47 protein-coding genes (1 of these 47 running past the window's edge) are annotated in these 57,671 nt (G+C 71.7%); 28 read left to right on the forward strand and 19 right to left on the reverse strand.

Features of this window, described 5'->3' with window-relative positions:
• The first annotated feature begins 151 nt into the window (after positions 1–151).
• The 9 genes from ACIBST_RS47875 to ACIBST_RS47915 all read left to right on the forward strand — a co-directional run bounded on the left by ACIBST_RS47875 (position 152) and on the right by ACIBST_RS47915 (position 10,887).
• Positions 152–820, forward strand: a complete 669-nt coding sequence (locus ACIBST_RS47875) for an amino acid ABC transporter permease (RefSeq protein WP_397180121.1) — start codon at positions 152–154, stop codon at positions 818–820.
• On the forward strand, positions 817–1,734 hold the full coding sequence (locus ACIBST_RS47880) for an amino acid ABC transporter permease (protein WP_397180122.1): 918 nt from the start codon (positions 817–819) through the stop codon (positions 1,732–1,734). Before ACIBST_RS47875 ends, ACIBST_RS47880 begins: the two co-directional genes overlap by 4 nt.
• 145 nt (positions 1,735–1,879) lie before the next feature.
• A complete protein-coding gene (locus ACIBST_RS47885; protein ID WP_397180123.1) occupies positions 1,880–2,737 on the forward strand; it encodes a glutamate ABC transporter substrate-binding protein in 858 nt (285 codons plus the stop codon).
• A 40-nt stretch (positions 2,738–2,777) separates the two neighbouring features.
• Positions 2,778–4,583 carry a S9 family peptidase gene (locus ACIBST_RS47890; protein ID WP_397180124.1) on the forward strand — a complete coding sequence of 602 codons (1,806 nt, stop codon included), beginning with the start codon at positions 2,778–2,780 and terminating at the stop codon, positions 4,581–4,583.
• Between the two features lie 203 nt (positions 4,584–4,786).
• On the forward strand, positions 4,787–6,613 hold the full coding sequence (locus ACIBST_RS47895; RefSeq protein WP_397180125.1) for an ABC transporter substrate-binding protein: 1,827 nt from the start codon (positions 4,787–4,789) through the stop codon (positions 6,611–6,613).
• Between the two features lie 61 nt (positions 6,614–6,674).
• Entirely contained in the window at positions 6,675–7,712 is a 1,038-nt protein-coding gene (locus tag ACIBST_RS47900) for an ABC transporter ATP-binding protein (protein WP_397180126.1), read from the forward strand.
• On the forward strand, positions 7,712–8,710 hold the full coding sequence (locus ACIBST_RS47905) for an ABC transporter ATP-binding protein (RefSeq protein ID WP_397180127.1): 999 nt from the start codon (positions 7,712–7,714) through the stop codon (positions 8,708–8,710). The genes ACIBST_RS47900 and ACIBST_RS47905 overlap by 1 nt, the downstream gene beginning before the upstream one ends.
• On the forward strand, positions 8,707–9,738 hold the full coding sequence (locus ACIBST_RS47910; RefSeq protein ID WP_397180128.1) for an ABC transporter permease: 1,032 nt from the start codon (positions 8,707–8,709) through the stop codon (positions 9,736–9,738). Before ACIBST_RS47905 ends, ACIBST_RS47910 begins: the two co-directional genes overlap by 4 nt.
• Before the next feature lie 186 nt (positions 9,739–9,924).
• The gene (locus ACIBST_RS47915; protein ID WP_352327360.1) at positions 9,925–10,887 is read left to right on the forward strand and encodes an ABC transporter permease; all 963 of its coding nucleotides are present in this window, start codon (positions 9,925–9,927) and stop codon (positions 10,885–10,887) included.
• A 183-nt stretch (positions 10,888–11,070) separates the two neighbouring features.
• Here ACIBST_RS47915 and rny read toward each other — a convergent pair whose 3' ends face one another.
• The 3 genes from rny to recA all read right to left on the reverse strand — a co-directional run bounded on the left by rny (position 11,071) and on the right by recA (position 16,985).
• Positions 11,071–12,687, reverse strand: a complete 1,617-nt coding sequence (gene rny, locus ACIBST_RS47920) for a ribonuclease Y (protein WP_397180129.1) — start codon at positions 12,685–12,687, stop codon at positions 11,071–11,073.
• A gap of 657 nt (positions 12,688–13,344) precedes the next feature.
• Positions 13,345–13,866: a recombination regulator RecX gene (recX, locus tag ACIBST_RS47925; protein WP_397180130.1), complete on the reverse strand. Its 522-nt coding sequence runs from the start codon at positions 13,864–13,866 to the stop codon at positions 13,345–13,347.
• Between the two features lie 2,024 nt (positions 13,867–15,890).
• The gene (gene recA / locus ACIBST_RS47930) at positions 15,891–16,985 is read right to left on the reverse strand and encodes a recombinase RecA (protein ID WP_352323144.1); all 1,095 of its coding nucleotides are present in this window, start codon (positions 16,983–16,985) and stop codon (positions 15,891–15,893) included.
• Positions 16,986–17,623: 638 nt separating this feature from the next.
• Between recA and ACIBST_RS47935 the strand changes: the two genes are divergently transcribed.
• Positions 17,624–17,899 carry a hypothetical protein gene (locus ACIBST_RS47935; protein WP_397180131.1) on the forward strand — a complete coding sequence of 92 codons (276 nt, stop codon included), beginning with the start codon at positions 17,624–17,626 and terminating at the stop codon, positions 17,897–17,899.
• Here the strand turns inward: ACIBST_RS47935 and ACIBST_RS47940 are convergent.
• Together ACIBST_RS47940 and ACIBST_RS47945 are read right to left on the reverse strand one after the other, a co-directional pair.
• Positions 17,882–18,076, reverse strand: coding sequence for a DUF3046 domain-containing protein (locus ACIBST_RS47940; RefSeq protein WP_397180132.1), 195 nt, complete (start codon positions 18,074–18,076; stop codon positions 17,882–17,884). The genes ACIBST_RS47935 and ACIBST_RS47940 overlap by 18 nt on opposite strands.
• 252 nt (positions 18,077–18,328) lie before the next feature.
• Positions 18,329–18,817 (reverse strand): VOC family protein, encoded by a 489-nt coding sequence (locus tag ACIBST_RS47945; RefSeq protein WP_397180133.1) that lies wholly within the window; start codon positions 18,815–18,817, stop codon positions 18,329–18,331.
• A gap of 83 nt (positions 18,818–18,900) precedes the next feature.
• Here ACIBST_RS47945 and ACIBST_RS47950 point away from each other — a divergent pair, with 83 nt between their 5' ends.
• From ACIBST_RS47950 to ACIBST_RS47965, 4 genes are all read left to right on the forward strand, one after another.
• Positions 18,901–23,718 (forward strand): ATP-dependent helicase, encoded by a 4,818-nt coding sequence (locus ACIBST_RS47950; protein ID WP_397180134.1) that lies wholly within the window; start codon positions 18,901–18,903, stop codon positions 23,716–23,718.
• Positions 23,719–23,785: 67 nt separating this feature from the next.
• Positions 23,786–24,463: a GntR family transcriptional regulator gene (locus ACIBST_RS47955; protein WP_397180135.1), complete on the forward strand. Its 678-nt coding sequence runs from the start codon at positions 23,786–23,788 to the stop codon at positions 24,461–24,463.
• Between the two features lie 126 nt (positions 24,464–24,589).
• Entirely contained in the window at positions 24,590–26,404 is a 1,815-nt protein-coding gene (locus ACIBST_RS47960; RefSeq protein WP_397180172.1) for a gamma-glutamyltransferase, read from the forward strand.
• A 169-nt stretch (positions 26,405–26,573) separates the two neighbouring features.
• Positions 26,574–27,293, forward strand: coding sequence for a sulfite exporter TauE/SafE family protein (locus ACIBST_RS47965; protein ID WP_397180136.1), 720 nt, complete (start codon positions 26,574–26,576; stop codon positions 27,291–27,293).
• 65 nt (positions 27,294–27,358) lie between these two features.
• On the opposite strand, the gene ACIBST_RS47970 is transcribed toward ACIBST_RS47965, so the two are convergent.
• From ACIBST_RS47970 to ACIBST_RS47980, 3 genes are all read right to left on the reverse strand, one after another.
• A complete protein-coding gene (locus ACIBST_RS47970) occupies positions 27,359–28,444 on the reverse strand; it encodes a glutamate--cysteine ligase (protein WP_397180137.1) in 1,086 nt (361 codons plus the stop codon).
• Between the two features lie 74 nt (positions 28,445–28,518).
• The gene (locus ACIBST_RS47975) at positions 28,519–29,175 is read right to left on the reverse strand and encodes a M15 family metallopeptidase (RefSeq protein ID WP_397180138.1); all 657 of its coding nucleotides are present in this window, start codon (positions 29,173–29,175) and stop codon (positions 28,519–28,521) included.
• Positions 29,176–29,187: 12 nt separating this feature from the next.
• Positions 29,188–30,336, reverse strand: a complete 1,149-nt coding sequence (locus tag ACIBST_RS47980; protein WP_352323153.1) for an ROK family transcriptional regulator — start codon at positions 30,334–30,336, stop codon at positions 29,188–29,190.
• 137 nt (positions 30,337–30,473) lie between these two features.
• Here ACIBST_RS47980 and ACIBST_RS47985 point away from each other — a divergent pair, with 137 nt between their 5' ends.
• The 4 genes from ACIBST_RS47985 to ACIBST_RS48000 all read left to right on the forward strand — a co-directional run bounded on the left by ACIBST_RS47985 (position 30,474) and on the right by ACIBST_RS48000 (position 35,173).
• Entirely contained in the window at positions 30,474–31,793 is a 1,320-nt protein-coding gene (locus tag ACIBST_RS47985; RefSeq protein WP_397180139.1) for an extracellular solute-binding protein, read from the forward strand.
• A gap of 2 nt (positions 31,794–31,795) precedes the next feature.
• Entirely contained in the window at positions 31,796–32,809 is a 1,014-nt protein-coding gene (locus tag ACIBST_RS47990) for a carbohydrate ABC transporter permease (protein WP_397180140.1), read from the forward strand.
• On the forward strand, positions 32,806–33,657 hold the full coding sequence (locus ACIBST_RS47995) for a carbohydrate ABC transporter permease (protein WP_352352381.1): 852 nt from the start codon (positions 32,806–32,808) through the stop codon (positions 33,655–33,657). The genes ACIBST_RS47990 and ACIBST_RS47995 overlap by 4 nt, the downstream gene beginning before the upstream one ends.
• Positions 33,658–33,733: 76 nt before the next feature.
• Positions 33,734–35,173, forward strand: coding sequence for a glycoside hydrolase family 3 protein (locus ACIBST_RS48000; protein ID WP_397180141.1), 1,440 nt, complete (start codon positions 33,734–33,736; stop codon positions 35,171–35,173).
• Positions 35,174–35,197: 24 nt separating this feature from the next.
• Here ACIBST_RS48000 and ACIBST_RS48005 read toward each other — a convergent pair whose 3' ends face one another.
• Complete coding sequence (locus ACIBST_RS48005) at positions 35,198–36,379, reverse strand: ROK family protein (RefSeq protein ID WP_397180173.1); 1,182 nt, start codon at positions 36,377–36,379, stop codon at positions 35,198–35,200.
• Positions 36,380–36,468: 89 nt separating this feature from the next.
• On the opposite strand from ACIBST_RS48005, the gene ACIBST_RS48010 reads away from it, so the two are divergent.
• The 3 genes from ACIBST_RS48010 (at position 36,469) to ACIBST_RS48020 (ending at position 39,661) form a co-directional block, all read left to right on the forward strand.
• Positions 36,469–38,340: an endonuclease/exonuclease/phosphatase family protein gene (locus ACIBST_RS48010; protein ID WP_397180142.1), complete on the forward strand. Its 1,872-nt coding sequence runs from the start codon at positions 36,469–36,471 to the stop codon at positions 38,338–38,340.
• An 8-nt stretch (positions 38,341–38,348) separates the two neighbouring features.
• Positions 38,349–38,798 carry an Rrf2 family transcriptional regulator gene (locus ACIBST_RS48015; protein WP_358291879.1) on the forward strand — a complete coding sequence of 150 codons (450 nt, stop codon included), beginning with the start codon at positions 38,349–38,351 and terminating at the stop codon, positions 38,796–38,798.
• Between the two features lie 83 nt (positions 38,799–38,881).
• Positions 38,882–39,661, forward strand: a complete 780-nt coding sequence (locus ACIBST_RS48020; protein ID WP_397180143.1) for a DNA-formamidopyrimidine glycosylase family protein — start codon at positions 38,882–38,884, stop codon at positions 39,659–39,661.
• Here ACIBST_RS48020 and ACIBST_RS48025 read toward each other — a convergent pair.
• The 6 genes from ACIBST_RS48025 to ACIBST_RS48050 form a co-directional block, all read right to left on the reverse strand.
• Entirely contained in the window at positions 39,658–40,014 is a 357-nt protein-coding gene (locus ACIBST_RS48025) for a helix-turn-helix transcriptional regulator (RefSeq protein WP_352323171.1), read from the reverse strand. The two genes, ACIBST_RS48020 and ACIBST_RS48025, sit on opposite strands and share 4 nt — an antisense overlap.
• A gap of 286 nt (positions 40,015–40,300) precedes the next feature.
• Positions 40,301–40,792, reverse strand: coding sequence for a CinA family protein (locus ACIBST_RS48030; RefSeq protein WP_397180144.1), 492 nt, complete (start codon positions 40,790–40,792; stop codon positions 40,301–40,303).
• An 8-nt stretch (positions 40,793–40,800) separates the two neighbouring features.
• Positions 40,801–41,373, reverse strand: a complete 573-nt coding sequence (gene pgsA, locus ACIBST_RS48035) for a CDP-diacylglycerol--glycerol-3-phosphate 3-phosphatidyltransferase (protein ID WP_357985696.1) — start codon at positions 41,371–41,373, stop codon at positions 40,801–40,803.
• The gene (rimO, locus tag ACIBST_RS48040; protein WP_352323163.1) at positions 41,370–42,779 is read right to left on the reverse strand and encodes a 30S ribosomal protein S12 methylthiotransferase RimO; all 1,410 of its coding nucleotides are present in this window, start codon (positions 42,777–42,779) and stop codon (positions 41,370–41,372) included. The genes pgsA and rimO overlap by 4 nt, the downstream gene beginning before the upstream one ends.
• A gap of 58 nt (positions 42,780–42,837) precedes the next feature.
• On the reverse strand, positions 42,838–43,602 hold the full coding sequence (locus ACIBST_RS48045; RefSeq protein ID WP_397180145.1) for a helix-turn-helix domain-containing protein: 765 nt from the start codon (positions 43,600–43,602) through the stop codon (positions 42,838–42,840).
• A 77-nt stretch (positions 43,603–43,679) separates the two neighbouring features.
• Positions 43,680–46,190, reverse strand: coding sequence for a DNA translocase FtsK (locus ACIBST_RS48050; protein WP_397180146.1), 2,511 nt, complete (start codon positions 46,188–46,190; stop codon positions 43,680–43,682).
• A 123-nt stretch (positions 46,191–46,313) separates the two neighbouring features.
• Here ACIBST_RS48050 and ACIBST_RS48055 point away from each other — a divergent pair, with 123 nt between their 5' ends.
• Positions 46,314–47,150, forward strand: a complete 837-nt coding sequence (locus ACIBST_RS48055) for a metallophosphoesterase (RefSeq protein WP_397180147.1) — start codon at positions 46,314–46,316, stop codon at positions 47,148–47,150.
• Here the strand turns inward: ACIBST_RS48055 and ACIBST_RS48060 are convergent.
• Positions 47,134–47,841: a GntR family transcriptional regulator gene (locus tag ACIBST_RS48060; RefSeq protein WP_397180148.1), complete on the reverse strand. Its 708-nt coding sequence runs from the start codon at positions 47,839–47,841 to the stop codon at positions 47,134–47,136. The genes ACIBST_RS48055 and ACIBST_RS48060 overlap by 17 nt on opposite strands.
• 87 nt (positions 47,842–47,928) lie before the next feature.
• Here ACIBST_RS48060 and ACIBST_RS48065 point away from each other — a divergent pair, with 87 nt between their 5' ends.
• From ACIBST_RS48065 to ACIBST_RS48075, 3 genes are all read left to right on the forward strand, one after another.
• Positions 47,929–48,606 (forward strand): tyrosine-protein phosphatase, encoded by a 678-nt coding sequence (locus ACIBST_RS48065; protein ID WP_397180149.1) that lies wholly within the window; start codon positions 47,929–47,931, stop codon positions 48,604–48,606.
• A complete protein-coding gene (locus ACIBST_RS48070; RefSeq protein WP_397180150.1) occupies positions 48,603–49,856 on the forward strand; it encodes an MFS transporter in 1,254 nt (417 codons plus the stop codon). The genes ACIBST_RS48065 and ACIBST_RS48070 overlap by 4 nt, the downstream gene beginning before the upstream one ends.
• A gap of 99 nt (positions 49,857–49,955) precedes the next feature.
• Positions 49,956–52,418, forward strand: coding sequence for a SpoIIE family protein phosphatase (locus ACIBST_RS48075; RefSeq protein ID WP_397180151.1), 2,463 nt, complete (start codon positions 49,956–49,958; stop codon positions 52,416–52,418).
• Here ACIBST_RS48075 and ACIBST_RS48080 read toward each other — a convergent pair.
• The 3 genes from ACIBST_RS48080 to ACIBST_RS48090 all read right to left on the reverse strand — a co-directional run bounded on the left by ACIBST_RS48080 (position 52,408) and on the right by ACIBST_RS48090 (position 55,178).
• Entirely contained in the window at positions 52,408–53,343 is a 936-nt protein-coding gene (locus tag ACIBST_RS48080) for an aldose epimerase family protein (protein WP_397180152.1), read from the reverse strand. The genes ACIBST_RS48075 and ACIBST_RS48080 overlap by 11 nt on opposite strands.
• On the reverse strand, positions 53,340–54,302 hold the full coding sequence (locus ACIBST_RS48085) for a LacI family DNA-binding transcriptional regulator (protein WP_397180153.1): 963 nt from the start codon (positions 54,300–54,302) through the stop codon (positions 53,340–53,342). The genes ACIBST_RS48080 and ACIBST_RS48085 overlap by 4 nt, the downstream gene beginning before the upstream one ends.
• Positions 54,303–54,383: 81 nt before the next feature.
• Positions 54,384–55,178, reverse strand: a complete 795-nt coding sequence (locus tag ACIBST_RS48090; RefSeq protein ID WP_397180154.1) for an NAD-dependent epimerase/dehydratase family protein — start codon at positions 55,176–55,178, stop codon at positions 54,384–54,386.
• A gap of 135 nt (positions 55,179–55,313) precedes the next feature.
• Here ACIBST_RS48090 and ACIBST_RS48095 point away from each other — a divergent pair, with 135 nt between their 5' ends.
• The 3 genes in view from ACIBST_RS48095 to ACIBST_RS48105 are tightly spaced (each overlapping or abutting the next) and all read left to right on the forward strand, a layout consistent with a single transcriptional unit that may run on beyond the window.
• Entirely contained in the window at positions 55,314–56,621 is a 1,308-nt protein-coding gene (locus ACIBST_RS48095) for an extracellular solute-binding protein (protein ID WP_397180155.1), read from the forward strand.
• Entirely contained in the window at positions 56,618–57,544 is a 927-nt protein-coding gene (locus ACIBST_RS48100) for a carbohydrate ABC transporter permease (RefSeq protein WP_397180156.1), read from the forward strand. Before ACIBST_RS48095 ends, ACIBST_RS48100 begins: the two co-directional genes overlap by 4 nt.
• Positions 57,541–57,671, forward strand: partial view of a carbohydrate ABC transporter permease gene (locus ACIBST_RS48105; protein WP_397180157.1) — the 5' end (the start) only. It continues 730 nt past the right edge of the window; 131 of the gene's 861 nt are visible here — the first part of the coding sequence; its start codon is at positions 57,541–57,543; its stop codon lies off the right edge, out of view. Before ACIBST_RS48100 ends, ACIBST_RS48105 begins: the two co-directional genes overlap by 4 nt.

Genomic DNA, 57,671 nt, shown 5'->3' on the forward strand with positions numbered 1-57,671 from the left:
GCCACCTTTACCCCGGGGGTGTTGTTGTGGTTGGGCGCAACGGTGGGCCTGAGGGTGGCGCACCCCGCGCCCCCGGCGGCGGGCCCCCCCCCCCCCCCCCTGGGGGGGGGGGCGGCCCCCCCCCCCCCGCCGCTCTATGCGGTGGAGCACGATGGATGAACTAATCAAGTACCTGCCCGACCTCGCGATGGGCTTCTGGGGGAACATCAGGATCGCGCTCGTGGCCGCGGTCGTCTCGCTCGTCCTCGGGACGGTCCTGGCCGGGATGCGCGTCTCCCCGACGCCCGTGCTGCGCGCGGTGGGCACGGTCTATGTGAACGTGGTGCGCAACACCCCCCTCACCCTGGTGCTGGCGTTCTCGGCGCTGGGCCTGAGCGACAAGCTCGGCCTCGTCTTCTCCGGCGAGCCGCGGACGAACTCCTTCTGGATCGTCTCGATGGGCCTGTCGCTCTACACGTCGGCGTTCGTGTGCGAGGCGGTGCGCTCGGGCATCAACACGGTCCCGATGGGACAGGCGGAGGCGGCCCGGGCGATCGGGCTGAGCTTCATGCAGACGCTGCGGCTGATCATCCTGCCGCAGGCGTTCCGATCGGTCATCGCGCCGCTGGCCAGCGTGATGATCGCCATGATCAAGAACACGACGGTGGCGGTCGCCGGCGGGTACGCCGCCGACGTGGCCGCGGAGATGAAGCTCACGTTCGACACCACGGGGGCCTCGATCCCGATCTTCCTCGGGGTGGTCGTGGCCTTCATGATCGTGACCATGCCGATCGGCTTCTTCTCCGGCTGGCTGGCCAGGCGTCTGGCGGTGGCGCGATGAGCGCGTCCGTCCTGTTCGACGCCCCCGGCCCGCGGGCCCGGCTGCGCAACCACCTGCTGACGGCGATCAGTGTCCTGGCGGTCCTGACCGTCGTGTACTTCGTCTACCGGGGCTTCGACGCCAAGGGCCAGTGGGACGGCAAGATCTGGCAGCCGTTCCTGACGGCCGAGGTGTGGCGGGAGTTCATCCTGCCGGGCCTGCTCGGCACGCTGGAGGCTGCGGCCGCCGCGGCGGTGCTCGCGCTGGTCTTCGGCGCGGTCTTCGGCCTGGCCAGGCTCTCCGACCACGCCTGGATCAGGGTGCCGGCGGCCGCGGTGGTGGAGATCTTCAGGTCCATCCCGCTGCTGCTGCTGATCTTCTTCATCTTCTACCTGGCGCCCGCCGTCGCCGGCGGCGGCGACTACGCCTTCATCGCGGTGGTCCTGGGCCTGATGTTCTACAACGGCTCGGTGCTGGCGGAGATCGTGCGCGCGGGCGTGCACGCCATCCCCAAGGGGCAGGCCGAGGCCGCCTACGCGGTGGGCATGCGCAAGAACCAGGTGCTGCGCCTGGTGCTGCTGCCGCAGGCGGTCACGACGATGATGCCGGCGATCATCAGCCAGCTCGTGGTGCTGCTGAAGGACACCGCGCTCGGCTACATCATCGCCTACGTCGACCTGCTCAACACCGGGTTCAAGATCCTGCCGGCCGCGTACTTCGGCTCGCTGATCCCGGCGGCGATCGTCATCGGCGTCATCTACGTGGCGCTCAACATGACGCTGAGCTACCTGGCCACCCGGCTGGAGCGGCGCAGCCGGCGCAGCAGGAAGACCTCGGCGCGGCCGATCGCCACCCCCGGCGCGGCCTCCGTCGGCGTCGCCACCGGCCAGGGCACCGAGGGCGGCGGCATGGCGCCCGACATCCCCGTGGAGTGACCCGCGGGCCCGGCCACGGGCCCGCGGACGAGCACGGCGGCGGGGCTTCCGTCCCGCCGCCGTCTCGTAAAGAAAGGCTCAGATCTTCGCCGGTGCGGCACGCTGACCGGCCCCGCGGAGCCGGTCAGCCCACAGACTCCTGTGCGTGCGGATACGTGGAGTCGTGGTGGCGCTGGCCGGCACGGCCGCGTTCGCCGTACCGGTGGCGTGCGGCGGCGGTGGCGCCTACTCCAGCGTCGTGGGCAAGATCAGGGGCACCGGCCAGGTCATCGTGGGCACCAAGTGGGACCAGCCGAGCCTGGGCCTGAAGGCCGGTCCCGGCGATCCGGAGGGCTTCGACGTGGACGTCGCCCGGTACGTCGTCGCCAAGCTGGCCCGCGGCCGTCCCGTGCACATCACCTGGCGGGAGGCGCCGGCGGCAGGCCGGGAGGCGCTGCTCCAGAACGGCACCGTGGACATGGTGTTCGCCACCTACTCCATCACCGAGGCCCGCAGGCCCAAGGTGACCTTCGCCGGCCCGTACGTGCTCGTGCACCAGGACACGATGGTCCGGGCCGAGGACGCGTCCATCCGCCAGGTCACCGACCTGCGTGGCAAGCGCGTGTGCCAGGTGCCCGGCTCCAACTCCTTCAAGCGCGTCGCCGACCCGCCGCCGGACGGCAAGCTCGACCTGCCCGTCGTGGCCGTGCCCGCGGCCAACTACTCCGACTGCGTGCGCAAACTCAGCGCCGGCGAGCTGGACGCCGTCTCCACCGAGGACCTGACCCTGGCCGGCTTCGCCCAGCAGGCCCCCGGCCTGTTCCGGCTGCTGAACGACCCCTTCACCGACGAGCGGTACGCCATCGGCCTGAAGAAGGGCGACATCGAGACCTGCGAGGCCGCCGAGCGGGCCGTGGTCGAGATGTGGCGGGACGGGACGGCCACGCGGCTGCTGCGCAAGTGGTTCGGCGACACCGGGCTCAACCTGCCCACCACGATGCCGCCGCAGGAGAGATGTTCTTGATCGCGCCCCACGGCCCCGGATCTTCCGGCAGGATGCAAGTATGCCTTTCTGGCCGTCCCCCATCTCCGCTCGCGACGTCGCCGCCGCCGGTCTGCGGCCCGGCTGGCCCGTCGCCCAGGGCGGCCGGGTGTGGTGGACCGAAGACCGTCCGGGCGAGGGCGGCCGCACCGCGATCGTCCGCCGCGAGGCCGACGGCACCTGCCATGACCTGCTGCCCGCCCCCTGGAGCGCGCGCACGAGGGTCCACGAGTACGGCGGCCGTCCCTATGCCGTGACGCCCGGCGGCGACGTGGTCTTCGCCGCTCTGGCCGACCAGCGCCTGTACCTTCTCGGGCAAAACGGCCAGCCGAAACCCCTCACGGCCGAAGGTTCCCGCTACGCCGACCTGAGCGTCCACGACGGCGAGGTCTGGGCGGTGCGCGAGCGCCACGGCGAGCACGGCAAGATCACCCGGTCCGTCGTGTCGATCCCGCTGGCGGGCGGCGAGCCCCGGGAGCGGGCCTGCGGCCACGACTTCTACGCCTCCCCCGCCCTGTCCCCCGACGGCACCCACCTGGCCTACGTCTGCTGGAACCACCCCCGCATGCCCTGGGACGGCACCGAGCTGCGCGTCGTCCGGCTGCGCGACGGGCAGTCCCGCACGGTGCTGGGCGGCGAGGCGGAGTCCGTCCTGTCGCCCGCCTGGAAGGACGACGCCACCCTCTACCTGGTCTCCGACCGCTCCGGCTGGTGGAACCTCTACGAGTGCGGCCTCGACGGCGCCGCGCCGCGGGCGTTGTGCCCGGCCGAGGAGGAGTTCACGCAGCCGCCGTGGCAGCTCGGCGGCGCGCCCTACGCCGTGCTCGGCGACGGGCGGCTCGCCGTCCTGCACGGGCGCGGCGACCTGCGGCTGGGCGTGCTCGACCCGGCCACCGGCGCGCTCCACGACCTCGACCTGCCCCACACCGGATGGCAGGCCGCGCTCGCGGCCGACGGCATGTCCGTGACGGGCGTCGGCCACGCCGCCCGGCTGCCGCGCTCGGTCGTGCGGGTCGACGTCGCCGCCGGGCGGGCCGAGCCGCTGGCGCGGGCCGGCGAGCGTCTGCCCGACCTGTCCGGGGTGCCCGATCCGCGGCCGGTGGTCGTGCCGGGCGAGCGGCCCGTCCACGCCTTCCTGCACCAGGTCGCCGAGGAGCCGACGCCGTTCGTGGTGTTCGTGCACGGCGGCCCCACCGCCCACGCCGACACCGCGCTCGACCTGGAGAAGGCGTTCCTGACCTCGCGCGGCATCGGCGTGCTCGACGTCAACTACGGCGGCTCCACCGGCTACGGCCGTGCCTACCGGGAGCGGCTGCGCGGCCAGTGGGGGCTGGTCGACGTCGCCGACACCGTCGCCGCCGCCCGGTGGCTGGCCGACTCCGGGCTGGCCGACCCGGCCCGGATCGCGGTGCGCGGCGGCAGCGCGGGCGGCTGGACGGTGATGGCCGCCTGCTGCCGCTCCGGCGTGTTCGCGGGCGGGGTGTCCTACTACGGCGTCAGCGCGCTCGCGCCGCTCGCCGCGCACACCCACGACTTCGAGTCCCGGTACGTCGAGTGGCTGGTCGGCGACGACCCGGCCGTCTATGCCGCCAGGGAGCCGCTCGGCCTGGTCGACGGCGTGTCCTGCCCGATGCTGCTGCTGCAGGGGCTCGACGACCCGGTGGTGCCGCCCGAGCAGTCGACGGCCTTCGCCGACGCGTTGTCCGAGCGCGGCGTCCCCTGCACTTATCTCGCTTTCGACGGCGAATCCCATGGATTTCGCCGATTGGAGACGCGGGTCGCGGCCCTGGCCGCCGAGCTGGCTTTCTACCAGCAGCTATTCAGTTAATGTCGCGATCTCCAGACAATTCCCGTACTGAATCAGCATTACCGACCAGTCGCTAGTCGCAAACAGTTACGTAACCGACCTCGACAGTCTTCCTCCGGCATGGGTTGCTCGTCTCAGTAAACGTGGGGCGCGCGTCGCGGCCACGACACGCGCCCCAGCTGTGCCAGCCAACAACACCCCCATCTCGGCACGAGGGAGGCCAGATGGCCAGCTTGCGCCATCTCAGCATCATCACGGTGGCGGCGGCAACTCTGCTCGCCACCTCCTGCGCGACGCAGAACGGAACCAGCAAATCCGCTCCGCCCCCCGCAGCGAGCCAGAGCTCCGGAAGCCCGGTCACGGGCGGCACGCTCAGGCTCGTGGGCTCGGGCGACGTCGACCATCTCGACCCGACCAGCATCTACTACGTCGTCACCATCGGGATCATGCGCGGCTACTCGCGCCAGCTGTACGCCCTCCAGGGCGTCGCGGCGGGAGCCGACACCACCAAGGGCTACGAGGTGCTGCCCGACATAGCGACCGAGCTGCCCACCGAGGCGAACGGCGGACTGAGCGCCGACAAGCTCACGTACACCATCAAGTTGCGCGACGGCGTGCAGTGGGACACCCAGCCGCCGCGGCCGGTGACGGCGGGCGACTTCGTCCGCGGGTTCAAGCGCATCTGCAACCCGGTGGCGGGCTCCGGCGCGCCCGGCTACTACACCAGCACGATCAAGGGCATGGCCGAGTACTGCGACGCCTACATCAAGGCGTTCGAGAAGGCCAAGCCCACCGCCAAGGCCCTGGCCGACTTCCAGAACGGCCACGACATCGCCGGCGTGCAGGCCAAGGACGACAAGACGGTCGTCTTCACCCTGACCCAGCCGGCCGGTGACTTCCTCAACATCCTGGCCCTGAACTTCGCCTCGGCCGCGCCGCAGGAGTACGACCAGTACGTCCCCGACGACGCCACCTTCCGCCAGCACGTGATCTCCAACGGCCCGTACAAGATCACCTCGTACGTGGCCACCAAGTCGATCCGGCTGGAGAAGAACCCGGCCTGGAAGCAGGAGTCCGACCCGATCAGGCACCAGTACGTCAACGCCATCGACGTCAAGATGGGCGTCGGCGAGCCGGACGCCGTCCAGCAGCAGATCGAGGCCGGCAGCGCCGACCTGTCGTGGGACCTGCCGGTGCCGACCTCGCAGATCCCGCAGCTCAAGAGCAACGACCCCAACTTCACGATCTTCCCCGGCGCGGTGACGAACCCGTACGTGGTGTTCAACCTGCAGAGCAAGAACGCCGGCGGGGCGATGGGCAAGCTCAAGGTCCGCCAGGCCATCGAGTACGCGATCAACAAGACCGCCATCGCCAAGATCTACGGCGGCGCGGACGTCGCGACCGCGCTGCACACCGTCATCCCGCCCGGCAACATCGGCTACCAGGAGTACAACCCGTACCCGACGCCGGGCGACCAGGGCGACCCGGCCAAGTGCAAGCAACTGCTGAGCGAGGCCGGCTACCCCAACGGGCTGACCCTCATCGGCGCCTTCCGCAACGCGGGCAACCACCCGGCCAACTTCCAGTCGTACGCGGCCGACCTGAAGAAGTGCGGCATCACCGTCAAGGGCCTGCCGCTGCGCCAGGGCGACTACTACACCTACCTGCAGACGCCCTCGCACGCCAAGAACAGCGAGTGGGACCTGTCGGCCCCCGGCTGGATCCCCGACTGGTACGGCAACAACGGCCGCGCGGTCATGCAGCCGCTGTTCCAGACCAACTGCAACGCCGGCACCAGCAACTACGGCTGCTACAGCAACCCCAAGGTGGACGACCTGATCAAGCGGGCGCTCGCCGAGACCGACCAGGCCAAGGCCGCGGCGCTGTGGCACGAGGCCGACCAGACGGTGCTGGCCGACGCGGTGATCGTGCCGCTGAACAACCAGAACACGCCGCTCTACAAGAACAAGCGGGTGCAGAACGCCCTGTACCTGCCGTCGTACCAGGTCTTCGACGTCACCAACCTCTGGCTGAACCCCAACACGCCTTGACGACCGGCCTCCCGCGGGCGCGCCGGCAGGCGGGCCCGCGGGACGGCCGCGAGGGAGACATATGAGCCTGCTTGAGGTAACCGACCTCCAGGTGTCCTTCCCCACCTCCGACGGCGTGGTCCAGGCGGTGCGGGGGCTGTCGTTCACCGTCGACCGAGGCCAGACGCTGGCGATCGTCGGCGAGTCCGGCAGTGGCAAGACCGTGAGCACCCAGGCGATCCTCGGGCTGACCCCCGACGCCGACATCTCGGGTACGGCCCTGTTCGAGGGAGTCGACCTGCTCGGACTCGACAACGAGCAGCTTCGCCGCATCCGCGGCGCGGAGATCAGCGTGGTCTTCCAGGACCCGCTGACCAGCCTGCACCCGCTCTACAAGGTCGGCTGGCAGATCGAGGAGCTGATCCGCGTCCACCATCCCGGCACCCGCCGCGCCGAGGCCAGGAAACGGGCCGTCGAGCTGCTGGGCCTGGTGGGCATCCCGCGTCCCGACCGCAGGGTGGACGACTACCCGCACCAGTTCTCCGGCGGCATGCGGCAACGGGCGATGATCGCCATGTCGCTCGCGCTCAACCCCAAGCTCATCGTCGCCGACGAGCCCACCACCGCGCTGGACGCGACCGTCCAGGCGCAGATCCTTGAGCTGATCGGGCGGGTGCAGGCCGAGTTCGACATCGCGCTCGTCCTCATCACGCACGACCTCGGCGTCGTGGCCGGCATGGCCGACGAGGTGCTCGTCATGTACGCCGGGCTCGTCGTCGAGCGGGCCGACCGGCGCACGCTCTACTACCAACCGCACCACCCGTACACCAAGGGCCTGCTGGAGTCGATCCCGGGCAGCACCGGCGACCGCGGCGGACGGCTGCGGCCCATCCCCGGCTCGCCGCCCAGCCTGATCGCGATCCCGTCCGGGTGCGCCTTCCATCCGCGCTGCCCGTACGTGATGCCGGTCTGTCCCGCCGAGCGGCCGCCGCTGGCCTCCATCACGGGCGCGCGCGGCCACGCCTCGGCGTGCTGGCTGCCGCACGAGGCGATCGGGCTCGGCGCGGAGGCCGAGGCGCTGCGCAAGCGGGCGGTGCTCGGCACGGCGGAGGAGTCCTGATGCTGCTCGAAGTCGAGAACCTGGTCAAACACTTCCCCATCACCAGCGGCATGCTGATCAAGCAGACGATCGGCCAGGTCAGAGCCGTCGACGGCGTCAGCCTGTCGCTGTCGCCCGGCGAGACGCTCGGCCTGGTCGGCGAGACCGGCTGCGGCAAGTCCACGCTGGCCCGGTGCATCGCGGGCCTGCATCCCATCACCTCCGGCAGCGTGCGCTTCGACGGCGACGACATCACGAACCTGCCGCGGCGCCGGATGCGGCCCTACCGGCGCGACATCCAGGTGATCTTCCAGGACCCGTACGGCTCGCTGAACCCGCGCCGGCGGGTCGGCTCGATCATCGCCGACCCGCTCGTCATCCACCGGGTGCAGAGCGGCCAGGAGCTGCGGCGGACCGTCCAGGAGCTGATGGAACGGGTCGGGCTCAACCCCGAGCACTACAACCGGTTCCCCGCCGAGTTCTCCGGCGGGCAGCGGCAGCGCATCGGGGTCGCGCGGGCGCTCGCGCTGCGGCCGCGGCTGATCATCTGCGACGAGCCGGTCTCGGCGCTGGACGTCTCCATCCAGGCCCAGATCCTCAACCTGCTCAAGGACCTCCAGGACGACTTCGGGCTGACGTACCTGTTCATCGCCCACGACCTGTCGGTGGTGCGGCACGTCAGCGACCGGATCGCGGTCATGTACCTGGGCAAGGTGGCCGAACTGGCCACCGCGGAGGAACTGCACGCGGTGCCCCGCCATCCGTACACTAACGCGCTGCTGTCGGCGACCGCCGTGGCCGACCCCGACGAGGCCGAGCGGCGGCACCGCATCATCCTCACCGGCGACGTGCCCTCGCCGATCGACCCGCCCGCCGGGTGCCGGTTCCATCCGCGGTGCCCGAAGGCGCGCGAACGCTGCTCGGCCGAGGAACCGCTGCTGGTGCCCCAGGAGCACCTGGTGGCCTGTCACTACCCCGTCGAGGCGGGCGAGGACCTGACCGCCGGGAGGACCGCATGACTCTCACGGAGATCCGTCCGGACGTCGTCACCGACCGCACGATCGCCGGACGCAGCCCCTGGCAGCTCGCCTGGGCGCGGATCAGGTCCGACCGGGTGGCCCTGATCTCGGGCATCGTCGTCGTGCTGCTGTGCCTGCTGGCCCTGGCCGCGCCGCTCATCTCGGCGTGGAACGGCCACGACCCCGACGAGCAGTTCCGCGACACCGGCATCACCGACCAGGGCCTGCCCGTCGCGCCCAACGGCGAGTTCTGGTTCGGCACCGACCGCCTCGGCCGCGACCTGTTCATCAGGGTCCTGTACGGCGCGCGCGTCTCGCTGCTCGTCGGCGTGGTCGCGACCGGCGTGGCGGCGCTGGTCGGGGTCGTCATCGGGCTGCTGGCCGGGTACTACGGCGGCGTCATCGACACCATCCTGTCCCGGCTCATGGACGTGGTCCTGTCGTTCCCGTACCTGATCTTCGCGATCGCGGTGGTGTCCATCGCCGGGCCCTCGCTGACCGCGACGATCGGGGTGATCTCGTTCTACTCCTGGGCGGCCATCGCCCGCGTGGTGCGCGGCCAGACGTTGTCGCTCAAGGAACGCGAGTACGTCGAGGCGGCCCGGTCGATGGGTGCCGGCGACGCGCGGATCATGTTCGTCGACATCCTGCCGAACCTGCTGGCCCCCGTCATCGTGCTCACCACGCTGCTGGTGCCGGCCGCGATCGTGTTCGAGTCCACCCTGTCCTATCTGGGGCTCGGGATCGTTCCCCCCACCCCGTCGTGGGGGAACCTGCTGAGCGAGGCCCAGGGGTTCTACCGGGTGGCGTACTGGTATCTGGGCTTCCCGGCGGCCTCGCTGCTGATCACGACGCTGGCGTTCAACCTGGTCGGCGACGGGATCAGGGACGCCATCGATCCCCGGATGGAACGGCTGTTCAGCCGCCGGCGACGGCGGAACAGGCGCGCGGCCGCCGCTCCGGCGTCCGCGCCTGCTGCTTCTGGGTCCGGTGCCGCTGCTGGGGGGTCCGATGCCGCTGCTTCGTGACCGGGGTGGGATGCCGGTGCTGCTTCAGAAGCCGCAGTCGCTTCCGGAGCCGGGGTTGCTTCAGAAGCCTCAGTCGCTTCCGGAGCCGGAGCTGCTTCAGGAGCCGGGGTTGCTTCGGGAACGGGGGTTGCTTCAGGAGCCCGGGTTGCTTCAGGAGCTCGGGTTGCTTCAGGAGGTGGAGGGCTGATGTTGCGACGGTTCCTGCTGCGGCGGACGCTGCTCGGGGTGCTGGTGTTGTGGCTGGTCTCCCTGGGCACGTTCTTCCTGTTCTTCGTCGCCCCCGGCGACCCCGCCCGTACGCTGGCCGGCCGCCAGGCCACCCCCGAGCAGGTCGACCTGATCCGGCACAACCTCGGCCTCGACCGTCCCACCATCGTCCAGTACTTCGACTACCTGGGCCGGCTGCTGCACGGCGACCTCGGCCAGTCGTACTTCTCGGGCGAATCGGTGGGCAAGCTGCTCGCCCAGGACTTCCCGCCGACGTTCTCGCTGGTGCTCGGCGGCGCCGTCCTTTGGCTCTGCGTCGGCGTCGGCGCCGGCGTGCTCAGCGCCACCCGCGTCCGCTCGTTCCTCGACCGCGCCCTGACCACGCTGGCCCTGGCCGGGGTCTCCATGCCGACGTTCGTGGTCGGCCTGCTGCTGCTGTATTTCTTCTTCTTCCAGCTCACCATGGCGGGCGCCCCGATCCTGCCGCCCGACTCCTACGTCCCCTTCTCCGAGAACCCCGGCGAATGGGCTCGCCATCTGATCCTGCCGTGGATCACGCTGGCCATGGTCCAGGCGGCCTCGTACGCCCGGCTCACCCGGGGCTCCATGCTGGACGTCCTGGGCGAGGACTACATCCGTACGGCCCGCGCCAAGGGCGTGCCCGAGGGCCGCGTCATCTACCGGCACGGCCTGCGCGCCGCACTGACCCCCGTGGTGACCCAGCTCGGCGTGGACATCGGCACGCTGATCGGCGGCCTGGTGGTGACGGAGTCGGTCTTCGGGCTCGGCGGCATCGGGCAGGCGGTGGTGCAGGCGTTCATCAGCGGGGACCTGCCGGTGATCATGGGCGTCGTCATCCTGGCCACCACCGCCGTGGTGGTGGCGAACCTGATCGTGGACATCGCCTATGGTCTTCTGGACCCCCGCATCCGCCTGGCCTGAGCTGCGTCTCTCGGCGGGCGCACCCCGCGCCCGCCGACACGCCGCCTCACCCGCCAGAAGGCTCCAGCATCAACCTGACCCGCCCCCGGGCGCTTCCACCTCCTGGAACCAGCGGGCTACTGGCATGGGCGGGTTCTCGGAATGGGTGAGTCTTCTCGGGGCCGGCGGGCGGCTTTCTCGGGGTCAGCGGGCGAACTCGGTGGCGCGGGACTCGCGCACCACCGTGATCCGGATCTGCCCCGGGTACGTCAGCTCCTCCTCCACCTGCTTGGCCACGTCCCGGGCGATCACCTGCGCCTGGATGTCGTCGATCGCGTCCGGCTTGACCATGACCCGGATCTCCCGCCCGGCCTGCATGGCGAACACCTTCTCCACGCCCTCGTACGACTGCGCGATCTCCTCCAGCCGCTCCAGCCGCTTGACGTACGCCTCCAGCGACTCCCTGCGCGCCCCCGGACGGCTGCCGCTGATGGCGTCGGCCGCCTGCGTGAGCACCGCCTCGACCGTACGGACCTCGACCTCGTTGTGGTGCGCCTCGATGGCGTGCACCACGTCCTCCTGCTCGCCGTACCGGCGGGCGATCTCGGCGCCGATCAGCGCGTGACTGCCCTCGACCTCGTGCGTGAGCGCCTTGCCGATGTCGTGCAGCAGTGCGCACCGCTTCATGAGCTGCTGGTTCATCTTCAGCTCGGCCGCCATGATCCCGGCGATGTGCGCGGACTCGATGAGGTGCTTGAGCACGTTCTGACCGTAGGAGGTGCGGTAACGAAGCTGCCCGAGCAGCAGCGTCAATTCGGGATGCATGTCCGTGATGCCCAGCTCGACCAGCGCGTCCTCGCCGGCCCGCGCACAGAGGTCCTGGACCTCCTGACGGCTGCGGTCGTGCGCCTCCTCGATGCGCTGCGGATGGATGCGCCCGTCCAGCACCAGTTTCTCCAGCGTGAGCCGCGCCGTCTCCCTGCGAACCGGGTCGAAACACGACAACAACACCGCCTCCGGCGTGTCGTCGATGATCAGGTTCACGCCGGTGGTCGACTCGAACGCCCGGATGTTGCGCCCCTCGCGCCCGATGATCCGGCCCTTCATCTCGTCGCCGGGCAGATGCAGCACGCTGACGACCGACTCGGCCGTCTGCTCGGCCGCCACCCGCTGGACCGCCAGCGTCACGATCTTGGTGGCCCGCTTCTCGCCCTCCTTGCGGGCCTCGCCCTCGATCTCCCTGATGATCAGCGCCGCCTCGCGCTTGGCCTGGTTCTCGATCTCCTTGACCAGCTCGGACTTGGCCTGCTCCCCCGTCAGCCCGGCGACCCGTTCCAGGATCAGCCGCCGCTCGTCCTCGACCTGGAGCAGTTCCTCGCGCCGGTCGGCCAGCTCGACCTCGGTCTCAGCCAGCTTCCTGTCCCGCTCGGACTGCCGCCTGGCCTCCTCGTCGAGCCGCTGCTCGCGCTCGGCCAGCCTGGCCTCCCTGCGTTCGAGATCGGTCCGGAGCTCCTTGAGCTCGGACTTCAGGATCCGGCTCTCCTCCTCGACCTCCCGCCGCATCTGCGCGGCGCTCTCGACGGCGCTCTCCGACCTGCGCAGGAGCTCCTCGGCGTCGCTCTCAGCCTTGGCGCGGATCTCCCTGGCCCGCTCCCGCGCCTCCTCAAGCTCCGCGTGTACGGCCTCGACCTGCTCAGGGCTCGGCTCGGACTTCCGGGGCAAACCGCCAGACGTACGGCGTATGACGACGAGCAGCGCCACGATCATCCCGAACGCGAGCACGAGCACCGCCACCATCAGCACCACGACAAGCGGCTGCATGCGCGCCCCGCCCTCCTCGCGTCGTCAACACCTCATAACGCGGACCCAAAACGGGAGGGGTCACGTGCGCGCCACGGAAAGCCCGGTCGGCGTCGTCTCCAGGGCCGATGTCAGGCCAAGGCGGACCGGGCATCGGCCCCCATAGCCGACACCTCGCCTGCCTCGATCAACCGAGCTCGTTCGTCCGTCGTTCACCGGTATGGCAATCCGCGCTGCGCGGAGTAACTCCTCACTGTCGTCGAGGTTATGCGTCGAACAGGTCACGAGCAAGCAAACGCGTCCTCAAGCGTGTCTTACGGGCCCGCATCTCCCCAATCAACCACATAACCCACGATCACCCCCATTTGTCCCCCACCCTCACCTCTCCAATCCCCATCGCCCAGACAAAGCCCACAACCCGCACCCAGCGACCACCGCCCATGAAACCGTAGACCTCCGACGGCCCTTGGTGATCTGCCTGAGCCCGAGCGCGGGAAACTTCGACCCCGATGGCAGACCTGCACCTTTTCGGCCTTCCTATACTCCGAGGCCGGCCGCAGGCCTTCAGGCCCCACGCTCCGAGCGAGAGGATCCCGCCTGGAGGCAGCCCCACAGTCCCTCCATCGCTCTGAGCCCCGAGCGTGACAGGCTCCGGGGCAGGTGGAAGCCCCTGAGGGATCAGGAGAAGTCGTCCTCCAGGTCGATGCCCTCCTGTTCGAGAGCCTCCCGGATCACCCGGTACGCCAGCCCCGACGAGTACCCCTTGCGCGCGAGCATGCCGGCCAGACGCCGCGTACGGGTCTGCGAGTCGAGGGATCGGGTGGAGGCGAGCTTACGGTCCACCAGTCGTCGGGCCGTCTCGGCCTCCTGGTCGGAATCCAGGCGCTCCACGGCTTCCTTCACGGTCTCGGTGTCCACACCCCGATGGCGCAGCTCGGCCGCGAGCGCACGCTTGGCGAGGCCCCGTCCGTGGTGCCGGGAATCGACCCACGCCTCCGCGAACGCCTCGTCATTGATCAGCCCGAGCTCGACAAACCGATCAAGCACCTTTCCGGCAGCCTCATCCGGTACGTCCCTCTTGCGAAGGGCCTCGGCGAGCTGCGCCCGCGTCTTGGGTGCCATGGTGAGCAACCGAAGACAGATGGCCCGCGCAACGGACTCCGGATCCGCCGCAGGCGCCGCCGCAGCGGAACTGCCCACGTCCGGCCCATCAGGCAACGGCCCGCGATGCGATGCTCCGGGATGCGATGGCTCGTCACCCGATGGCCCGTGATGCGGTGGTCCGTCATGCACGGGCCCGTCGTGCATTGGCCCATCAGACGGCGACCCATCAGGCGGCGACCCGTCGAACAGCGGGCCGCCGCGGCCGGTCGCGCCTCTCCCGAAGCGTCCGCTCCCCCTGCCGTTCCCCCGTCCGGCGCCTCGGCCGCCGGTCCGGCGCCCCTTGCTTGAACGCTTCTTCCCACCCGCGTCCTGCGCATCGCCGAACCAACTGCTTCCGGCCAGCACCTCAGAGTGCCACTCATCGGCGCCGCGCTTTTCCTCGGAGAAAGCCTCACCCTCCGGCCTTCCGCCAACGCCGCCAGGTTCGTACGGATCTTCCCGTTCCCGCAGGCGCTCCTCAGGGACACCGCCGCCATCCTGACCACTCAGCCCAGCCGACCGCGCCTCGGAGCTCTCCTCACTCTCCTGATCTCCGCGCTCGCTCGTACGCCGCGGAGCTACGCCAGCAGCGCCCTCGCCATCATGACCAATCAGCTCATTCGAAGAGTTTCCGGAGAAGCCCTCGCTGTCCCGAGCCTTCTGCCTGCTCGTACGCCGCCCAGCGGCGTCCTCGCGGTCGTGATCGCTCGGCTCATCTAGGGAGCTTCCGGCGAAATCCTCGTCGATGGCCTTCCTCTTACGTCTTCCGGGACTGCGCTTACGGGCCGGCTCGGCGCGGGCTTCTTCGGAAGGTTCGCTCGCAGCGGTGTTCGGGTCGGCAGGAGCCTTACGCTCGCCCGGCCAGACGAAGATCGGCGCGTCGGCATCCGCGTCGGAGCGACCTCGGGACGCCCGTCCCCCGGCCCGGCCACTGGTCCGGCTGCTGCCTCGCCCACCGGCTCGGCCACGACTGTCCGCGCCGCCATCGGGGGCGGCTTCGTCGTCCTGAGCGCTGGGGGCGGACGAGTGGAGCCAGCCGGGAGTGGGCCGGTCAGCCGGATCGCCACGCTCAGCGCCTGGCCACGTCATGAACACTTCACTGTGCGGCCTGAGCCCGAGCCCGAAGCCCGCTTCACCGCTCGGCGCGACATCGGCCTCACTGCCCGGCGCAACGCCGGCCCCTTCGCTCAGCCCGGCACCGGCGTCACCTTCCGGCGCAACGCCAGCCCTTCTGCGCGGCCCACCGTCAGCCTCATCGCTCGGCGCAACGGGCGCCCCTCCACCCAGCTCGACCTCAGCCTCATTGCTCAGGCTTCGGTCGGCTTCGCGAGTCGAACCTGTATCTCCCCCGTCGGGTTGGGGGCGGGGGTCGCCCGGCCAATGGAAGGCCGGCGCGGCCATCTCCCGGCCCGGGCCCCATGCCGGGGGCGCGACAACGGCCTGCCGACCAGGGCCCCACGCCGAGGGCGCGGCAACGGTCTGCCCGCCCGTGCCCCAGCTCGACACACCCTCGTCGTCCACCTGCGCTTGGACGACCACGTCGTCCGTGTCGTCGCGAACCACCACGTCGTCCGTGTCGTCGCGAACCACCACGTCGTCCACTTCATGGTGAACGACACCAGCGGCCTCAGCGTGATCGGCGGCTGCGTCCAGCCCGTCGTGGGCGGTCGGAGAGTGGTCGTCGTCGGGGGTGGGGGGCTCGGAGGCGGCGGCTCGGAGGCGGGCGCGTTGTTCGTGCCATTCGTCTACCGACGGCCAGCCGTCCGCGGCCGACCGGGCCAGGTCGGCGCCACGGGAACCCCTGCCCGAGGCCGGACGGCCGGTAGCCCGGGTCACCGGCTCGGAGATGGTGGCCCTGGTCACCGACTCAGCCGGCGTTGCCCCGGTCACCGGCTCAGCCGGGGTGGCCCAGGTCGGCGGCTCGGGGGTGGGGGACGTGGGCGTCGGGTCGGAGGGGGTGGCCCGGGGGCCGCGGGGTCCGCGCTTTCTGCGCTCCCCCGAGGCGGGGAGGTCGGGCCATGCGCCCCAGTCCTGGGAACGGGGCGCCTGCGACGGATCCCTGTCACTCATGCGCCGACCGATCAGACGTCACCCGGCTTGGGGGTGGACTTCGAGCCACGCCCCGAGGGCGCGGCCGCGGGCGCCGGGACGGCGGCGGCGGGCTCGGCGGGCGTGTCGAGCTTCGGACCGACCCCGAGCTTGTCCTTGATCTTCTTCTCGATCTCGTTGGCCATGTCGGGGTGGTTCTTCAGGAAGTTGCGCGCGTTCTCCTTGCCCTGGCCCAGCTGGTCGCCCTCGTACGTGTACCAGGCGCCCGACTTGCGGACGAAGCCGTGCTCGACGCCCATGTCGATGAGGCCGCCCTCGCGGGAGATGCCCACGCCGTAGAGGATGTCGAAGTCGGCGACGCGGAAGGGCGGGGCCATCTTGTTCTTGACGACCTTGACCCGGGTGCGGTTGCCGACCGCCTCCGTGCCGTCCTTCAGGGTCTCGATGCGGCGGATGTCCATGCGGACGGAGGCGTAGAACTTGAGCGCCTTACCACCGGTCGTGGTCTCGGGGCTGCCGAACATGACGCCGATCTTCTCGCGGAGCTGGTTGATGAAGATCGCGGTGGTGCCGGTGCTGTTGAGCGCGCCGGCGACCTTGCGCAGGGCCTGGGACATCAGGCGGGCCTGGAGGCCGACGTGGCTGTCGCCCATCTCGCCCTCGATCTCGGCCTTGGGCACCAGGGCGGCCACCGAGTCGATGACGATGATGTCGACCGCGCCGGACCTGATCAGCATGTCGGCGATCTCGAGCGCCTGCTCACCGGTGTCGGGCTGGGAGACCAGCAGGGCGTCGGTGTCGACGCCCAGCTTCTTGGCGTATTCGGGGTCAAGGGCGTGTTCGGCGTCGATGAACGCCGCGATGCCGCCGGCCCGCTGGGCGTTGGCCACCGCGTGCAGGGCGACCGTGGTCTTGCCCGAGGACTCGGGGCCGTAGATCTCGACGATGCGCCCACGCGGGAGGCCGCCGATGCCGAGGGCCACGTCAAGGGAGATCGACCCGGTGGGGATCACCTCGATGGGGGCTCGGGCGTCGTCGCCCAGTCGCATGACGGAGCCCTTGCCGAACTGCCGCTCGATCTGAGCGAGCGCGGTCTCGAGGGCCTTCTCGCGGTCGTTGATAGCCATGGGAGCTCCCTCTGGAGGGTCGTGGTCCGATCAGTCGAGTGAAAGCTACGGCCTGCCACCGACATTTTCTGAGACGGTCGGGGAAGGCGTGGCCGGGTTCGGCAGGTTCATCGTAGCCGAACGGCTGTTCGATCACATCACGAACACGCTGCTGGGATGCATGCGTCGTGGTCAGAGGAGGGCGGGGCCGTTGCTCGGACGTCGCTCACGTTCATGGTGGTTGCCGGCGGATTGGCCGTGGGGTCTGCCCGGGGGGTCGTTGCCGTGGGATCGGGCGCGGCGGGCGGATGTGATGGGGTGCCCCCGCATGGGCGGCTGCCTGGGTCCGGGCCCGACGAACGCCTGCCCCTCGCGGACGAGCGGCATCTGACCCGTCGGGAAATCCCGATCCGCCCCGTCCGGAAACGCGGATCCTGCCGGTCCCGAAGAACACGGATCCGGCCCGGTGACGCGGACCTGAGCCGTCCCGGAAAACGCGGACCGCCGGGCGGGGAGCGCGGGCGCCGGGGCTCCGGTGACACTTGGGGCGCGGGAGGCGAGGGCTTTCGCGATCTTCCGCGCGGGTTGCCGCCGACGTGTTGTCATACGCCGTGAGCTGGGGAGACTCCCATGCAGGGGATCGGCTGGAAGGCGGCGAAGTGGCGAGTGGCTACACCGGGGAACGGCGCACCCTTCTGGAGGCGCTCGCCGAGTTGCTGCCCCATCAGGGGCTGGTCAGCCGCATGGTCGGCGGCGACGATCCGGTGCTGTGGGTGTGGCATCCGCGCACGCGCCGCCAGACGATCATCTTCGCCACCCCCTCCAGCGAGGGCTGGACGTTGTTGTGGTCGCCGGGCGGCCAGGGCAGCGCGGACGACCTGGAGGCCACGGCGGACGCGCTCCGCCGGACGCTGGGCTCAACGCAGCCCGGGTGAGACGTTCTCCACCTGGCACACGGCCCGCCACACGGTCTTGGCGCTCTCGCCGTCGGCCAGCGCCTGGATCACGGTACGGCCGCCCAGCGGGGCGATCACGTAGTCGCGGGCCCACGACTCGGCATAGGTCTCGCCGAAATGGACGTTCATCCGTCTCCAGAACTCGGTCAGGCGCATGGACCAAGTATGGAATCGCGTCAGGTGTGGGTAAGACATCCGCATGCCAAAGACCCCCAAGTCTTCACCCCCGAAGACCGCCAGGACCAAGGCCAACAGGACGCGGCGCCGCCGGCTGTCGCTCGCGATGCGGCAGGCCGTCCAGAAGGAGAAGGGACAGCGATCGGAGCGGCACGCGGGAATCAGGCAGGAGCCGCGTGCGGGCAGGCCGCGTACGCGCAGGGCGTCACGGCGCTGAGCCGGGACGAACAGTCACAGAACTCGCGCACCGTACATCTCACCGAGATGGTCGGCGAGCAGCTCCAGCCGGGCGCCGTCGGGGTCCTTGAAGTAGATGGAGGCGCCGCTCTCGATCTGGTGCGGCACGCCGGCCATCTCCAGCTTGCCGCGCAGCCGTTCCCAGGTGGCGGGGTCGACGGAGATCGCCACGTGGTGCAGCCCGCCGAGCACCTCCTGGTACGGGCCGAGGTCGAGCCCCGGGAAGTCGAAGAACGCGAGCAGGTTGCCGTTGCCGATGTCGAAGAAGAAGTGGCTCGAACCCCTGTAGTCGCGGTTCTCGATGATCTCCGTCAGCGGGAACTCCAGAAGTTCCTGGTAGAACTTGATGGTCCGCTCCACATCGGACGACAACATGGCCACGTGATGCAGGCCACGGGCGCTGCTCGACGGCCGGTGCGGTAAGGCGTACTGGCGCCGCAACTGTGCGCGTCGGGTCTCGACGGCGGCATAATCAATGGTCACGGTCGCTGTATGTCCGCCTTGACCCCCGCTCAATCACCCGGCGTCGCTCCAATGCGTTTTCTGTCGGTGGCGCGAGGCAGTATGTGCTGGTGAGCTCGCTAGACCACTTCACCCAGGTGACCAGGCAATGGTTCGCCGGCGCCTTCCAGGCGCCCACGGCGGCCCAGGAGGGCGCGTGGGAGTCGATCGCGCGCGGCGACAACACGCTGGTCGTCGCGCCCACGGGGTCGGGCAAGACGCTGGCGGCGTTCCTGTGGTCGCTCGACCGGCTCGCGGCGCGGGCGGCCGGGCAGGCACCGGGCGAGGGCGCGGCGAAGGGGCACAAGCCGGGCACCCGCGTGCTCTATGTGTCGCCCCTCAAGGCGCTGGCCGTCGACGTCGAGCGCAACCTGCGCGCGCCGCTGGCCGGGCTCAGGCAGACGGCGCGCCGGCTCGGGCTGCCGGTGCCGGAGATCTCGGTGGCGATCCGCTCCGGCGACACCCCGGCCGAGGAGCGCAGGCGGTTCGCCGCCAAGCCGTCCGACATTCTGATCACCACCCCCGAGTCGCTGTTCCTGCTGCTCACCAGCCAGGCGCGCGACGCGCTGCGCGACGTCGAGACGGTGATCGTCGACGAGGTGCACGCGGTCGCGGCCACCAAGCGCGGCGCCCATCTGGCGCTCAGCCTGGAGCGGCTCGACGCGCTGCTGGAGCGTCCGGCCCAGCGGGTGGGGCTGTCGGCGACCGTGCGGCCGGTGAGCGAGGTGGCGGCCTTCCTCGGCGGCACGCGTCCGGCGACGGTGGTGCAGCCGCCGTCCGACAAGCGCATCGAGATCGAGGTCGTCGTCCCGGTCGAGGACATGACGGAGATGGCGGGCGCGCCCGATCCCGAGCAGGTCGAGCCGTCGTCCGGCCGGTCGATCTGGCCCCATGTGGAAGACCGCCTGTTCGACCTGATCGAGTCCCACAGCTCGACGATCGTGTTCGCCAACTCCAGGCGGCTGGCCGAGCGGCTGTGCACCCGGCTCAACGAGCTGGCCTACACGCGGCGGCAGGGGCCCGAGGCGATCGACCTGTCGATCTGGGAGACACCGCCGCAGGACCAGGAGCCCCCGCCGGACGACCGGGAGCCGCCGTCCAGGCGCATGCCGGCCGAGACGATGGCGCAGGCGGGGGCGAGCAAGGGCGTGGTGAGCGAGATCGTCCGGGCCCACCACGGCTCGGTGTCGAAGGAGGAGCGGGCCCAGATCGAGGAGGCGCTCAAGTCGGGGCGGCTGCCCGCCGTGGTCGCCACCTCCAGCCTGGAACTGGGCATCGACATGGGCGCGGTCGACCTGGTGGCGTGCGTGGAGGCCCCGCCGAGCGTGGCCAGCGGGCTGCAGCGCATCGGCCGGGCCGGCCACCAGGTGGGCGCGGTCTCCCGAGGGGTGATCTTCCCCAAGTACCGGGGCGACCTCGTCCAGACGGCCGTGGTGGCCGAGCGCATGCGCGGCGGGCAGATCGAGGAGCTGCGCTACCCGCGCAACCCGCTCGACGTGCTGGCCCAGCAGATCGTGGCCATGACCGCGCTCGACGAGTGGACCGTCGACGAGCTGGAGACCGTGGTCAAGCGGGCCGCCCCCTACGCCACCCTGCCGCGCAGCGCGCTGGAGGCCACGCTCGACATGCTGGCCGGGCGCTACCCGAGCGAGGAGTTCGCCGAGCTGCGGCCGCGCATCGTCTGGGACCGCGTCACCGGCGCGCTCCAGGGGCGGCCCGGCGCGCAGCGGCTGGCCGTGACCAACGGCGGCACGATCCCCGACCGCGGCCTGTTCGGCGTGTTCCTCGTGGGCGAGAAGGCGTCCCGGGTGGGCGAGCTCGACGAGGAGATGGTCTACGAGTCGCGGGTGGGCGACGTGTTCGTGCTGGGCGCGACGTCGTGGCGGATCGAGGACATCACGGCCGACCGGGTGCTGGTCTCGCCCGCTCCCGGGCAGCCGGGGAAGCTGCCGTTCTGGCACGGCGACGCGGCCGGGCGGCCGGCCGAGCTGGGCCGGGCGATCGGGCAGTTCCTGCGGGAGCAGGCCAAGCAGGGTTCCACCGACCGCATCAGGGAGGCGGGGCTCGACGAGTTCGCCGCGAGCAACCTGCTGGCCTACCTCGACGAGCAGCGCGAGGCCACGGGCTACGTGCCCGACGACCGTACCCTGCTGGTCGAGCGCTTCCACGACGAGCTGGGCGACTGGCGGGTGGTGATCCACTCCCCCTACGGCGCGCGGGTGCACGCGCCCTGGGCGCTGGCGATCAACCGGCGGCTGCGCGAGCGTTACGGCATCGACGTGCAGGCCGTGCACTCCGACGACGGCATCGTGCTGCGCATCCCCGACACGCTGGCCGAGCCGCCCACCGACGTGGCGGCGTTCGACGCCGAGGAGATCGAGCAGATCGTCACCGAGGAGCTGGGCGGGTCGGCGATGTTCGCCTCCCGGTTCAGGGAGTGCGCGGGGCGGGCGCTGCTGCTGCCACGCCGTGTGCCGGGCCGGCGCAGCCCGCTGTGGCAGCAGCGCCAGCGGGCCGCCCATCTGCTGGGCGTGGCCTCCCAGTACGCCTCGTTCCCGATCGTGCTGGAGACGATGCGCGAGTGCCTCCAGGACGTGTTCGACGTGCCGGGGCTGGTCCAGCTCATGCGCGGCATCGCGGCGCGCCGGATCCGGGTGGTGGAGGTCGAGACGTCGCAGGCCTCGCCGTTCGCCGCGTCGCTGCTGTTCCACTACGTCGGCGCGTTCATGTACGAGGGCGACGCGCCGCTGGCCGAACGCCGCGCGCAGGCCCTGGCGCTGGACACCACGCTGCTGGCCGAGCTGCTCGGCCAGGCCGACCTGCGCGAGCTGCTCGATCCCGACGTGATCGTGAGCAGCGAGCGCGAGCTGGCCCGGCTCGACCGGCCGCTGCGCGACGCCGAAGACCTGGCCGACCTGCTGCGTTCGCACGGGCCGCTGCTGACGCCCGACGTGAGCGTGCGCGGCGGCGACCCGTCCTGGCTGGAGGAGCTGGAACGCGCGCGCCGGGCCATCCGCGTGCGCGTCGCGGGCGAGGAGCAGTGGGCGGCCGTGGAGGACGCCGCCCGGCTGCGCGACGCGCTCGGCGTGCCGCTGCCCGTGGGGGTGCCGCACGTGTTCCTGGAGCCGGTGCCCGACCCGCTGGCCGACCTGGTGGCCCGGCACGCCCGCACCCGCGGTCCCTTCCACGCCGGCACCGCCGCCGCCAGGTTCGGGCTCGGCACGGCCGTGGTCACCGACGCGCTGCGGCGGCTGGCCGCGTCGGGGCGCGTCGTGAACGGGGAGTTCCGGCCGGGCGGCCGGGGCGAGGAGTGGTGCGACGCCGGGGTGCTGCGGATGTTGCGCCGCAGGTCGCTGGCCCGGCTGCGCAAGGAGGTCGAGCCGGTCGCACCCGAGACGCTGGCCCGCTTCCTGCCCGCCTGGCATGGCATCACCGGTTCTGGCACGTCGTCCGAGGGCTCGCGGGCCGGGGCGGCGCGGGCCATGGACGCGCTGGTGCGGTCCGTCGAGCAGCTCCAGGGTGCCGCGGTGCCGGCGTCCGCGCTGGAGACGCTGGTGCTGCCGTCGCGCGTGCCCGGCTACCATCCTGCGCTGCTCGACGAGCTGACCTCGTCGGGCGAGGTGATGTGGGTGGGGCAGGGGTCGTTGCCCGGCGGCGACGGATGGGTGTCGCTCTACTTCGCCGACACCGCGCCGCTGCTGCTGCCCGACCCGGCCGAGATCACGATGACGCCGCTGCACCAGCGCGTGCTCGACCTGCTGGGCGGCGGGGGCGCGCTGTTCTTCCGGGGCATCTCCGACCAGCTCGGGGCCCAGGGCGGGGCGCTCGACGACGCGACGCTGGTCTCCGCGTTGTGGGACCTGGTGTGGTCGGGGCGAATCTCCGGCGACACGCTCGCGCCGCTGCGGGCCACGCTGGGCACCGGGCGTCCCGCGCACCGGCCCGCCACGACGCGGCGGCGCCGGGCCGTGCTGCCGTCGAGGAGCGGGCCGCCGACCGTGGCCGGGCGGTGGTGGCTGCTGCCCGGTCCGGCCGACGACGCGACGCAGCGGGCGCACGCGCAGGCCGAGGTGCTGCTCGAACGGCACGGCGTGGTGACGCGCGGGGCGGTGACCTCCGAACGGCTGCCCGGCGGGTTCACGCCCGTCTACCAGGTGCTTCGGGCCTACGAGGAGAGCGGGCGGTGCCGCCGGGGGTACTTCGTCGAGGGGCTGGGAGGTGCGCAGTTCGCGCTGGCGGGGGCGGTCGACCGGATGCGCGCCATGGCCCCGAGCCTCGCACCGACCGGGGGCGGGCCGGGCGAGGGTTCCGGTCCGCCGCCCGAGGTCCCCGCCTGGGAGATCGGCCGGCCCGGCGGCGGTGACTTCGGTGGCGGGGTCGGTGGCGGATTCGGTGGCGGGTTCGGCGGTGGGGCCGGCGGTCCAGAGGGTGGCCGGAGCTCGCGGCCCGGTGGCGGCGGGTTCGACCAGGGCGGCGAGGCCGGGTTGCTCGGGCGCGGCGGCCGGGGCGGGTCCGGGCGGCGGGCCGTGGTGCTGGCCGCCGCCGACCCGGCCAGCCCGTACGGGGCCGCGCTGCCGTGGCCGCAACGTCCCGGCGACGTCGGGCACAAGCCGGGCAGGAAGGCCGGCTCGCTGGTCGTGCTCGTGGACGGTCACCTCGTCCTCTACGTGGAGCGGGGCGGCAAGACGTTGCTGTCGTTCGCCGACGACGAGCGGCTGCAACCGGCGGTCGACGCGCTGGCGCTGGCCGTCCGCGACGGAGCGCTCGGGAAGCTGACGGTGGAGCGGGCCGACGGCGCGTCCATCGTGGAATCGCCGCTGGCGGCTGCCCTGGAGGCGGCCGGGTTCCATCCGACCCCCCGGGGGCTGCGCCTGCGCGCCTGACCGGTCGGTGGTGTCAGCGGTCGATGGCGATCGGCCGTCCGCGGATTTGTATACGATGGGCGGCCATATGGCTGATGAGATGCGGGGCGCAGGGCGTACGACGCTGCTGGGCGAGGTCACCGAGGAGCTGCGTCGTCGCATCCTGTCCGGCGAGCTGGCCCAGGGCGAGCGGCTGGTCGAGGATCGGCTGGCCGCGCTGCTCGGCGTGTCGCGCAACCCCGTGCGCGAGTCCATCCGGGTGCTGGCCGCCGAGGGGTTCGTCGAGGTCGTCCCACGGGTCGGCGCGAGGGTCGCGCGGCTGACGGCCGAGGAGGGCGAGGAGCTCTTCGACGTGCGCATGGCGGTCGAGGGCCTGGCCGCCCGGCTGGCGGCGCGCAAACGCAGCCCGGAGGCCGTCGCGCGGCTGCGCCGGGTGCTCGACGCGGCCAAGCGGGCCGTGGAGGCCGGGCGACCGGCGGAGGTGGCCGACCTCAACACCGCCTTCCACCTGGCCGTGGGCGAGGCGGCGGGCAACTCCTACCTCAGCCTGATGATGAAGCCCATGGTGCTGCGGGCGCAGTGGGTCTTCAGCCAGACCGCCGCCGTCCGGGGGCCGCACTCCTGGACGGAGCACCTGAGCCTGTGCGAGGCCATCGCGGCGGGCGACGAGGACGAGGCCCAGGCCAGGGCGGTCGCGCACGTCGCCGCCGCCCGCCGGTCGTTCCTCGCGGCCGTGCCCCGTACGGCGAACCAGCCGGCCGACTAGACAGGCGGCAACCGGTACCCCGCGACGCGGGTGGGACTCGAGGATTGTATACAGTCTCCTGAACCCGTCCCCCCGGAGGAGAGACCGTTGTTCACCACCAGGCCCGAGCTGACGGGCGACTTCGGCATGGTCGCCGGCACCCACTGGCTGGCCTCGGCGGCCGGGATGGGCGTGCTGGAGCGCGGCGGCAACGCCTTCGACGCGGCGGTGACGGCCGGGTTCGTGCTCCAGGTCGCCGAACCCCACCTGAACGGCCCCGGCGGCGAGGTGCCGATCCTGCTGTGGAGCGAGGAGGAGCAGAAGGTCTCGGCGGTGTGCGGGCAGGGCGTCGCCCCCGCCGCCGCGACCGTCGAGCGCCTCGCCGCGATGGGGCTGGACGTCGTCCCCGGCACGGGCCTGCTGGCGGCGACGGTGCCGGGCGCGTTCGGCGGCTGGATGCTGCTGCTGGAGCGCTGGGGCACCTGGTCGCTGGCCGAGGTGCTGGCCCCGGCGATCCACTACGCCGAGCGCGGCGTGCCGGTGCTCGACCGGATCGCCGCCACGATCGGGACGGTCGAAGAGCTGTTCAGGCACGACTGGCCCACGTCGGCGGCCACCTGGCTGCCGGACGGCCGGGTGCCCGCGCCGGGTTCGAGGCTGGCCAACCCGGTGCTCGCGGCGACCTACCGCAGGCTGGTCGCCGAGGCCGAGGCCGCCTCGGCCACCCGCGAAGGTCAGCTCGCCGCCGCCCGGCACGCCTGGTACGAAGGGTTCGTCGCCGAGGCCGTCGCCGCTTTCAGCACCGGCACCGCCTGGCGGGACAGCTCCGGCGAGGTCCACGGCGGCCTGCTCACCGGGGACGACCTGGCCCGCTGGTCCGCCACGGTCGAGGAGCCGGTGAGCTTCGACTACCGCGGGCACACCGTGTACAAGACGGGACCTTGGGGGCAGGGGCCGGTCTTCCTGCAGCAGCTCGCCCTGCTGTCCGGGTTCGACCTCGACGCCGTCGACTTCCTGGGCGCCGACTACGTGCACGTGGTGACCGAGGCGGCCAAACTCGCCTTCGCCGACCGCGAAGCCTGGTACGGCGACGCGGACGTGCCCATGGCCGACCTGCTGAGCGCGTCGTACAACGAAGAGCGGCGGCGGCTGATCGGGGCCCAGGCCAGCCTGGAGCTGCGGCCGGGCGCGCCCGGCGGCCGGGAGCCGCGGCTGCCGGTCCTCCCGCCGGGCACGGCGGCCGTCTCCCCCGCGATTCCCGCGCCCGTTCGTCCGGGCATCGGCGAGCCGACGGTCGCCCGCCACGACACACCGCCGACCGGCCGCCCGCGCCCCCTGACCGGCGCCGGTGAGCAGACGGTGACGCCCGACGGCGCGGTGCGGGGCGACACCTGTCATGTGGACGTCGTGGACCGGTTCGGCAACATGGTCTCGGCCACGCCCAGCGGCGGCTGGCTGCAGAGCTCCCCCACGATCCCCGAGCTGGGCTTCTGCCTGGGCACCAGGGCGCAGATGTTCTGGCTGCAGGAGGGGCTGCCCGCGTCGCTGCGGCCCGGCGCGCGACCGCGCACCACGCTCTCGCCGTCGTTCGCCACCCGGGACGGCAGGCCGTGGCTGGCGTTCGGCACGCCGGGCGGCGACCAGCAGGACCAGTGGAGTGTCGCCTTCTTCCTGGCCGTCGTGCACGGGCGGCTGAACCTCCAGGAGGCGATCGAGGCGCCCATGTTCCACTCCGCGCACTTCCCCAGCTCGTTCTTTCCGCGTGGCTCGCGTCCCGGGGTGTTGCACGTCGAGGAGCGGCTCGACCCCGGCGTGGTGGCCGAGCTGCGGCGGCGCGGGCACGAGGTCGAGGTCGAGGGTCCGTGGTCGCTCGGCAGGCTGAGCGCGGTGGCCCGCGACGGCGCCTTCCTGCGGGCCGCCGCCAACCCCCGCGGCGCCCAGGGCTACGCGGCGGGCCGATGACCACCAACCGCCCGTCCCGCCCCAAAACGACGACGCCCACCGACCACACGTCCCACCTCAAAGCGAGGACGCCCACCGACCGCACGCCCCGGCCAACGGCCGGGGCCAGCGCCGGGCGGGTGGTTCGGTTGGGGGTGGGGTGGTGACGGTTGGGGAGGTTGTCTTTCTGGTGGGGGCCGGGTTGCTGGCTGGGGTGGTCAACGCTCTGGCCGGGGGCGGCACGTTGATCTCCTTCCCGGCGCTGGTGGCGTTCGGCTACCCGGGCGTCACGGCGTCGGTCACCAACGCGGTGGCCCTGTGGCCCGGTTACCTGGGCGGCGTCGTCGGCTACCGCGCCGAGCTGCGCGGGCAGCGGCGCAGGGTGACGGCGCTGTCGGCCGCCACCGTGGCGGGCGCCGTGGCGGGCTGTTCGCTGCTGCTGCTCACGCCGGGCCGGCTGTTCGACTCGCTGGTGCCGTGGCTGGTGACGTTCGCCAGCCTCGCGCTGCTGGCCCAGCCGTGGCTCAAGGACCGCTTCGGCGGCGCGGCCGGGCAGCCTCCGAGCAGGCTGGTGTACGCCGGGGTGTTCGTGGGCGGCTGCTACGGCGCCTACTTCAACGGCGGGATGGGCGTGCTGCTGCTGGCCGTGCTCGGCATGTTCCTGCACGACGACCTGCACCGGGTCAATGCCGTACGGGCCGCGTTGTCGCTGGTCGTCAGTACGGTGTCGGTGGTGGCGTTCGCGCTGTTCGGGCCGGTGGAGTGGCAGGCCGTGGCGGTGGTGGCGCCGGCCAGCCTGGCGGGTGGCTTCCTCGGCACCCGCGTGGCCCGGCTCATGCCGCCGAACGTGCTCCGTGGCGTCGTCGTGACCTTCGGCCTCGGCGTGGCGGCGGTGCTCGCGCTGCGTTGAGAACTGCGTCGAAACCGCGATGGAAATGCGGTGGAAATGCGGCGGGACTGCGGTGAACGGGCGGGTCAGGCGACGGTGGCCTCGATGAGGTCGTCGACCACGTCGGTCAGGTCGTTGCCCCGGGCGTGCACGCGCCGCTGGCGCACCGCCCCGGAGCCCTTGCTCAGCAGCCGTTCCAGGCCCTCGTCGATGAAGGTCAGGTCGCCGGCCTCGGCCAGCGCGGCGCTCACGTGCCCGAACAGCCGGCGGGCCATCACCGTGGCGGGCACGAGCGTTCCGTGCCGCACGTCGAGGCTGTCGCCGACCAGGCCGTCCCGGGCGGCCCGCCAGTAGGCGGCCCGCAGCACCTCCGACGGGATGGGCAGCCCGCGGTCGCCGCGCGCCACCTCCCGCAACGCGGTCACGACCAGGGCCCGGATCAGGCCGATGATCGTCAGGCTGTCGCTCACGTCGAGCGGCACGTCGGCCACCCTGATCTCGACCGTCGGCAGCCTCGGCGACGGACGGGTGTCCCAGAAGACCGTCTTGGGGTCCATCAGCGCGCCCGACTCCGACAGCGCCCGCAGCGCCAGTTCGTAGTCGCCGAACGTCGGGAAGTACGGCGGCGCCCCGGACACCGGCCACCGCCCCCAGCTGATCACCCGCCAGGACGCGTAGCCGGTGTCGCGGCCCACGAAGAACGGCGAGTTGGCGGCCAGCGCGATCAGCGTCGGCAGCCAGGGTCTGAGATGGTTGCCGACGTAGACGGCGATCTCCTCGTCCGGTACGTCGACGTGCACGTGCAGCGCGCAGATGCTGATCTCGTCCTGCAACGCCCGGTAGAGCTCCTTGCCCTGCTGGTAGCGGTGGTCGTCGGTGAGCGGCGGCGGCATGACGTTGCCGAGCACCGGGATGCCGCTGGCCACGACCGCCAGGCCGCAGGACCGGGCCGCCTCGGCCACCTCCTTCCGTGCTGCCCGGAGCTGGGAGCCCAGCTCACTGAGGTCGGCGGAGGGCGGCGTACGGGCCTCCACCTGGAAACGGGTGATCTCGTGGGCCACGTCGAGCATGTCCGTCGCGGCGGCCAGGACCTCGGCCGCCCGGGGGGACACGTGGCGGGTGCGGGGATCGACGACGAGGTATTCCTCTTCGATCCCGATCAACGGAACCATGCACACCTCGCTGGGGGAGTCCGAAGAGCCTCCGCCACAGGTTGTGCCCGTACCGCTGCCGGGGGAAAACCTGGCTAGAAGGGGGCAGGACCGTACAGGGCGGCGGGGGCGCCGGTGGACATGGCCCAGTAGCGGTCGCCGTACGACCAGTGCCACCACTCGGTCGGGTAGTTGACCAGGCCCACGGGCTCCAGGGCGGCGGCCAGGATCTCGCGGTGGACGCGGGCCTGCGCCGGGATGCCGGCGGCGGCCGTGTAGCAGGCGCCGTCGCTCTCCTCGGGGTTGTCGTTGACCTGGGTGCCCATGTCGTACTCGGTGCCGTCGGGGGCGCACAGGGTCAGGTCGACGGCGGCGCCGGCGGTGTGGGGAGCGACCTCAACAGGGGAGACATACCGACTGGCCGCGATAAAGGACTCGTCAGGCGACATGTCGGGATAAGTGGTGAGGAGCTCCTCGCGATACCCCTCGAAGATACGCCGCTGCGTGGCGATGGGCCGGTATCCCTCGACGATCAGCAGGTGGAAGCCGTCGGGCAACGAGCGCTCGGCCCGCTCCAGCCGGTCGAGCAGCCCCGCGCGCAGGTGCGCGTACGCGCCGTCGGCGTCGGCCATCCGCGTGTCGACCCGCAGCCGCCCGCGTACGTCGGCCAGCGGTTCGCCGCACTCCCGGACGGGGATCGCCGAGACGCGCGGATCGGAGATGAGGACTACGTCGGTGTCGAGCTGCCACATGGGCAGAAATTCTCACACAGTGTCGGAGAAAACCTGCTCCCGGGCCTGCTCCAGGGCCGCGACCATGGCCCCGCGCAGCACCGCGTTGCCGGTCACCTTGGTGGTCACCACGGTCGGCTGGCTCGGGCACACGCGGGCCACGGCCTCCTCGACCTTGGCGGCCAGCCGCTCGCCGCCGGCCCGGCCGACGTCGCCGCTGAGCACGATCAGCCCGGGGTCGAGCACGACGGCCACGGCCGCCGCGCCCACGGCCAGGCGGCCCGCCACCTCGTCCAGGTAGTCCTCGTCGCCGTTGCGGACCAGGTCGGGCACGGTGTAGCCGATCACGCCGTGCTCGCCGGCCAGGCCGCGCAGGGCGTCGTGGCCCACCAGGCGCTGGAACGAGCCCGACTGCGGCTGCGAGACGTCGGACGGCAGCGGCTCCCCCGGCACCGGCAGCCAGCCGATCTCGCCCGCGCCGCCGGTGATCCCCCGGTGCAGCCGGCCGCCGAGCATGACGCCGAGGCCCTGGCCGACGCCGGCCCAGATGACCACGAAGTCGTCGTGGCCGACGGCGGCGCCGTAGCGGCTCTCGGCCAGGGCGACGAGGTTGACGTCGTTCTCTATCGTCACCGAGCCGCCGAGGGTCTGGCGCAGGCTGGCCAGCACGCCGACGTGCCAGTCGGGCAGGTCGTAGGACCAGCGCACGTCGCCGCTGCGGGGATCGACGACGCCCCGGGTGCCGATGACGAAGGAGCGGAGCTGGGAGAGCTCGACGCTGGCCGTGGCGCAGGCCCGCTGGACGGCCGAGTGGACCGCCTTGACCGGATCACGGGCGTCGGACGGGTTGACCGTCACCTCGACAACGATTTTACCTGTGATGTCCGCCACACCGACAGTGAGGCTGTCGGGCAGCACCTCCAGACCGGCGACGTACGCGCTCGACGGAACCACGGCGTACAGGGCGGCGTGCGGGCCCCGGCCGCCGGCGCGCTCGCCCGCGACCTCCACCAGGCCCCGCTCTTCGAGTCGAGCGAGCAGCTGACCTGCGGTTACCTTGGATAGCCCCGTTCGCTCCCCCAGTTCGGCGCGGGTCAGCGGACCGTCCGCGAGGAGGAGTTCAAGTGCCGAGCGGTCGTTCAACCTGCGCAGCAACCGGGGGATCCCCGGGCTTCGACTCATTACCGCACCCCTCTCGTCACGAATGGCTAACGAGCGTTTCTTTTAAGAAAGTTTCTTGTTAGTTTAACAGCGTCGTTCGGCATTTGACGATCAGCCTGGTGCGGACCGTAGGCCAGCACCCGGGAAGGGAGAACCCTGTGAGGATCGCGAAGATCACAGCCACTACGGTCACCACGGCCGCCCTGGCCCTGGGCCTGGCCGCCTGTGGGTCAAGCGAGGAGCCGAAGCCGTCGTCCAGCGCGGCCGCCCCCGCTTCCAGTGGCCCGAAGTTCGCGGGCAAGACGCTCAGCGTGTGGCGTCTCGGCGACAGCAACCCTGCCGCCGCCAAGTACATGGAAGAGCTCAACGCCGAGTTCAAGACGCAGACCGGCGCCGAGGTCAAGCTTGAGTGGATCCCGTGGCCGCAGGTGGCGGACAAGTTCGCCGCCGCCGCGACCGGCACCGGCCCGGACGTGACCGAGATCGGCAACGACCAGGTCCCGATGTGGCAGAGCCAGGACGCGCTCACTCCCATCACCGACATCGCGCACGAGGGTGACCGGGCCCAGATCCCCCAGAACCTCTACGGCTACGAGACGGTCGACGGCGAGGTCTACGGCATCCCGTGGGGCGCCGGCGCCCGCGCCGTGCTCTACCGCAAGGACTGGTTCGCCGACCTGAAGATCGAGGTTCCCAAGACCTGGGACGAGCTCGTCGCCGCGGCCAAGAAGATCCAGAAGGAGAAGGGCGCCGGCGTCGACGGCTTCGCCTTCAACGGCGGCTCCGACGCCAACCACCTGCTGGCCGCGTTCGCCTGGTCCGAGGGCGGCGAGTTCGCCGTCAAGGAGGGCGACAAGTGGGTCGGCAAGCTGACCGACCCCGGCTTCCAGAAGGGCTTCGAGACCTACACCGGCCTGGTCACCGGCGGTCTGTCCAGCAAGGCGAACCTGACGCTGAACACCGTCGACATCCGCAAGCGCTTCGCCAACAACAAGGTGGCGATGTACCTCACCGCCGGCTGGGACCTGCCCGGCATCGAGGAGGACTCGAAGGGCAAGCTGAAGGGCGACAAGCTCGGCTTCTTCCCGCTGCCCGCCAAGACCGGCGGCCTGGCCCCGTCCTTCTTCGGCGGCAACGACATCGCGCTGTGGGGCGGCACCAAGGAGGCCGACCTCGGCAAGGAGTACATCAAGCTCGCCACCAGCAAGACCTGGGCCGACCGCTACGCCAAGGAAGGCGGCCTGCTGCCGGTCTACCCCGACACCCTGGCGGCGCTGAACGAGGACCCGGCGCAGGGCCCGTTCGCCCAGGCCTTCGCCAAGGCCAAGGCGTTCCCGGCCGACCCGAACTGGGCCGAGGCCGACGCCACCAAGGCCGTGCTGCAGAACGCGGCACGCGCCGTCATCGAGGGCAAGAAGGACACCACCACGGCCCTCGCTGACGCCAACAAGGAACTCGAAGAGATCCTGAACCAGTAACGATGGCGAACACGACTACGGTCACCCGGGGCAGGGGCTCGTCCCCCGCCCCGGGGCGCCGCCGTAAGAAGGGCGGCGGGCCCGTCAAGGCCACCGGGATGCCCACCTGGAGCATCCCGTACGTGCTGCTCGTCCCCGGTCTGCTGGTCATCGCGGGACTGCTGCTGTACCCGATGTTCCAGCTCGGCGTGATGGCCTTCCAGAAGGTCGGGCTCGCGCAGATCAGGGGGAGCAAGCCGGCCGAATGGGTGGGCCTGGACAACTTCAACAAGGTCCTCTCCAACGACATCTTCTGGTCGGCTCTGCGCAACACCGTGGTGTTCGCCTTCGTCGCCGTCAGCCTCACCCTGATCGTGGGCACCGCGGTCGGCGTCCTGCTGAACAAGCTCGGCAAGAAGATGTCCCTGTTCGTGGTCATCGGGTGCATGTTCGCCTGGGCCGTGCCGCCGGTCGCGCAGGGCGTCATCTGGCGCTCGCTCTTCGACGCCGAGTCCGGCATCGTGAACTGGCTGCTCAACCTGCTGCCCGACTGGCTGGCCGCGCCGCCCGCCGGCCAGCGGGACTGGTCGGGCACCCCCTGGCTCAACGACACCTTCCCGCTCTACGTCGCGCTGATCGTGTGCGTGGTGTGGGCCGGGTTCCCGTTCATCGCGGTCTCGGTGCTGGCCGGCCTCAAGGGCATCCCGTCCGAGCTGTACGAGGCGGCCAAGGTCGACGGCTCGGGGGCGTGGCGGACGTTCAGGAAGATCACCCTGCCGCTGCTCAAGCCGGTCTTCGCCGTCCTGACGATCCTGTCGATCATCTGGGACTTCAAGGTCTTCAGCCAGCTCTACGTGCTGATGAACGGCCCGACCAACCGCGACGGTTTCAACCTGTCGATGTACGCGGTCGCGGAGGCGTTCAAGCCCCCGCAGAAGCTGGGCACGGGCGCGGCGATCTCCATCGTGCTGACGATCATCCTGCTCATCATCACCGTCGCGTACGTCCGGCAGATCGTGAAGCAGGAGGAGATGTGAACGCGCTGGCCCGCAAGAAGCTCGGGAAGATCCTCCTGAACACGGCCGGCGTGCTGGTCTTCCTCTACGCGGTCTTCCCCGTCTACTGGATGGTCTCCACCGGCTTCAAGGAGAACGACCAGATCTTCACGACGGAGTTCATCCCGTTCCCGACGCACTTCACCTTCGACCACTTCGCGCGGGTGCTGACCGAGGGCGTGGCGAACAACTCCATCTGGCTCTACATGCGCAACAGCGCGATCGTGGCGCTCGGCACCGTGCTCATCGGCTCGGTCTTCGCGCTGCTGTCGGCCACGGCCATCGCCCGCTTCCGCTTCAAGGGGCGCGGCACGTTCCTGGTCATCCTGCTCATCGTGCAGATGCTGCCAGCCGAGGGCCTGCTCATCCCGCTGTACATGATGGTCAAGCGGGTCGGCCTGGGTGACCAGCTCATCGGGCTGATCATCACCCAGGTCGCGCTGACGCTGCCGTTCGGCATCTGGATGTTGCGCACGTTCGTGGCCGCGGTGCCGCGGACGCTGGAGGAGGCGGCCTGGATCGACGGCGCGAGCCGCCTGACCACGTTCTGGAAGGTGCTGTTCCCGCTGGTCGCGCCGGGGTTGGTGGCCACGAGCATCTTCTCGTTCATCACCGCCTGGAACGATCTGGTGTTCGCCCTCTACCTGATGTCGGGTTCCGAGGGCTACACGATGCCGGTCGCCCTGCAGTACTTCTTCGGCCAGAAGGGCGTCGACTGGGGCGCGATCATGGCCGGTTCCACCCTGATGACCCTTCCGGTGGTCGTCTTCTTCCTGCTGGTACAACGCCGCATGGTCGCCGGTCTCACCGCCGGCGCCGTGAAGGGGTAACAGGCACTGATCCTCGTACGGCTCGGGCTGGTCCGGGCCGTACCCGATCGTGCCGTCATTCAAGTGATGAGGAGCCATGAGTCAGAGTGATCGGGGGCTGCGTCGCCTCGCGGCCGGCACGCTGCTCGTCGCCTTCCAGGGCACCACGGCGCCCGACTGGGTGCTGCGTGAGCTGGACAACGGCCTGGGCGGCGTGACGCTCTTCGGGTTCAACGTCGCCGGTCCCGACCAGGTCAGGTCGCTCACCACGACGTTGCGCGCCTCGGCCGAGCCCGTCATCTCGCTCGACGAGGAGGGCGGGGACGTCACCCGGCTGGCCTACCACGTCGGCAGCCCGTACCCGGGGAACGCGGCGCTGGGGGCGGTCGACGACGTGGACCTGACCTGCCGGGTCTATGCGGCGATCGGGTCCGAGCTGGCCGCGTGCGGCATCAACCTGGACCTCGCGCCGAGCGCGGACGTCAACACCGAGGCCGACAACCCGGTGATCGGGACCAGGTCCTTCGGCGCCGACCCGGCGCTGGTGGCCAGGCACACGGTCGCGGCGGTCAACGGCCTGCAGTCGGTGAACGTGGCCGCCTGCGTCAAGCACTTCCCCGGCCACGGCGCCACCCGGGTGGACTCCCACCTGGCCGTGCCCGTCGTGGACGTCGGCCTGGACGTGCTGCGCGCCCGCGAGCTCGCGCCGTTCCGGGCGGCCATCGAGGCCGGCGCCAGGACCGTGATGACCGCCCACGTGGCGGTTCCGGTGGTGACCGGGGACACTCCGGCCACCCTGTCACCCGCCGCTCTGACCGGGCTCCTCAGGGGCGAGCTCGGCTACGACGGCGTGGTGATCACCGACGCGCTGGACATGCACGCGATCACCAAGAGCGTCGGCCTGGCCAACGGCGCCGTGCTCACGCTCGCGGCCGGGGCGGACCTGATCTGCCTCGGCCCGATCCCCGGCGAGGACGACGTCCAGCGGGTCATCGGGGAGATCGTGGCCGCGGTGACCGAGGGCCGCCTGCCGGCCGCCAGGCTGGAGGAGGCGGCCGACCGCGTGGGAGCGCTGCGGGCCTGGTTCGGCACGCCCGAGGTGATCGCGGCCGAGCAGAACGGGGTCGGCCTGCACGCCGCCCGCCGCGCCGTGCGGCTGACCGGCGAGACGGAACCCCTGGTGGAACCCCTGGTGATCGAGGTGGACACCCCGCCCACGATCGCCGTGGGGAACGTGCCATGGGGTGTGGGCCCGTGGCTGCCGGACGCCGAGATCGTCCGCGTCGAGCCCGCGGCCGCCGACGTCCCCGCCCTGCTGGCCAAGGCCGCGAACCGGTCGCTGGTCATCGTGGTGAAGGACGCCCACCGCTACCAGGAGAGCCAGGAACTGGTCTCCGCCCTGGTGGCGGCCCGCCAGGACGCGACGGTGATCGAGATGGGCCTGCCCGTCTGGCGGCCCGACAGCGCCGCCTACATCGCCACGTACGGGGCGGCCAGGGCCAACGCCCAGGCCGCCGTGGAACTGATCACCGCCTGAGACAGGCGGCCACGGCCCGCCGGATCAGGGCGCGAGGAGCTCCTCGCGCGCCTGGTCCAGGGCGGCCAGCACCGCGCCGCGCAGCACGGGGTTGGCGTGGGCCACCGCCGTGGTGACCACCTGCGGCCGCACCGGGCAGATCCGCGCCACGGCCTCCTCCACCCGGGAGGTCAGCGCGGATCCGCCGGCGTGGCCCACCTCCCCGGCCAGCACGACCAGCCCCGGGTCGAGGATCACGCAGACCGCCGCCACGCCCAGCGCCAGCCGGTGGGCGATCTCGTCGAGCATCGGCTCGCCGCGGGACCCGGCCGCCACCGCGACCTCGACGCACTCGCCGGCGCTCTCGGCCGTGAAGCCGTAGCCACGGGCCAGCTCGGCCACCGCCTCGGCGCTCACCAGCGACTGCAGGCCGCCCGCCAGCGACGGCAGCCGGCCCGGCTTGGTGCGGATGTCCTCAGGCAGCGGCACGCCGGGCACCGGCAGGTAGCCGATCTCCCCCGCGCTGCCCGAACGCCCCCGGTGGAGCTTGCCGCCCAGCATGACGGCCATGCCGAGGCCCCGGCTCGCCCACACCAGCACGAAGTCGTCGACGCCCTTGGCCGCGCCGTCGGCGTACTCGGCGATGGCGGCCAGGTTCACGTCGTTCTCGATCGTCACCTCGCGCCGCAGGTCGCCGGCGAGCGCCTCGTGGATGCCCTCGTGCCAGCCCGGCAGGTCGAAGGAGAAGCGCACGTCGCCGCTGCGCGGATCGACCACGCCCGGCGTGCCGATCACCACGCCGCGCAGCTTGGCCAGGCTGACCTTCGCGCTGCGGCACGCCTTGACGATCGCACCGTGCACCGCGGCCACCGGGTCGTCACGGCCGCCGGGATCGACGGTGACCTCGGCGATGGTGCGGCCGTGGATGTCGGCGACGGCAGTGGAGATCAGCTCGGGCCCCACCTCCAGACCGGCCACGTACGCGCTGGAGGGGATGACCGAGTAGAGCGCCGCGTTCGGCCCCCTGCCGCCCGCCTGCGCGCCCACCACCTCGACCAGGCCGCGCTCCTCCAGCCGCGCGAGCGTCTGGGAGGCGGTGACCTTGGACAGACCGGTCAGGTCGCCGATCTGCCCCCTCGTCATGGGGCCGGTGGCCAGCAACAGCTCCAGTGCGGCCCGATCGTTGATCTCCCGGAGAAGTCTGGGCACACCAGGACGACGCTCCACGCTGATTCCCACCGTCAATTCGAAAAGGTTGTTGGAAGTTTAGCGCCCCAGCTCTTGCATATCATCGGAGCCGAACACGAGGATGCCTCATGACAATCCCCCGCGGCCCGGCGATCATGCTCGCGCTCGGCCTCGTGCTGCTGCTGGACGTGTTGAGAGTCTTCCTCCCGTCGTTGATCACCCTGTTCGGCCGGGCGGGCGAGACGCCGCCGGAGCTGATGGGCCTCTACGCCGCCGCCTGGTTCATCCTGCCTTTCCTGGCGCTGTTAGCCAAGCCGCGCCACGCTCTGCTCGGCGGCGCCGCGGCGCTGGTCCTCGCCAGGATCCTGCTGCAGGCGGGCGCGAGCCAGCTCTACGTCGCCTCCGCCGGCGTCACCGCGGGCCTGGTCTTCCTGTACGGCTGCGCCCACGCCGTGCCGCGCCGGGCGGTCCCCGTCGGCGTCATGGGCGGCCTGAGCCTGTCACTGATCGTCCACCTGCTGCTGGACGGCGTGGACCTGGTCTGGCGCGACGGCCTCGTCCCGTGGCCGGCGGTGCTCTGCGCCTGCGCCGCCTTCCTGAGCCTGGTCCGGCCGCCGGCCGCCGAGGTGGACCGCGCGCCCACGCTCACCTGGTTCCTGCTCGGCCCGGCGATGCTGCTGACCGGCGTGGCCGCCACGGGCTGGGCCAAGCCGGAGCAGAGCCCGACCGACGTGTGGCCGGTGCTGGCAGGTGCCGGCCTGCTCGCCGTCGTCCTGGTCATGGTCGTGGCGCAGGCCGCCCAGCCGCCGCTGTCGCCGATCTTCGACCTCATCCTCGGGGTCCTGCTGGTGGTCTGCGCGGTGGGCCTGGCCCTGTCGGCGTCCTACTTCACCGTGCTGATGATCGGCTGGCTCGGCGGCCTGCTCGCCGGGACCGCGCGGCTCGACCGTCCCGCCGGGCGGCGTCCCGGCGTGGCCGTGCTCGGCGGCGGGCTGGTCTTCTTCGTCGGGCTGTTCGTCTACTACGCCGCCTACGACCTCGACCTGGGCTTCCCCAACGGCTTCGTCCTCGTGGCGGTGGCGGTGCTGGTGGCCGTCCTCTGCGTGGTCACGGCCCTGGTCCGGCACACGCCGCAGCCGGTCGTGCCGGTCCGCATCGGCTGGTTGCCGTTGGGCGTCGCCGTCCTGCTGGTGGGGCTGGTGACGCTGGGGGCGCCGGCCGCGCCGCCCGTACGGGCCAAGCAGGGCGACACCTTCACCCTGATCGCCTACAACATCCGCATGGGCTACGGCCTGGACGGCCGCCTGTCGCTCGACAAGATCGCGGCCTGGGCCGCCGCCCAGAAGCCCGACATCGTGCTGCTGAGCGAGGTGGACCGCGGCTGGCTGCTCAACGGCGGTCACGACGACCTGGCCAGGATCGCCCGCGGCCTCGGCATGCGCTACCACTTCGCGCCGGCCGCCGACAAGGTGTGGGGCGACGCGCTGCTCACCAACCTCCCGGTCAAGCAGGTGCACTCCCACCCCCTCGGCGCCCACGACTACCCCACGGGGGCGCAGGCCCAGACGATCGTCCTGGAGGTCGGCGGCAGGGAGGTGGGCATCGTCAACACCCACCTGCAGGCCCCCGAGGGCCAGGCGCCCGAGGTGGCCGCCATCGCCCGCGCCCTGGCCGCCGGCCGGGACGCCGCCGCCGCCGGGCACCTCTCCGTCGGAGCGGGGGCACAGGTGAGGCGGCCGGTGATCCTGGCGGGCGACCTCAACACGCGGCCCACCGATCCGGCCATGGAGGTGCTGAAGGCGGCCGGGCTGAGCGACCCGCTGACCGCGTTCGGGAACCCGCCGACCTCGCCCGCCGACGCCCCTAAGGAGCGCATCGACCACGTGCTGCTCACCAAGGGATTGACTGCGGTTTCTGCGCAGGCGCCGCGGTTGCCGTATTCGGATCACCTGCCCGTTCTGACGACCTTGCGCCTAACCAGTGTTGACCAGGAGGGATAATCGAGAACATGCGCCTTTCCGCTCGTGTCGACTACGCCCTCCGTGCCGCCGCTGAACTCGCCGCAGCCGGCGCGGGTCCGACTACCGTGGGTGAGCTCGCCAAGGAACAGGACATGCCTCCCAAATACCTGGAGAACATCCTGCTCCAGATGCGCCGCGCCGGCCTCGTGCGCGGCCAGCGGGGTCCCGAGGGCGGCTACGTGCTGGCCCGGCCCGCCGCGAACATCTCGCTCGCCGACGTGATCAGGGCCGTGGACGGGCCGCTGGCCAACGTGCGCGGCGAGCGTCCCGAACATGTCGGCTACCGGGGCCCGGCCGAGTCGTTGCAGCAGGTGTGGATCGCGTTGCGCGCCACCGAGCGGGCCATCCTGGAGGAGGTCACGCTCGAACAGGTCGCCTCGGGCAGCCTTCCCGAGCGCGTCCGCCAGCTCGCCGCCGACCCCGCCGCCTGGGACTGACCGCCGCGCCGGGCACTGGCCGCGGGCGCCCTCGGGCCCGTGGCCGCCGCCCCGGCCGGAGGACGGGTACCTAGACTGGAGGGATGCCCGAGGGAGACGCCGTCTACCGCACCGCTGCGCGCCTGCGCGGCGCGCTCGACGGCCGCGTGCTGACCAGGTCGGACTTCCGCGTCCCGCGGCACGCCACCGCCGACCTGAGGGGCCGGGCGGTGCTCACCACGGTCTCCAGGGGCAAGCATCTGCTGACCCGGGTCGAGGGCGGCCTGACCGTGCACACCCACCTGCGCATGGACGGAAGCTGGCGGGTCATGCCCGCGGGGCGGCGCACGGCCGGCGGCGACCAGGTGCGGCTGATCCTGGCCAACGAGGAGTGGCAGGCGGTGGGGATCAAGCTCGGCATGGTCGACCTGGTCACGACCGCCGACGAGCCGCGGCTGGTGGGGCACCTGGGGCCTGACCTGCTGGGCGCCGACTGGGATCCGGGCGAGGCCGTACGAAGGCTACGAGCGGCACCGGACAGGACGATCGGCGAAGCGCTGCTCGATCAGCGCAACCTGGCGGGGATCGGCACGATCTATCGCGCCGAGACCCTGTTCCTGCGCGGGATCTGGCCGTGGCGGAAGGTCGGGGAGATCGAGGATCTCGAAGGGCTCGTCACGCTGGCCCACCGGCTGCTGGAGGCCAACAAGGGGCATGGCGGCACGGTGACGACAGGTGATCGCCGCCCGGCGAACCAGACCTGGGTCTACGGCAGGGCAGGGAGACCCTGTCGCCGATGCGGCACGCGCATCAGCCGCGGGGAGATGGGGGCACAGCCACAGGAAAGGCTGATCCTGTGGTGTGGTGGCTGCCAGCCGCGTTAGGCCGCCACCATGTCCTTGACCTCGGGGAAGACGGTGTCGCCGATCGAGCCGGGAACCGTCTCGGCAAGGGGCAGACGCTCGTGCTCGGGCATGTCGGCCAGCACAGGCGCGGCCTGGAGCTCCGCCAGCGCGAACTGGTCGGAAACCTCACGCAACACCTGCGAGAGCGGCACACCGAGAGCACCGCAAATGGACGCGAGCAGCTCGGACGAGGCTTCCTTCTGGCCGCGTTCGACCTCGGAAAGATAGCCGAGCGAGACACGCGCCAGCGTGGACACCTCGCGTAGCGTGCGCCCCTGACGCACCCGCAACCGCCTCAGCACGTCACCGAGCAGCTGACGCAGCAGAATCATCTGTCGCTCCCTCCCCGGCGTGGATGTCTTCACCACGCCCCGCGCGATCGGATCGTGCCGCACATTGGTCTTCTTGGCTTCGTACATACTCCTCGCCGTCATCATGGGGCGTCGCCGCCCCGGGTCTGCCGCTCGTGCCTGGTCGCGCGACTCATCAGGCCCGCCTGCCGGGCGCTCGGTGCTTGCAGTTGGCTCACGGACCTCACTCACAGCTCCACCGTACCCGTATCCATCGACACCGCGTCAGACCGTGCTTCGCATGTTCGCTCGGGACGTAACACGGTAATCATCCGGAATGTTCCCCTTTGTTGGCCTTCAGCACACCTGCAAGGAGATCGACTGCCTCGTGCACCGTCCTTACCCGGATACGTTCGCGCGACCCCTCAAGGCTCAACGCCCGCACCAGGTTCTCCCCGTCCGGGCCGTGGACCGCGGCGTACACCAGGCCCACGGGCTTTCCGTCCTGCGGTTCCGGGCCGGCCACACCCGTCACGGCCAGCCCGTATCCCGCCCCGCACACCCGGGCGACCCCTTCGGCCATCGCCGCGGCCACCTCGGGATGCACGGCCCCCTCGCGCCGCAGCAGCTCGCCGGGCACGCCCAGCAGATCGCGCTTGAGATCGGTGGCGTAGGAGATCACCCCGCCCCGGTACGCCTTGGACGCCCCCGGGACCGACGTGAACGCGGCCCCGATGAGCCCGCCGGTCAGCGACTCGGCCACCGCCACGGTGGCGTCCTGCCGCACCAGCAGGGCCAGAACCTCGGCCACGTCCGCCATCGCTCAGATCACTCCCCACGCGCCCGTCTGGCCACCTGGCGCAGCTTGACCGCCCGTACGAGATAGTCGACGCCCGTCGCGACGGTGACGACCAGCGCCGCGCCCATCACCACCCATCGCAGCGGGTCGGGCACCCCCGGCAGGATGTAGAGCACGATGGCGGCGATCTGCAGCACGGTCTTGACCTTGCCGCCGTAGCTGGCCGGGATGACCGCGTGCCGCAGCAGCACCAGCCGGAGCAGGGTGATGCCCAGCTCGCGGCCCAGGATCACGATCGTGACCCACCACGGCAGCTCGTCGAGGATCGACAGGCACACCAGCGCCGCGCCGGTGAGCGCCTTGTCGGCGATCGGGTCGGCGATCTTGCCGAAATCGGTGATCAGCCCGTAGCGGCGGGCCAGCTCGCCGTCGAGATGGTCGGTGATCGAGGCGACCCCGAACACCCCCAGGGCGGCCAGCCGCCAGCCGGTGCCGGGCAGGAACAGGCATGCGACGAAGAAGGGGACGAGCGCCAACCGGAGGACCGTGAGGACGTTGGCGATGTTCCACGGGCTTACCACGCGGCGCTCGTCCCTGGTCATGGACTGGCCTTGATGCGCGCGATCAGGTCAACCCCCTCGGCGTCGACCACGACCGCGCGCACGATCTGTCCCTTGACCAGGCCGATGCCCTGGACCGTCACCGAGCCGTCGACCTCCGGGCCCTGGTGGGCGGCCCGGCCCTCGTAGCCGCCGTCTCCCAGGTCGTCGTCGATGAGCACGTCGACCTCCGTGCCGATGCGCTCCTCCGCGCGCTGGGCGGTCAGCTCCTCGGCCAGCTCGGTGAGCACGCGCACGCGCTCGTCGATGACCTCCTGGTCGAGCTTGCCCGGCAGGTTGGCCGCCTCGGTGCCGTCTTCGTCGGAGTAGCCGAACACGCCGATCACGTCGAGCCTGGCCTGCTCCAGGAAGCCGACCAGCTCGCCGAACTCCTCCTCGGTCTCGCCCGGGAAGCCCACGATGAAGTTGGAGCGCACGCCCGCCTCGGGAGCGCCCTTGCGCACGCTCTCCAGGAGGCCGAGGAAGCGCTCGGGGTCGCCGAAGCGGCGCATCCGGCGCAGGACGCCGCCGCTGGCGTGCTGGAAGGACAGGTCGAAGTAGTCGGCCACGCCCTCGGTGGCGGTGATGACGTCGATCAGCCCCGGCCGCAGCTCGGCGGGCTGCAGGTAGCTGACCCGCACCCGGTCGATCCCCGGGACGGCGGCGAGCTGCGGCAGCAGCTTCTCCAGCGCCCGCAGGTCGCCCAGGTCCTTGCCGTAGGAGGTGGAGTTCTCCGAGACCAGGACGAGCTCGCGCACGCCGCGATGAGCCAGCCAGTCGGCCTCGGCGAGCAGCTCGTCGGGGTTGCGCGAGACGTAGGCCCCGCGGAAGGCCGGGATGGCGCAGAACGTGCAGCGCCGGTCGCAGCCGGAGGCCAGCTTGAGCGAGGCGACCGGGCTCTCGTCGAGGCGCTTGCGCAGCACGCGCGGGCCGCTGGCGGGCGCGAGCCCGTCGGGCAGCTCGCCGTGGCCCGGGATGCCGGTCTTGGGCGCGCTGCCGCGCTCGACCGGCGAGATGGGCAGCAGCGTGCGGCGGTCGCGCGGCGTGTGCGGCTTGAGCGGACGCCCGGCCAGCACGTCGTCGAGCCGGCCGCCGATCTCGGTGTAGTCGTCGAAGGAGATGACGGCGCTCGCCTCGGGCAGTGCCTCGGCCAGCTCGTTGCCGTAGCGCTCGGCCATGCAACCCGCGGCCACCACCTTCGCCCCGGAGTCGGCGGCGGCGAGCAGCGTGTCGATGGAGTCTTTCTTGGCCGAGTCAATGAAGCCACACGTGTTGACGACGACGACGTCGGGGTCGTCGTCGCCCAGCTGCCAGCCGGCAGCCTCAAGTCGCGCGGCCAGCTCCTCGGAGTCGACCTCGTTGCGCGCGCAGCCCAGGGTGATCAGCGATGCGGTTCGGCGGGATGACATGGTGAACACTACGGTATCGGGAGTTGGCCACCACCTGATGCACGGCCTCCCCGCCGGACTACCGCGGAGGCGACGCGTCGAGGCCGAACGAGCGGGTCACCATCTCCCCCCGGCCCCCGAGTTTGTCCACCTTCTTGCCGTTGACCTGCAAGGACACGGCACTCGCGTCACCGAGAAGCAGGCTGACCTTCTCGGCGGCCCGCCACGTCGAGCTGTCCCCGGCCTTCAACATCCCGGCGAAGAGCATCCGGCCCTGACCGTCGCGCACGTTGACGTACGACGTACGCCTGGCCTGGATCTTCAGGGTGACCATGCCCTTGCCCGTTTTGCCCTTGCCCGCGGCGGCCCTGGGCCCCTCGGTGATGGGCGTGTTCGGCGGCACGCTCGGCTTGGGCGTGATGGCGTGCACGTCGGCGGTGCGCACCTGGTCGCTCGCGCCGCCGAGCACGCGCACCGTGCCGAACACCACCACGACGGCCAGCGCCACGCCGAGCGCCATCGTCCAGTTGGGCCCGCGGCGCTCGCGCAGGGCGAGCGTGCGGTCGGCCTGGAACACCGCGGCGGCGCGGACGGGCTGCGGCGCCCCGCCGTGTTGCTGGTCGAACAGGTGGACCGTGGCCTCGGGATCGAGCCCGACGACCTTGGCGATGGCCTTGACGTGGCCGCGGGCGTAGAACGCGCCCCCGCACTGGTCGTAGTCCTCCTGCTCCATCCGGTTGATGATCGTTTCTCTGATCCGGGTCGCCGCGCTGACCTGCGCGACCGTCATTCCCGCCGCCTGCCTGGCCGCTGCCAGCATGGCCCCGATGCTCTGTTCCTGCACAGCGAACGCCTCCCCACCACGACAGTGCGTAGTGGTTCATATTCAATCAGTTATCGCCGTGGAACCGTGCATTGGGGTCATTCGCCACGCAGGTCGGCCAGCAGGCCGGGCAGATCGTCCGGTTTCACCAGCACTTCCCGGGCCTTGGAGCCCTCGCTGGGGCCCACCACGTTGCGGCTCTCCAGCAGGTCCATCAGCCGTCCGGCCTTGGCGAAGCCGACGCGCAGCTTGCGCTGCAACATCGAGGTCGAGCCGAACTGGGTGGTCACGATCAGCTCGGCGGCCTGGATCAGCAGGTCGAGGTCGTCGCCGATCTCCTCGTCGATCTCCCGCTTGACCGGCGCGGCGGCCACGTCGTCGCGGTACTCGACCTGCATCTGCTCCTTGCAGTGCGTGACGATCTCGGCGATCTCCTTCTCCGAGACGAACGCGTTCTGGATCCGGATGGGCTTGCTCGCGCCCATCGGCAGGAACAGCGCGTCGCCCTGGCCGACCAGCTTGTCGGCGCCCGGCTGGTCGAGGATGACCCGCGAGTCGGTCAGCGACGACACCGCGAAGGCCAGCCTGGACGGCACGTTGGCCTTGATCAGGCCGGTGACGACGTCGACCGAGGGCCGCTGGGTGGCGATCACCAGGTGGATGCCTGCCGCGCGGGCGAGCTGCGTGATGCGCACGATCGAGTCCTCGACGTCGCGCGGGGCCACCATCATGAGGTCGGCCAGCTCGTCCACGATCACCAGCAGGTACGGGTACGGCTGGTAGACCCGCTCGCTGCCCGGCGGCGGCACCAGCTTGCCCGCGCGCACGGCCTTGTTGAACTCGTCGACGTGCCGGAAGCCGCTGGCGGCCAGGTCGTCGTAGCGGCGGTCCATCTCGCCCACGACCCATTCCAGGGCCTCGGCGGCCTTCTTCGGGTTGGTGATGATGGGCGTGATGAGGTGCGGGATGCCCTCGTAGACGCTGAGCTCGACGCGCTTGGGGTCGACCAGCACCATGCGCACCTCGTCGGGGGTGGAGCGCATGAGGATGCTGGTGATGAGGCCGTTGACGCAGACCGACTTGCCGGCGCCGGTCGCGCCCGCGATGAGCAGGTGGGGCATCTTGGCGAGGTTGGCGACGATGGTGCGGCCCTCGACGTCCTTGCCCAGGCCCACGATCATCGGGTGGTGGTCGGCCTGGGCCACCTGGGAGCGCAGCACGTCGCCGAGCGCGACCAGGTCCTTGTCGGCGTTGGGGATCTCGACGCCGATGGCCGACTTGCCGGGGATCGGGGACAGGATCCGGACGTCGGCCGACTTGACGGCGTAGGCGATGTTCTTGGTGAGGGCGGTGACCTTCTCCACCTTGACCGCCGGGCCCAGCTCGATCTCGTAGCGGGTGACCGTCGGGCCGCGGGTGAAGCCGATCACCTGCGCGTCGATGGAGAACTGCTCCAGCACGCTGGTCAGCGCGTTGACCACGGTCGTGTTGGCCTTGGTCTGCGGCTTGGGCGCGGTGCCCGGCTTGAGGAACTGCAGGTCGGGCAGGCTGTACGGGCCCGCCTGCGGCGACAGCACGAGCTGCTCGACCTTGCGCGGCGCGGGCGTGGGCTCCGGCGGCTCCGGCCGGCGCTCCGGCACGGACGGCTCCTCGTCCGCGGGCCCGTCGACGAGCCCGGGGACGATCTCCGGCGAGTGGTCGGCCAGCTTGTCCTTCTCGGCCAGGACCGGCGTGTCGTACGGCTTGACCGTCTCGGCGCCCTCGGCCTCCGCCTTCTTGGCCCGCGGCCGGCGCTTGGCGGGCTCGCGCGGTGCGAGCGGCTCGGCGTGCCGCTCGAACAGCATGTGCCGCAGCTCCGACAGCCGCTCGGGGATGCGGTGGACGGGCGTGGCGGTGATCACCAGCACGCCGAACCCGGACAGGAGCAGCAGCAGCGGGATCGTGATCCAGGACGGCAGGATGCTCATCGGCGGCGCCGACACGATGAACCCGATCATGCCGCCGGCGGCCGACACCTTGTCCATGCCCTGCCCCTGGCCCGCCGGGTAGGGGGTGTCGTTGGCCACGTGGATGACGCCGAGCACGCCGACCATGAGCGCGCTCCACCCGATGACCATGCGGCCGGTGTCGGCGTTCTGGTCGGGGTGGCGCAGGTAGCGCCAGGCCAGCAGGCCCAGCAGCAGCGGCAGCGCCCAGGCCAGCGAGCCGAACACGGCGTGCACGACGGTGTTCACGACGCCGGAGACCGTGCCCTCGGGGTTGCGCCAGGTCATCGCGGCCAGCACGATCGCGCCGGCCAGCACCGACAGGCCCACGCCGTCGCGCCGGTGTGCGGGGTCGAGCTCGCGGGCGTTCTTGCCGAGCGCGCGGGCGGTGCTGCCGATGCCGTTGGCGAGCAGCATCCACAGCCCGACGATCAGCTTGCCGATCATCGTGAAGACCCAGCTGATGGGGTCGGGATGGGTGACGGAGGACTTGCGGCCGGAGCTCGCGGCCTTCGGCCTCGGTCGCCCCGCCGCCGTGGCCGGCCGCTTCGCGGGGGTCGATCGAGGCGAGGTCGACCGCTTCGCCGGCCCCTTCGATGCGCTTTTCGGCGTACGGGTGGCCATGATGCCAAAGGTACGTCGGAGACGGCGTCGCACGCGCGGAGACGCGCCGTGCGCCCGAAATGTCCGACTGTATTCATATAGATGACTGATCACGTTCAGTGGCGTCGTGCATCGTCGGCGGTCATGACGTACACGCTGATCCATCTGACCGACGTCCATGTCGTGCCCGAGGGGCCGCTGCACGGCTCGGCGGACCCGGTGGGCGCCCTGCGGGCCGCGCTGGCCGCCGTCCTGGCCTCCGGGACGGAGGTGGCCGCCGTCGTTCTGTCGGGAGACCTGGCCGACCAGGGGGACCTGGCCTCGTACCGGCTGCTGGAGGAGGCGGTCGGGCAGGCCGCGCGGGCGCTCGGCGCGGTCGTGGTGACCGCCATGGGCAACCACGACGAGCGCGCGGCCTTCCGCGCGGGCCTGGCCGGGCTGAACGCCGCCGCCCGCCCGCGCGCCGCGGACGGCCCCTGGGACGCCGTCACGATGGCGGGCGGCCTGCGGCTGGTCGCGCTGGACACCTCCGTGCCCGGCCGGCACCACGGCGAGCTCGACGACGACCAGCTCGCCTGGCTGGCGGACACGCTCGCCACGCCCGCGCCCGACGGCAGCGTGCTGGTGCTGCACCACCCGCCGATCCCGAGCGTGCTGCCCCTCATGGACGGCATCGGCCTGCGCGAGCCCGAACGGCTGGCCCGCGTGCTGGCGGGGACGGACGTGCGGCTCGTGCTGGCCGGTCACACGCACAGCGCGAGCGCCGGCACGCTGGCCGGCATCCCGGTCTGGGTGGGCCCCGGCAGCGCCTACGCCGCCGACACCATGCCCCCGGCGGGGCGCACGCGGGCGCTGCCGCTGCAGGCGTTCACCCGCGTGGACCTCGGCCCGTCAGGGGCGCTCGCCACGCTCGTGCCGCTGTCGGCCGCGCCGCCGGTCTACGAGCTGGACACCGAGGTCCTGCTCAGTCATATCGGGTGACGAACGAGATCATGTCGCCGCGGCAGCGCCGCTCGACGTGACACAGGGGCTGCCCGTCATGCGTGAGCAGCCCCTCCCGCACCAGCACCGCCTCGCCCGCCTGCATCTCCAGCATGCTCTGGTCGTGCAGATCGGCGGGCTCGGCCGAGATGGCGTGCCAGGCGTAGCGGTAGGCGTGGCCGGCGGCCTCCAGCGAGGCCAGCACGCCCGCCTTGAGGTCGAGGCGCAGCCCGGCCAGCTCGGGGGCCAGGCGGTAGCGGCTGAGCACGCAGGGCCGCTCGGCGTTGCGGAGCAGGGTGGTGATCTCGTGCACGACGCCGCCGGGCAGCCGCAGGTGACCGGCCGCCACCGGATGCGCCGCCTCGGCGCGCTCCACGACCCGCTCGCCGCCACCGAACACGCCGGCCATGCCCGCGATGTCCGAAGGGCGGTGGCGGCGCGTCTCGGGGTCGACGGAGACCTCGATCCGGCGCGGCGCCCGCCTGACGAAGCTCCCGAGCCCCTGCCGGGTCTCGACCAGGCCGGCCTTGCGCAGCTCCACCATCGCCTGGCGGGCGGTCAGCCGGTGGACGCCGTAGCGCTCGGCCAGCGCGTCCTCGGTCGGCAGGCGCTCGCCCGGCGCCAGTTCGCCCGACTCGATGGACCTGCCGAGGACTTGGGCGATCTCCCGGTAGCGGGCTTGTCGTGGCACGTGAACACCTTAAAGGTGCCGCAGGGTTCATCCTCCGGCCACATGCGGGCAGCCTTTCCGCAGATCGTCCACTCATATATATGACCCATGCCCCTCCTGAACCTCCGGGACGTCGCCACCGCGACCTCCCTGCGTCCGGGCGTGCTCTACCGCTCGGCGCAACCGCACACCCTCACCCCCGAGGACGCCCGGCTGGTCGCCGGCCTGCGGCTCATCGCCGACCTGCGCGGCGACGACGAGCGCCGGCCCGGCGACTGGGCCGGCGCCCTCGACGGCGCGGTCCGGCACGCCGCGCTCGGCGCCGGCGGCGACTCCTCCCCCGCCCGGCTCGCGGCGCTGCCCGCCGACCTGGACCTCGGCGACCTGTACGTCGGCCTCCTCCACCACCGGGCCGCCTGGTTCGCCGGGGTGGTCGCCGAGATCGCCGACGGCCTGCCCGCGCTCGTGCACTGCGCGGCCGGCAAGGACCGGACCGGCATGGTCGTGGCCCTCGTCCTCGACCTGCTCGGCGTGGACCACGAGGCCATCGTGCGCGACTACGCCCTGACCGCGCGGGCGCTGCCCGACGTCCTGGCCATGCTCGGCCTGTCGAGCGCTTCCGGGACGGCCGGAGGCGTGCCGGCGGCGCTGCTCGACGCGCCCGAGAGCGCGATGCGCACCTTCCTGGCCGCCCTGGACGACCTGGGCGGCGCCGAGACGTTCCTGCTCGCCCACGGCCTCACCGCGGCCCGGATCCGGCGGCTGCGCGCCGCCCTGCTGCCATGACGCTCATCCGGGAGCCGGTACGCCTGCGCCGCGGCCTGGTCGCCGCCATCGGCCTGGCCGAGCTCTGCTACGCCGCCGCCGGCGCGCTGCCCCTCGTCCTCGGGCTGGGGCTGAAGATCCAGGAGATCGCCCCGGCGGGCAAGGAGACCACGCTCGGCCTGGTCACCGCCCTCGGCGGCGTGGCCACCGTGATCGCCAACCCGGTCTCGGGCCACCTGTCGGACCGGACCGCCGGCCGGTACGGCATGCGCCGCCCCTGGATCCTCGGCGGCTCGCTCACCGGCCTGGCCGGCCTGCTCGTGCTGGCCACGGCCGGTTCCGTGCCCCTGGTCGCGCTCGGCTGGATCGTCGCCGTCTGCGGCTACCAGGCCATGGTCGCCGGCCTGACCGCCACGGTCGTGGACCAGTTCCCGCCCGAGCGCCGGACGCGGGTCGCCGGCGTGTTCTCGATGTGCAACATCGTCGGCGTCGTGCCCGCGATGGTGGTCGCCCAGGTGTTCAAGGACTCGCTGGTCACGGCGTTCGCGGTGTGCGGGGCGCTGGCCGTGGCCGCCGCGCTCGCGCTGTGGGTCGTGCTGCCGGACCGCCGGCTCGACCCGGCCGGGCGGCGGCCGGTGAGCCTGCGCAGCCTGGCCTCGGCGCTGCTGGTGCTGCCCGCCGGAGCGCGCGACTTCCGCCTGCTGTGGATCCAGCGGGTGCTGGTCAGCATCGGGTTCGCGCTGATCTCGTCGTACTCGCTCTACTACCTGCAGAGCCGCCTGGCGATGCCGACCGCGGCCGCGACCGCGCTGGTGGGCCTGACGACGATCGTCAGCACGCTGCTGTCCGGCCTGCTGGCCTACCTCGGCGGGCGCTGGGCGGCCCGAATCGGCAGGGGGCGGCCGTTCGTCCTGTGGGCGACCGTGGTCCTGGCCGCCATGCTGCTGCTCAAGGCGGCGACCGCGAGCGTGGCCGTCGTGGTGCTGGTGGCCGTGGTCTCGGGGGCGGCGACCGGCGTCTACTACGCCGTCGACCTCGGCATGGTGACCCAGGTGCTGCCCGACGAGCGCGAGGCCGGGCGCTTCCTGGGCGCGTTCGCGATGGCCAAGCACCTGCCGTCGGCGATCGCGCCCGCGCTCGCGCCGGTGCTGCTCGGCGTCGGCGGCGACCCCTTCGCCCCCGGGCCCAACTACTTCCTGCTCTTCCTGGCCTGCGCGGTCGTGACGGCCGCCGCGGCGCCGTTGGTCGGCCTTCTGCGGGACGTGCGTTAGCCGGGAGCACCTTCTTCACAACCGGAGGTATCAACGGCACCCATCTGACACTCTGACTGTGACCGAACTGCCACAACGAGTGATGTTCTAGGACGCACAGTGGACACGACCAGAGTGTCGAGCACAGCCTTCGACGGCACTCCGCACGCCCCGGCGCACGCGCGCCGCTTCATCCGCCAGGTGCTCGGCGAGTGGCGCCTGGGCCACCTGGCGGAGGACGCGGTGCTGCTGACCAGCGAGCTCGTCACCAACGCCGTGGTGCACGCGGGCACCGGCATCGAGCTGACCTGCCGCCTCGACGTCGCGGCGAGCCCGGCCAGGCTGGAGATCGAGGTCGACGACCACCGCCCCGGCAGGCCGGTCCCGACCCCCGAGGCCATGTCCACCGACCCCGCGCGCACGTCCGGGCGCGGGCTGGCGCTGGCCGCCATGCTGGCCGACGCCTGGGGCGTCACCTACACCAGGACCGCCAAACGGGTGTGGGTCCGCATGGAGCTGACCGACGGGCCCGACCACCAGGAGGTCATGGTCGGCACGCCGGGCCTGGCGCCGGCCACCGTGGCCGCGCCCATCGAGGGGCTGCACGTCGGGGTGCTGCTCGCCGACGGCGACGGGACCGTGCTGTCGTGGAACTCCGAGGCCGAGCACCTGCTGGGCTGGACGTCCGGGCAGGCGGTGGGCAGGCCGCTGGCCGACCTGGTGGCCTGGCGCGGCCACGGCCCGTACGCGATGTCCCTGGCCGGCACCCTGTCCCTGGGCCGCTGGCGGGGCGAGGCGCGCATGCGCCACCTCGACGGCCGGCTGATCCCCGTCTACGTCTCCCACGTGCGCAGCCGCGGCGGCCCGGAGGACCGGCGGTCGATCTGGATGATGGTGGCCGGCGACCACCGCTACGTGCTGACGCCGCCGGCCGCGCCGCTGCGCAGGGAGGCCGGGCGGCGGATCAAGGACCTGCTCGACCGGGACATGCCCTTCACGGAGCTGCTGGACACCATCGCGCGGATCGTCCAGACCAGCAGCGGCGGCGACGCGGCGTACGTGCTGCTGGCCGCCGAGGGCGGCGACCGGTTCGGCGTGGCGGCGGGCGCGGGCGCGACGGCGGGGCTGGTCGGCGTGCTGGCCGCGGGCGTGTTCGGCCCCGACGGCAGGACGCCGTCGATGATCGACGACCTGCTGGCCGGCGACGTCGAGCTGGCCCAGCAGCTACGGGCCAGGTCGCTGGCGTGCGCGCCGATGAGCGTGGGCGGTGAGGTGACCGGCTACATCGTGGTGACCGCGGCCCAGCCGGGCCGCTTCGACCAGGAGCTCACGGTCAGCCTGCAGCACATCGCCGACCAGGTGGCCGTGCCGGTGCAGCGCGAGCGGCTGGCCGAGCGCGAGCGCGCCCACCGGGGCCGGCTGTCGTTCCTGGCCGAGGCGGGCGAGCTGCTGGCCGGGGTGCACGACGAGGAGCTGATCGCCGCGCTGACCGCGCAGCTCGTCGTGCCCAAGATCGCGACGTGGGCGGCGGTCTACCTGACCGACCTGGCGGGCATGACCAGGCTCGCCCACGTCTGGCACAGCGAGGAGCGCTACAACGCCAACCTGCGCAGGTCGCTGCCGGCGATCCCGCGCACCGCGCTCGACGAGGTGAGCTGGCCGGTCGGCCCCGAGACGGTGCTGTCGTTCCCGCTGCTCACGCAGGGCAGGTCGCACGGCGCGCTGGTGATCGGCCGCGCCGAGCCGACCCTGCCGCTGGAGCTGGCCGACCTGCTGGCCGACCTGTGCCGGCTGGTCGCGCTCAACCTGCACACCGCCATGCTGTACGCCCGCCAGGCGACCACCTCCCGGGTGCTGCAGCGCAGCCTGCTGCCCATGCGGGTGGCCCCCATGCCGGGCCTGGAGTCGGCGGTCGTCTACGAGCCGGCCGAGGAGGGCGCCGACGTCGGCGGCGACTTCTACGACCTGTTCACCGTCTCCGACCACTGGTGCTTCGCCCTCGGCGACGTGTGCGGCAGCGGCCCCGAGGCGGCCGCGGTGACCGGCCTGGCCCGGCACGCCGTCCGGCTGCTGGCCAAGGAGCACTACACGGTGGCCGACATCCTCGACCGGCTCAACCAGGCCCTGCTGGAGGAGGGCGACGACGGCCGGTTCCTCAGCCTGCTGTGCGGCGAGCTGATCCCGCTGCCCCAGGGCGGCGCGCTGTGCACGATCGCGTCGGCCGGGCACCCGCCGCCGCTGCTGCTGCGCGCCGACGGCGCGGTGGACACGGTGGCCGCGCCGCAACTGCTGCTCGGCGTCGAGGCCGGCGCCAGGTTCTACGTCGAGACGTTCGAGCTGGCGCCGGAGGAGGTGCTGCTGTGCGTCACCGACGGCGTGACCGAGCGACGCGACGGCGACCGGCTGCTCGACGACGACGACGGCCTGTCGGCGCTGCTGTCCACCTGCCGCGGCCTGAGCGCCCACGCGGTGGCCGAACGCGTGCGGCACGCGGTCGAGACGTTCGCCCAGGAGCCGTCGCACGACGACGTGGCGCTGCTGGTCATCAAGGCCGCGACGGAGCTGCGCGGGGTCAGGCCGTGAAGCGGTAGGTGGTGGAGGAGGTGTGGCGCTCGCCGGGCCGCAGCACGGTGGAGGGGAAGTGCGGCTGGTTCGGCGAGTCGGGGAAGTGCTGGGTCTCCAGGCACAACCCGGCGAACGGCCCGTACGGCGTGGCCACCCCGTCGAGCATGCCGCCCGTGTAGAACTGCACGCCCGGCTCGGTGGTGGTCACCCGCATGGTCAGGCCGCCCGCGCTGACCTCGATGTCGCCGTCGAGCACGTAGCAGTGGTCGTAGGCGCCGCCCATCCGCTCGCCCACCGCGTGCGGCTCGGTGAAGTCGAAGGGGGTGCCCTTGACCGGCGCGAGCTCCCCCGTGGGGATCTTGCCGTCGTCCACCGGGAGGTAGTGGGCGGCCTCCAGCCTGACCACGTGGCCGAGCACGTCGCCGCCGCCGGCCAGGTTGAAGTAGGAGTGGTTGGTGAGGTTGAGCACGGTCGGCGCGTCGGTCTCGGCGGCGTAGTCGAGGCGGAGGGCGTCGTCCTCCAGGGTGTAGGTGACCGAGGCGGTGAGCGTGCCGGGGTAGCCCTGGTCGCCGTCGGGGCTGGTCAGTTCGAGGGTGACGGAGGCGGGGGTGCGGGCGGTGACCGTCCACACCTTGCCGTCGAAGCCCTCGGCGCCGCCGTGCAGGCTGTTGGGGCCGTTGTTGACCGGCAGGCGGTGCTCGCGGCCGTCGAGGGTGAAACGGCCGCCGGCGATGCGGTTGCCGTAGCGGCCGACCACGGCGCCGAAGTAGCGGCTGCGGGTTCGGTAGTCCTCCAGCGTGTCCAGGCCCAGCACGACGTCGAGGCCGGCGACCTCCAGCGAGCGCAGGACGGCGCCGTAGGTCAGCACCTCGGCGCGCAGCCGTCCGGACGACAGCTCCACGCGCTCGACGGTCTGCCCCGACGGCAGCGTTCCGAAGATCATGATTGGGCCCTTCCCGTGGACTCGCGGACGATGAGGCCGGTGTCCAGGTTGATCACCGCGCCCTCGCCCTCTGACTGCAACAGCAGGTCGACCGCCATCCGCCCGGCCACCGCGGCGGGCATCGCCACCGTGGTGAGCTTGGGCCGGCCGAGCCGCCCCGGCAGGATGTCGTCGAACCCGATCACGCTGATCCGGCCCGGCACCTCGACGTCCATCGCGGTGAGCCCTTCGATGAGGCCGAGCGCGACGAGGTCGTTGTAGGCCAGCACGCCGGTCGCCCCGCAGGCGGCCACCTCCGGCGCCACGGCCAGGCCGCCGGACTCGGTGGGCTGGTTGGGGCCGAAGAAGAGCAGGTCGAGGCCCGGCATCTCGGCCGCGGCGGCCTGCATCTCGTTGCTGGTCCACGATCCGGGCGGGCCGGACAGCAGGGCGATCCTGCGGTGGCCGAGCCCGGCCAGGTGCTCCAGCGCGAGCCTGGCGCCCTTGCCGACGTCCATCAGCACCGCGGGCATGCCCTTGATCCGCCGGTTGACCAGCACGAACGGCACGTCCTCCGCCAGGCGTTCGATCATCCGGTTGGACAGCCGGGGGCTGCACAGCAGCACGCCGTCCACCTGCTTGGCGAACGTGCGGATCAGCTCCTCCTCGACCCGCGGATCCTCGTCGGTGTCGGCCACGAAGACGTGGTAGTCGCGCCCCCGCGCCTGCGCCTGCGCGGCCTTGATCAGCGGCGGGAAGAAGGGGTTGGCGATGTCGGCGACGATCAGGCCGAGGTTGAACGTGCGGCCGGTGGTCAGCGCCCTGGCCGCCCTGTTGGGCCGGTAGCCGAGGTCGTCGGCGGCGGCCAGCACCCGGTTCCGCGTAGCAGGATTGACCAGGTGCGGCGCCGAGAACGTGCGCGAGACGGTCGACACGTGCACGCCGCAGGCGCGGGCGACGTCTTTGATCGTCACCGACATGGCCGTCCTCCTTGCAAGCGGTTGCCAAAGCCAACCTTGACCTTCGACGGTCCCGGCGTCAAGGTTCCTGCAACCGTTTGCCTACCAGGAGCCGCCGAGTTCGTTGAGCGTGAACACCCCGCCGGCGCGGTCGTGCACCGGGTCCGACAGGTCGGGCTCGCCGTGCTCGGCGAGGAGGGCGGCCGCCTGGGGCTCTGAGTCGTCGCGGGGCTCGTAGCCGAGGCGGCGGGCCTCCGCCAGCGACCACCACCGGCGGGCGTTGCCGGAGACGCCCCAGACGACGTGGTAGCCGGGCGCGACCAGCGCGGCCTCCACCAGGCGGGCGAGGTCGCCGGGCGAGATCCAGGTGGCCAGGCCGCGGGTGTCGGCCGAGCCCTCGTTGCAGGTGCCGAGCCTGATCACGGTCACGTTCATGCCGAACCGGTCGTGGTACAGGCTGCCCAGGGCCTCCATGACGACCTTGCTGACGCCGTAGAAGGTGTCGGGACGCGGGAAGGCGTAGTCGGGCAGGTCGGAGCCGTCCCGCGGCCTGGTGTGGAAGCCGGCCGCGTGATGGCTGCCCATGAGCACCAGGTGCCGCACGCCCTCGTTCCTGGCGGCCTCCATGAGGACCTGGGTGCCGTGGACGTTGGCGCGGACGATGTCCTCCCACGGGTGCTCGCGGCTCTGGCCGCCCAGGTGGAGGACGGCGTCCACGCCCTTCACGGCCTCGGCCACGGCCGCGCGGTCGGCCAGGTCGGCGCCCGCCCATTCCTCGTCCGGGCCCGGCTCGACCGGCCGGAGGTCGGAGAGCCGCAGCGTACGGCCTGGACGGGCGAGCCGGGGACGGAGCAGCGTGCCGACTTTTCCCGCGGCGCCGGTCATCAGAATGCGCATGCCCACCGTTGTACACAATTCTGATTCAAATTCACATACTTGAATATTGACCGCCTTGTCCCGCAATAGTTACCTTCACAGGAACAAGTTCATACACACGACACGTGTCCACGTATGTGAACGGGAGGCGGTCTGATGTCACGCCGTTTGCTGGGGGCCGCCCTCGCCGCGGCCCTGGCCGCAACGCTGACGGGCTGCGGTTCCGGGGGATCGAGCACGAACGACACACTGGAGATCTGGATCAGGCAGGCGCCCGACTCCGACTCCGCGAAGACGGCGGTGAAACTCGCCGACGCATTCACCAAGGCCGCGGGGGTCAGGACCAAAGTCGTCGCGCTCTTCGACGACTTCGAGACGAAACTCAACCAGCAGGCCGCCCAGAAGGCGCTTCCCGACATCGTCATCAACGACACCGCCCAACTCGGCAACATGCATTCGCAGGGCTGGCTGCAGGAGGTCGACAAGGGCCGGCTGGCCGGCGGCGACCAGCTCTCGGACCTGGCCTGGAAGGCGGCCACCGGCTCCGACGGCAAGTTCTACGGCGCGCCCTTCTCCGCGCAGGCCTTCGCGCTCATCGTGCGCAAGGACTGGCGGGAGAAGCTCGGCATGCGACCGCCGGCGACCTGGGCCGACCTGGCCGCGCTGGCCCGCGCCTTCACCGAGAAGGACCCGGACGGTGACGGACGGCAGGACACCGCGGGCCTCGTGATCCCGGCCGGCACCAAACGCGGCTACGCCTCCTGGTACGCCTCCTCCCTCATCTACGCCAACGGCGGCGACTTCGTGAAGCCCACCGGCCCCGGCAGGTTCGCCGCGATGACGGACGACCCCAGGACCGTCGAGGCCGTCCAGTTCCTCCAGGACCAGTTCTGCAAGAGCAAGACCGTCAATCCGGGCGCGGTGAGCAACGACACCACCGTCACGCACGAGGTGTTCGAGAAGGGACAGGGCGGCATCTACCTGGTCGGGCCGTACGTGCTGGCCCGGTTCGTCAAGAGCCTCGGGACCGACAGGATCGAGGTGCTGCCGGTGCCCAAGGGCCCGTCCGGCGGCCCCGGCACCCTCGGCGAGGGCGAGAACGTCTACCTCATGGTCGGCTCGGATATGGCCGACGCCCAGAAGAGGTTCGCCGAGTTCGCGATCTCCCCCGAAGGCCAGCGGATCGGCATGAACAAGGACGCCAACGGCGCCATCGTCCGCCTGCCCGTGAACAAGGGCGTCGACCTGGCCGCCGAGCGGCGGGACCCGCGCTGGAAGGTGTTCCAGCAGTCCTACGAGCACGCCGTCTACGCGCCGCCGGTGCCCAACTGGGCGCCCATCCGGCAGGACTCGGCCGACGTCATCAACACCGTGTGGGCCGACTGCGGCGCCGACGTCAAGGCCAGGATGGCCGAGCTGACCACCAGGCTCGACCAGGAACTGCGGAGCCAGAAGGCGTCATGACCGCGACCGTCACGGGGAAACCGGCCACGACCGCCGCCCGGCGCCGCCGCGCCGGGCGGGCGCGGCGGCGCGGAACGCCGGTCGCCTGGCTGTTCCTCGCGCCCGCCCTGCTGCTGTTCCTCTACTTCAAGTTCATCCCGATGGCCCTCGGCCTGTGGAAGAGCTTCAACAAGGTCCAGTACGCCTCCGACGAATGGGTCGGCCTCGGCAACTACCGCACGATCGTCGCGGACGACGCGTTCGTCTCGGCCGCCTGGCACAGCCTCGTGCTGGCGCTGGGCACCACGGTCGGCTCGCTCCTGCTCGGGCTCGCGCTCGCGCTGCTCATCGAGGGGCCCGCCCGCTATCTGTGGTTCGTCAGGACCGCGGTCTTCCTCCCGGTCGTCACCACGATGGCGGCGGTGGCCGAGGTGTGGCGGATCATGTTCCATCCGGGCGACACCGGCCTGCTCAACGTCGTCATCGGCTGGGTGGGCGTCGATCCGCAGCCGTGGCTGGGCAGCGAGGACTCCTCGCTGTGGTCGATCATGCTGATGAGCGTCTGGCGCGGGACGCCGTACGACATGATGATCTTCCTGGCCGGCCTGGTCGGCGTGGACCGCAGCCTGTACGAGGCCGCCGCCGTCGACGGCGCCGCCACCCGGCACCGGCTGCGGCACATCACGCTGCCGGCGTTGCGGCCGGTGTTCTGGATCCTGTTCACGCTGGCGGCCATCCGCGGGCTGCGGGTGTTCGTCGAGGTCTACGTCCTGACCAACGGCGGCCCCAACGGCTCGTCGGAAGTGCTGATGACGCTGATCTACAAGCTCGGCTTCCAGAAGAACGAGCTGGGGGTGGCCGCGGCGGGCGGGATCGTGCTCTTCCTGGCCACGCTGGCGCTCACCCTCGTCGTGCAGGCGCTGCGCAGGAGGCAGGCGACATGAGGTTCGACAGCGCCCTGGGCCTGGCGGCGCGCAAGGGGCCGGCGGCCACCGTCGCGAAGGTCGTGCTCTACTCGGCGATGGTCCTGGTCTTCACCGGGCCGCTGGCAGGGCTGCTGGTCAGCGCGTT

The sequence above is a fragment of the Nonomuraea sp. NPDC049684 genome (assembly GCF_044465345.1).
In the GTDB taxonomy this organism is placed as follows: Bacteria; Actinomycetota; Actinomycetes; order Streptosporangiales; family Streptosporangiaceae; genus Nonomuraea.

Excerpts from the sequence above, each read along its gene's own strand:
- rimO (WP_352323163.1), bottom strand. The coding sequence starts at position 42,779 with ATGTCATCCCGCCGAACCGCATCGCTGATCACCCTGGGCTGCGCGCGC.
- ACIBST_RS48085 (WP_397180153.1), bottom strand. The coding sequence starts at position 54,302 with ATGTCGGTGACGATCAAAGACGTCGCCCGCGCCTGCGGCGTGCACGTG.
- ACIBST_RS47955 (WP_397180135.1), top strand. The coding sequence starts at position 23,786 with ATGGCTGATGAGATGCGGGGCGCAGGGCGTACGACGCTGCTGGGCGAG.
- ACIBST_RS48030 (WP_397180144.1), bottom strand. The coding sequence starts at position 40,792 with ATGGCGGACGTGGCCGAGGTTCTGGCCCTGCTGGTGCGGCAGGACGCC.
- ACIBST_RS47960 (WP_397180172.1), top strand. The coding sequence starts at position 24,590 with ATGGTCGCCGGCACCCACTGGCTGGCCTCGGCGGCCGGGATGGGCGTG.
- ACIBST_RS48100 (WP_397180156.1), top strand. The coding sequence starts at position 56,618 with ATGACCGCGACCGTCACGGGGAAACCGGCCACGACCGCCGCCCGGCGC.
- ACIBST_RS48055 (WP_397180147.1), top strand. The coding sequence starts at position 46,314 with ATGACGTACACGCTGATCCATCTGACCGACGTCCATGTCGTGCCCGAG.
- ACIBST_RS47905 (WP_397180127.1), top strand. The coding sequence starts at position 7,712 with ATGCTGCTCGAAGTCGAGAACCTGGTCAAACACTTCCCCATCACCAGC.
- ACIBST_RS48050 (WP_397180146.1), bottom strand. The coding sequence starts at position 46,190 with ATGGCCACCCGTACGCCGAAAAGCGCATCGAAGGGGCCGGCGAAGCGG.
- ACIBST_RS48090 (WP_397180154.1), bottom strand. The coding sequence starts at position 55,178 with ATGCGCATTCTGATGACCGGCGCCGCGGGAAAAGTCGGCACGCTGCTC.
- ACIBST_RS47980 (WP_352323153.1), bottom strand. The coding sequence starts at position 30,336 with ATGAGTCGAAGCCCGGGGATCCCCCGGTTGCTGCGCAGGTTGAACGAC.
- ACIBST_RS48070 (WP_397180150.1), top strand. The coding sequence starts at position 48,603 with ATGACGCTCATCCGGGAGCCGGTACGCCTGCGCCGCGGCCTGGTCGCC.
- ACIBST_RS48025 (WP_352323171.1), bottom strand. The coding sequence starts at position 40,014 with ATGATTCTGCTGCGTCAGCTGCTCGGTGACGTGCTGAGGCGGTTGCGG.
- ACIBST_RS48020 (WP_397180143.1), top strand. The coding sequence starts at position 38,882 with ATGCCCGAGGGAGACGCCGTCTACCGCACCGCTGCGCGCCTGCGCGGC.
- ACIBST_RS47975 (WP_397180138.1), bottom strand. The coding sequence starts at position 29,175 with ATGTGGCAGCTCGACACCGACGTAGTCCTCATCTCCGATCCGCGCGTC.
- ACIBST_RS48015 (WP_358291879.1), top strand. The coding sequence starts at position 38,349 with ATGCGCCTTTCCGCTCGTGTCGACTACGCCCTCCGTGCCGCCGCTGAA.
- ACIBST_RS47900 (WP_397180126.1), top strand. The coding sequence starts at position 6,675 with ATGAGCCTGCTTGAGGTAACCGACCTCCAGGTGTCCTTCCCCACCTCC.
- ACIBST_RS48095 (WP_397180155.1), top strand. The coding sequence starts at position 55,314 with ATGTCACGCCGTTTGCTGGGGGCCGCCCTCGCCGCGGCCCTGGCCGCA.
- ACIBST_RS47970 (WP_397180137.1), bottom strand. The coding sequence starts at position 28,444 with ATGGTTCCGTTGATCGGGATCGAAGAGGAATACCTCGTCGTCGATCCC.
- ACIBST_RS48065 (WP_397180149.1), top strand. The coding sequence starts at position 47,929 with ATGCCCCTCCTGAACCTCCGGGACGTCGCCACCGCGACCTCCCTGCGT.
- ACIBST_RS47915 (WP_352327360.1), top strand. The coding sequence starts at position 9,925 with ATGTTGCGACGGTTCCTGCTGCGGCGGACGCTGCTCGGGGTGCTGGTG.
- ACIBST_RS47910 (WP_397180128.1), top strand. The coding sequence starts at position 8,707 with ATGACTCTCACGGAGATCCGTCCGGACGTCGTCACCGACCGCACGATC.
- rny (WP_397180129.1), bottom strand. The coding sequence starts at position 12,687 with ATGCAGCCGCTTGTCGTGGTGCTGATGGTGGCGGTGCTCGTGCTCGCG.
- ACIBST_RS47940 (WP_397180132.1), bottom strand. The coding sequence starts at position 18,076 with ATGCGCCTGACCGAGTTCTGGAGACGGATGAACGTCCATTTCGGCGAG.
- ACIBST_RS47990 (WP_397180140.1), top strand. The coding sequence starts at position 31,796 with ATGGCGAACACGACTACGGTCACCCGGGGCAGGGGCTCGTCCCCCGCC.
- ACIBST_RS47895 (WP_397180125.1), top strand. The coding sequence starts at position 4,787 with ATGGCCAGCTTGCGCCATCTCAGCATCATCACGGTGGCGGCGGCAACT.
- ACIBST_RS47875 (WP_397180121.1), top strand. The coding sequence starts at position 152 with ATGGATGAACTAATCAAGTACCTGCCCGACCTCGCGATGGGCTTCTGG.
- recA (WP_352323144.1), bottom strand. The coding sequence starts at position 16,985 with ATGGCTATCAACGACCGCGAGAAGGCCCTCGAGACCGCGCTCGCTCAG.
- ACIBST_RS47880 (WP_397180122.1), top strand. The coding sequence starts at position 817 with ATGAGCGCGTCCGTCCTGTTCGACGCCCCCGGCCCGCGGGCCCGGCTG.
- ACIBST_RS48010 (WP_397180142.1), top strand. The coding sequence starts at position 36,469 with ATGACAATCCCCCGCGGCCCGGCGATCATGCTCGCGCTCGGCCTCGTG.
- ACIBST_RS48080 (WP_397180152.1), bottom strand. The coding sequence starts at position 53,343 with ATGATCTTCGGAACGCTGCCGTCGGGGCAGACCGTCGAGCGCGTGGAG.
- pgsA (WP_357985696.1), bottom strand. The coding sequence starts at position 41,373 with ATGACCAGGGACGAGCGCCGCGTGGTAAGCCCGTGGAACATCGCCAAC.
- ACIBST_RS48000 (WP_397180141.1), top strand. The coding sequence starts at position 33,734 with ATGAGTCAGAGTGATCGGGGGCTGCGTCGCCTCGCGGCCGGCACGCTG.
- ACIBST_RS47890 (WP_397180124.1), top strand. The coding sequence starts at position 2,778 with ATGCCTTTCTGGCCGTCCCCCATCTCCGCTCGCGACGTCGCCGCCGCC.